The organism is Bacteroides sp. HPS0048, from assembly GCF_964240755.1.
GTDB classification, from domain to species: domain Bacteria; phylum Bacteroidota; class Bacteroidia; order Bacteroidales; family Bacteroidaceae; genus Bacteroides; species Bacteroides nordii.
On sequence record NZ_CAXSVC010000021.1, the window covers coordinates 57,672 to 110,405 of the forward strand.

Annotated in this window: 47 protein-coding genes (1 of these 47 cut by a window edge); 27 read left to right on the top strand and 20 right to left on the bottom strand. The window is 41.9% G+C overall.

Going from position 1 to position 52,734, the window contains the following annotated elements:
- On the top strand, nucleotides 1–512 hold the 3' portion of the coding sequence (locus ACESQI_RS16100) for an NYN domain-containing protein (RefSeq protein WP_005942662.1). It extends 193 nt beyond the left edge of the window; 512 of the gene's 705 nt are visible here — the last part of the coding sequence; its start codon lies beyond the left edge, outside the window; its stop codon occupies nucleotides 510–512.
- 83 nt (nucleotides 513–595) lie between these two features.
- On the opposite strand, the gene ACESQI_RS16105 is transcribed toward ACESQI_RS16100, so the two are convergent.
- From ACESQI_RS16105 to ACESQI_RS16150, 10 genes are all read right to left on the bottom strand, one after another.
- Complete coding sequence (locus tag ACESQI_RS16105) at nucleotides 596–1,387, bottom strand: PRTRC system ThiF family protein (protein WP_005942665.1); 792 nt, start codon at nucleotides 1,385–1,387, stop codon at nucleotides 596–598.
- On the bottom strand, nucleotides 1,384–2,085 hold the full coding sequence (locus tag ACESQI_RS16110) for a prokaryotic E2 ligase family D protein (protein WP_005942668.1): 702 nt from the start codon (nucleotides 2,083–2,085) through the stop codon (nucleotides 1,384–1,386). Before ACESQI_RS16110 ends, ACESQI_RS16105 begins: the two co-directional genes overlap by 4 nt.
- Nucleotides 2,086–2,095: 10 nt before the next feature.
- Complete coding sequence (locus tag ACESQI_RS16115; protein ID WP_005942671.1) at nucleotides 2,096–3,205, bottom strand: hypothetical protein; 1,110 nt, start codon at nucleotides 3,203–3,205, stop codon at nucleotides 2,096–2,098.
- Between the two features lie 36 nt (nucleotides 3,206–3,241).
- Nucleotides 3,242–3,463: a PRTRC system protein C gene (locus tag ACESQI_RS16120; RefSeq protein WP_005942675.1), complete on the bottom strand. Its 222-nt coding sequence runs from the start codon at nucleotides 3,461–3,463 to the stop codon at nucleotides 3,242–3,244.
- 21 nt (nucleotides 3,464–3,484) lie between these two features.
- Nucleotides 3,485–4,465, bottom strand: coding sequence for a PRTRC system protein E (locus tag ACESQI_RS16125; RefSeq protein WP_005942677.1), 981 nt, complete (start codon nucleotides 4,463–4,465; stop codon nucleotides 3,485–3,487).
- A gap of 19 nt (nucleotides 4,466–4,484) precedes the next feature.
- Nucleotides 4,485–4,694, bottom strand: a complete 210-nt coding sequence (locus ACESQI_RS16130; protein ID WP_005942679.1) for a hypothetical protein — start codon at nucleotides 4,692–4,694, stop codon at nucleotides 4,485–4,487.
- Between the two features lie 18 nt (nucleotides 4,695–4,712).
- Nucleotides 4,713–4,925: a hypothetical protein gene (locus tag ACESQI_RS16135; RefSeq protein WP_005942681.1), complete on the bottom strand. Its 213-nt coding sequence runs from the start codon at nucleotides 4,923–4,925 to the stop codon at nucleotides 4,713–4,715.
- Between the two features lie 299 nt (nucleotides 4,926–5,224).
- Nucleotides 5,225–6,997 (bottom strand): DNA topoisomerase, encoded by a 1,773-nt coding sequence (locus ACESQI_RS16140; RefSeq protein ID WP_008778772.1) that lies wholly within the window; start codon nucleotides 6,995–6,997, stop codon nucleotides 5,225–5,227.
- 72 nt (nucleotides 6,998–7,069) lie between these two features.
- The gene (locus ACESQI_RS16145; RefSeq protein WP_005942686.1) at nucleotides 7,070–7,345 is read right to left on the bottom strand and encodes a DUF4099 domain-containing protein; all 276 of its coding nucleotides are present in this window, start codon (nucleotides 7,343–7,345) and stop codon (nucleotides 7,070–7,072) included.
- Between the two features lie 53 nt (nucleotides 7,346–7,398).
- Nucleotides 7,399–9,213, bottom strand: coding sequence for a DUF3945 domain-containing protein (locus tag ACESQI_RS16150; protein ID WP_287626691.1), 1,815 nt, complete (start codon nucleotides 9,211–9,213; stop codon nucleotides 7,399–7,401).
- Between the two features lie 95 nt (nucleotides 9,214–9,308).
- On the opposite strand from ACESQI_RS16150, the gene ACESQI_RS16155 reads away from it, so the two are divergent.
- Complete coding sequence (locus ACESQI_RS16155; protein WP_005942693.1) at nucleotides 9,309–9,656, top strand: hypothetical protein; 348 nt, start codon at nucleotides 9,309–9,311, stop codon at nucleotides 9,654–9,656.
- A gap of 186 nt (nucleotides 9,657–9,842) precedes the next feature.
- Here the strand turns inward: ACESQI_RS16155 and ACESQI_RS16160 are convergent, their stop codons facing one another.
- From ACESQI_RS16160 to ACESQI_RS16180, 5 genes are all read right to left on the bottom strand, one after another.
- Complete coding sequence (locus ACESQI_RS16160; protein ID WP_005942696.1) at nucleotides 9,843–11,162, bottom strand: sigma-54 dependent transcriptional regulator; 1,320 nt, start codon at nucleotides 11,160–11,162, stop codon at nucleotides 9,843–9,845.
- Nucleotides 11,143–13,464: a hybrid sensor histidine kinase/response regulator gene (locus tag ACESQI_RS16165; RefSeq protein WP_373126572.1), complete on the bottom strand. Its 2,322-nt coding sequence runs from the start codon at nucleotides 13,462–13,464 to the stop codon at nucleotides 11,143–11,145. The genes ACESQI_RS16160 and ACESQI_RS16165 overlap by 20 nt, the downstream gene beginning before the upstream one ends.
- Nucleotides 13,465–13,688: 224 nt before the next feature.
- Nucleotides 13,689–14,213 (bottom strand): TetR/AcrR family transcriptional regulator, encoded by a 525-nt coding sequence (locus tag ACESQI_RS16170; protein ID WP_005942701.1) that lies wholly within the window; start codon nucleotides 14,211–14,213, stop codon nucleotides 13,689–13,691.
- Between the two features lie 239 nt (nucleotides 14,214–14,452).
- Complete coding sequence (locus ACESQI_RS16175) at nucleotides 14,453–15,592, bottom strand: StlD/DarB family beta-ketosynthase (RefSeq protein ID WP_005942704.1); 1,140 nt, start codon at nucleotides 15,590–15,592, stop codon at nucleotides 14,453–14,455.
- Between the two features lie 4 nt (nucleotides 15,593–15,596).
- Nucleotides 15,597–16,217 (bottom strand): TetR/AcrR family transcriptional regulator, encoded by a 621-nt coding sequence (locus tag ACESQI_RS16180; RefSeq protein WP_005942707.1) that lies wholly within the window; start codon nucleotides 16,215–16,217, stop codon nucleotides 15,597–15,599.
- A gap of 235 nt (nucleotides 16,218–16,452) precedes the next feature.
- Here ACESQI_RS16180 and ACESQI_RS16185 point away from each other — a divergent pair, with 235 nt between their 5' ends.
- From ACESQI_RS16185 to ACESQI_RS16295, 23 genes are all read left to right on the top strand, one after another.
- Nucleotides 16,453–17,136 carry a hypothetical protein gene (locus ACESQI_RS16185; RefSeq protein ID WP_373126555.1) on the top strand — a complete coding sequence of 228 codons (684 nt, stop codon included), beginning with the start codon at nucleotides 16,453–16,455 and terminating at the stop codon, nucleotides 17,134–17,136.
- 97 nt (nucleotides 17,137–17,233) lie between these two features.
- Nucleotides 17,234–18,445, top strand: a complete 1,212-nt coding sequence (locus tag ACESQI_RS16190; RefSeq protein WP_373126556.1) for an O-antigen polymerase — start codon at nucleotides 17,234–17,236, stop codon at nucleotides 18,443–18,445.
- A gap of 35 nt (nucleotides 18,446–18,480) precedes the next feature.
- Complete coding sequence (locus tag ACESQI_RS16195) at nucleotides 18,481–19,485, top strand: glycosyltransferase family 4 protein (RefSeq protein WP_373126557.1); 1,005 nt, start codon at nucleotides 18,481–18,483, stop codon at nucleotides 19,483–19,485.
- The gene (locus ACESQI_RS16200) at nucleotides 19,482–20,456 is read left to right on the top strand and encodes an AAC(3) family N-acetyltransferase (RefSeq protein ID WP_373126558.1); all 975 of its coding nucleotides are present in this window, start codon (nucleotides 19,482–19,484) and stop codon (nucleotides 20,454–20,456) included. Before ACESQI_RS16195 ends, ACESQI_RS16200 begins: the two co-directional genes overlap by 4 nt.
- Complete coding sequence (locus ACESQI_RS16205; protein WP_373126559.1) at nucleotides 20,449–21,564, top strand: hypothetical protein; 1,116 nt, start codon at nucleotides 20,449–20,451, stop codon at nucleotides 21,562–21,564. Before ACESQI_RS16200 ends, ACESQI_RS16205 begins: the two co-directional genes overlap by 8 nt.
- A 71-nt stretch (nucleotides 21,565–21,635) precedes the next feature.
- Nucleotides 21,636–21,866 (top strand): acyl carrier protein, encoded by a 231-nt coding sequence (locus tag ACESQI_RS16210; protein ID WP_373126560.1) that lies wholly within the window; start codon nucleotides 21,636–21,638, stop codon nucleotides 21,864–21,866.
- A 1-nt stretch (nucleotide 21,867) separates the two neighbouring features.
- Nucleotides 21,868–22,623, top strand: a complete 756-nt coding sequence (locus ACESQI_RS16215; RefSeq protein ID WP_373126561.1) for an SDR family NAD(P)-dependent oxidoreductase — start codon at nucleotides 21,868–21,870, stop codon at nucleotides 22,621–22,623.
- A 5-nt stretch (nucleotides 22,624–22,628) separates the two neighbouring features.
- Nucleotides 22,629–23,642, top strand: coding sequence for a ketoacyl-ACP synthase III (locus tag ACESQI_RS16220; RefSeq protein WP_373126562.1), 1,014 nt, complete (start codon nucleotides 22,629–22,631; stop codon nucleotides 23,640–23,642).
- 64 nt (nucleotides 23,643–23,706) lie between these two features.
- Nucleotides 23,707–25,830, top strand: coding sequence for a bi-domain-containing oxidoreductase (locus tag ACESQI_RS16225; protein WP_195449461.1), 2,124 nt, complete (start codon nucleotides 23,707–23,709; stop codon nucleotides 25,828–25,830).
- Nucleotides 25,830–27,710 carry a heparinase II/III family protein gene (locus tag ACESQI_RS16230; protein ID WP_278512888.1) on the top strand — a complete coding sequence of 627 codons (1,881 nt, stop codon included), beginning with the start codon at nucleotides 25,830–25,832 and terminating at the stop codon, nucleotides 27,708–27,710. The genes ACESQI_RS16225 and ACESQI_RS16230 overlap by 1 nt, the downstream gene beginning before the upstream one ends.
- A 1-nt stretch (nucleotide 27,711) precedes the next feature.
- Nucleotides 27,712–28,929 (top strand): glycosyltransferase family 4 protein, encoded by a 1,218-nt coding sequence (locus ACESQI_RS16235; protein ID WP_278512885.1) that lies wholly within the window; start codon nucleotides 27,712–27,714, stop codon nucleotides 28,927–28,929.
- Nucleotides 28,930–29,136: 207 nt separating this feature from the next.
- On the top strand, nucleotides 29,137–29,745 hold the full coding sequence (locus tag ACESQI_RS16240) for a sugar transferase (RefSeq protein WP_373126563.1): 609 nt from the start codon (nucleotides 29,137–29,139) through the stop codon (nucleotides 29,743–29,745).
- 4 nt (nucleotides 29,746–29,749) lie between these two features.
- Nucleotides 29,750–30,334 (top strand): acetyltransferase, encoded by a 585-nt coding sequence (locus tag ACESQI_RS16245; protein WP_002560662.1) that lies wholly within the window; start codon nucleotides 29,750–29,752, stop codon nucleotides 30,332–30,334.
- Between the two features lie 13 nt (nucleotides 30,335–30,347).
- Entirely contained in the window at nucleotides 30,348–31,502 is a 1,155-nt protein-coding gene (locus tag ACESQI_RS16250; RefSeq protein WP_007485218.1) for a DegT/DnrJ/EryC1/StrS aminotransferase family protein, read from the top strand.
- A gap of 564 nt (nucleotides 31,503–32,066) precedes the next feature.
- Entirely contained in the window at nucleotides 32,067–33,587 is a 1,521-nt protein-coding gene (atpD, locus tag ACESQI_RS16255) for a F0F1 ATP synthase subunit beta (protein ID WP_002560660.1), read from the top strand.
- A 17-nt stretch (nucleotides 33,588–33,604) separates the two neighbouring features.
- Entirely contained in the window at nucleotides 33,605–33,850 is a 246-nt protein-coding gene (gene atpC, locus ACESQI_RS16260; RefSeq protein WP_002560659.1) for an ATP synthase F1 subunit epsilon, read from the top strand.
- Nucleotides 33,851–33,895: 45 nt separating this feature from the next.
- Nucleotides 33,896–34,327 carry a hypothetical protein gene (locus tag ACESQI_RS16265; protein ID WP_195660065.1) on the top strand — a complete coding sequence of 144 codons (432 nt, stop codon included), beginning with the start codon at nucleotides 33,896–33,898 and terminating at the stop codon, nucleotides 34,325–34,327.
- Nucleotides 34,311–35,417, top strand: a complete 1,107-nt coding sequence (atpB, locus tag ACESQI_RS16270; RefSeq protein WP_373126564.1) for a F0F1 ATP synthase subunit A — start codon at nucleotides 34,311–34,313, stop codon at nucleotides 35,415–35,417. Before ACESQI_RS16265 ends, atpB begins: the two co-directional genes overlap by 17 nt.
- Nucleotides 35,418–35,479: 62 nt before the next feature.
- Nucleotides 35,480–35,734, top strand: a complete 255-nt coding sequence (gene atpE, locus ACESQI_RS16275; protein ID WP_002560656.1) for an ATP synthase F0 subunit C — start codon at nucleotides 35,480–35,482, stop codon at nucleotides 35,732–35,734.
- Between the two features lie 192 nt (nucleotides 35,735–35,926).
- Nucleotides 35,927–36,427 (top strand): F0F1 ATP synthase subunit B, encoded by a 501-nt coding sequence (gene atpF, locus ACESQI_RS16280; protein ID WP_373126565.1) that lies wholly within the window; start codon nucleotides 35,927–35,929, stop codon nucleotides 36,425–36,427.
- Nucleotides 36,428–36,437: 10 nt separating this feature from the next.
- Nucleotides 36,438–36,998 (top strand): F0F1 ATP synthase subunit delta, encoded by a 561-nt coding sequence (locus tag ACESQI_RS16285; RefSeq protein WP_234130017.1) that lies wholly within the window; start codon nucleotides 36,438–36,440, stop codon nucleotides 36,996–36,998.
- Nucleotides 36,999–37,168: 170 nt separating this feature from the next.
- The gene (gene atpA / locus ACESQI_RS16290) at nucleotides 37,169–38,752 is read left to right on the top strand and encodes a F0F1 ATP synthase subunit alpha (protein WP_195349907.1); all 1,584 of its coding nucleotides are present in this window, start codon (nucleotides 37,169–37,171) and stop codon (nucleotides 38,750–38,752) included.
- Between the two features lie 138 nt (nucleotides 38,753–38,890).
- A complete protein-coding gene (locus tag ACESQI_RS16295) occupies nucleotides 38,891–39,775 on the top strand; it encodes a F0F1 ATP synthase subunit gamma (protein WP_002560652.1) in 885 nt (294 codons plus the stop codon).
- 89 nt (nucleotides 39,776–39,864) lie between these two features.
- On the opposite strand, the gene ACESQI_RS16300 is transcribed toward ACESQI_RS16295, so the two are convergent.
- Nucleotides 39,865–40,500, bottom strand: coding sequence for a DedA family protein (locus tag ACESQI_RS16300; RefSeq protein ID WP_196811942.1), 636 nt, complete (start codon nucleotides 40,498–40,500; stop codon nucleotides 39,865–39,867).
- 170 nt (nucleotides 40,501–40,670) lie between these two features.
- Here ACESQI_RS16300 and ACESQI_RS16305 point away from each other — a divergent pair, with 170 nt between their 5' ends.
- Together ACESQI_RS16305 and ACESQI_RS16310 are read left to right on the top strand one after the other, a co-directional pair.
- Complete coding sequence (locus ACESQI_RS16305) at nucleotides 40,671–43,202, top strand: helix-turn-helix domain-containing protein (protein WP_373126566.1); 2,532 nt, start codon at nucleotides 40,671–40,673, stop codon at nucleotides 43,200–43,202.
- An 85-nt stretch (nucleotides 43,203–43,287) separates the two neighbouring features.
- Nucleotides 43,288–44,721: a hypothetical protein gene (locus ACESQI_RS16310; RefSeq protein ID WP_373126567.1), complete on the top strand. Its 1,434-nt coding sequence runs from the start codon at nucleotides 43,288–43,290 to the stop codon at nucleotides 44,719–44,721.
- 9 nt (nucleotides 44,722–44,730) lie between these two features.
- Here ACESQI_RS16310 and ACESQI_RS16315 read toward each other — a convergent pair whose 3' ends face one another.
- The 4 genes from ACESQI_RS16315 to ACESQI_RS16330 all read right to left on the bottom strand — a co-directional run bounded on the left by ACESQI_RS16315 (nucleotide 44,731) and on the right by ACESQI_RS16330 (nucleotide 52,360).
- On the bottom strand, nucleotides 44,731–47,619 hold the full coding sequence (locus ACESQI_RS16315) for a PD-(D/E)XK nuclease family protein (RefSeq protein WP_373126568.1): 2,889 nt from the start codon (nucleotides 47,617–47,619) through the stop codon (nucleotides 44,731–44,733).
- A 98-nt stretch (nucleotides 47,620–47,717) separates the two neighbouring features.
- Entirely contained in the window at nucleotides 47,718–48,545 is an 828-nt protein-coding gene (locus ACESQI_RS16320; RefSeq protein ID WP_025867230.1) for an energy transducer TonB, read from the bottom strand.
- Between the two features lie 15 nt (nucleotides 48,546–48,560).
- The gene (locus ACESQI_RS16325) at nucleotides 48,561–49,169 is read right to left on the bottom strand and encodes a radical SAM protein (RefSeq protein WP_373126569.1); all 609 of its coding nucleotides are present in this window, start codon (nucleotides 49,167–49,169) and stop codon (nucleotides 48,561–48,563) included.
- A gap of 11 nt (nucleotides 49,170–49,180) precedes the next feature.
- The gene (locus ACESQI_RS16330) at nucleotides 49,181–52,360 is read right to left on the bottom strand and encodes a UvrD-helicase domain-containing protein (protein ID WP_373126570.1); all 3,180 of its coding nucleotides are present in this window, start codon (nucleotides 52,358–52,360) and stop codon (nucleotides 49,181–49,183) included.
- Nucleotides 52,361–52,734: the final 374 nt, after the last annotated feature.

Consider the following 52,734-nt stretch of genomic DNA (forward strand, 5'->3'; position numbering starts at 1 on the left):
GGCTTGTACAGGCTTCCTCCCATGCTTCCGGAAAGAACACGACGGATATTGCGCTGGTCATAGACGCGATGGATATCCTTCGTGACGGGCGGGCGGACTGTTTCTGTCTGGTAGCCAGTGACGGTGACTACAGCCTGCTTGCCCAACGGATACGGGAAGCCGGATTGAAGGTGCTGGGATATGGGGAGGGCAAGACTCCCGTATCGCTGGTACGGTCCTGTTCCGTGTTCCTGTATGCCGACCGGAAGGAAAACAAGGTTTCGGACAATACTCCCGAATTCTTTATCCGAAGGGACATGGAGTATTTTGACAAGGCTTTTGAGCAAGCGGCTGACGGCAAAGGGGAGGTGTCCCTTTCGCTGATCGGCGGCGCATTGAAAAAAATGATGCCCAAATTCAAGGTCAGGAGATATGGATGCAAGACATTGGGCAAACTTTATGAAAGGCTGGACCGGTACGAGCTGGTCATGACAGACAAGGGAGTGGCAAGTGCCGTGCGGCTGAAAGGCTGAACCGCACGGCGGGAATAATCAGGAACCGTCAGTTTCCTTTTATGCATCCTTGCCATGGCATAAAGGAAACTGACGTTCGTTGTCTATACCGGGATGGGATTTATCCGTAGTGTATCGAGATTGAGATAGGCCCCCCGGTAGAATGTCCTTCCTTCCCTGAGCATACGCCACAGGATGTCGCAGCCGGTTTGTGCCAGTATGGAATTGATGAAAAGGTCCTGCTTCTGCAAGGCTTCCGCCAGCGAGCAGCTCGGCCCCGAATCCTTTTCCTTGATGGTGGAGTAGCGTACCTCTTCGGTAATGACATTCATGCGGGGAACGGGCAGGTATTCGTTGGAGACGGGCTGGAGAATCTTGCCACGGATGTTCCCTATCAGAACCTGTCCGGTGGTCCGGGCATTGCCGAAGTCCATCCAGTATATGGGCGCCCGCTCGTTGTTGGAAGTGTGTTCCCGGTGTTTCTTCAGGAACCGCCAGAGGTTCATCCGGGAGCGGATGTTGTCGGTGCAGGTGACGATGATGTTCGCCAGGGCGGGTTCTTCCCGGTCTGCGGAGGCTTTCAGCGGATAACGCTGCCCCTTTGCCTCCCACGAGAAGCCGAAAAAACGGTTGATGCGGGTTACAAGTGCCGCAGCCTTGTTCAATCCGAGTTCCGATCCGCTGAACAGCTGGCGTCCGATGTTCGCTTCCGTGACGGTATCGGGGTCGAAGACCGTCACGTGCAGTCCCGGATGTCCGAGTGCCTGCAATGCCACGCTCATCCGCGCCAGGCCGGTGGCCACCTGTGAGCCTGTTCCGCCCGCACCGATTACGAAGACGGTCACGGGATGGTAGGGGTTGAGCAGGTACCTGTCTGTATAATGAATCTTTTTCATGCCAGTAAGTCTTTAAGTTGTTTGTTCATGGGTTTCAGTTCGTTCTCGTCAAACGGATTGGCGCGTGCCTTTTCCGTTACCGAGACCAGGTTGCTTTCAGTCGGATTCCTGTTTCCTCCCAGATGGGAGAACTCGCTGAGCCAGAAACGTTTTTCCCAATACTCGAGGAGTTTTGAGAAAGTCATGTCTTCCGGGGGAGTCAACGCGGCGTTTCCCAGACAGACACTGCTGCCCGTGACATTGAAGAAAGGGGCGAGGAAAAGCGGGCTGTTTTCCGCCGGTTTTTCCCCCTTGTAGGAGAAAATGTCCAGCCTGTCACCGGAAACCTTGTAGATCACGCCGGGCACATGGAATGTCCCATCAGGAATATTCAGGCTTCCGGCAAAGAACATCTGCCGTTTTCCCGGAGGATTGTACCAGATGTACCTTTCGTGCCCCTTTCGGGTATCACACCACAGCATGTTGGCGGGGATTTTCCCGTGCGGCACGTTCCGCCGGTCATCCGTATAGGATTCCACCAGGGAGTCCATGAACTCATAGGTGACGGGCATGGCAGCCTCCATCCTGCCCCTGTCATTGATGGGACGCAGTTCGAGGTAATGCATTCCGCTCCCATAGTGGTTCTCATGGTATTCATACGCGATCAGTGCCGCCTTGGGCACCATCACTTGTTGCAATTTATTGGTCAGTTCATTCATATCGTTCATTTTAGAAGTTGTCAGCTATATGTCTTGTAAAACGTGCCAGCCATTTTGAAAGCCTTTCCGGGTAGTCGTCCATTTGGAAGAGACAGTCCGTTTCCGGTGTCAGGAACCTGTATGTGACCGGGGTAAGGGCATAAGTCTCCTGGTAGTCCGAGTTCATGAACCCTTTCATGCATTCAGCCAGCGTGTCATCGGTAGAGTAGACCAGCATGACCTGGCTTTCCATTCCCACCGGGTAAAAATCACGCTCCTCCTCATACGCCCAATCGTACAGGTAATCTGTGAGGCTCGGGCTTTCCGGGGTAATCAGTGCCATACCCTCCCTTATCAATTCCAGCAGTTTTTGTTCCTTCCCCTTTTTTGTCCGGTAATTCCGTACAGCCTCTTCCAGAGAGTTGCAGAACGGTTTTCCCGACATCCGTTTGAGTGCTTTCGCCCGTTTTCCTGACTGGTAGGAATCCGCCAGCCGCCTGTTCGCCCTGATTTCTTTCGGGGAGGCGTCGGAATCCCGGTTTTCCCAGTCTTCCAGTTCCTCTATGGCGAAGTCATAGCAAAACGCCTCGGTGACATTGCAGACTCCGTGATGCCGGACGAATTGCCGGATGAACTCCCTGACAATGTTCCTCAATGGTACGGGAAGCCGTTCCGTAAAGTCGATGGGAATCCAGAACAGCTCGGGTTCCGGCCAGTCGTGATGGCGGAACAGACAGAAATGGAGCCTTCCTTCTTTCTCTTCCAGATTGACACACTCCGGCACGCTCTCGTCCATCGCCTTGTACAGTTCGGTGATTTTCAGACGGGGGCTGCCCCCTTTCCTGTATCGGAAAGGGAGCTTTATACCCATAAGTCCGGCATAGTTCGATGCCGATTGGTAGAGATAGTCAAAATTCTCCGGTGTCGTGAGATTGACCGGGGAACCGTCATATCCGTCTTTATGCCAAAAATCCGGTGCGAGGGGAGGAATTTTATCTGTCAGAAAATCATGACGCTTCCCGGTGGCGGCAGTATCCTCCTTTTTTGTCCCGCTGTTCCTCTTCGGATGTCTGACGGGCCGGCCGAGCGGATAATGAGTTCCGCCAGGTTTTCCTTGGCTGATTCTGATAGCAGTCTGCATGGTTTGTCCTCCTTTTTCTTTCTCTTGCCCATACGCTTATCCTTTCACTCCGATGGTTGTCTTGAAGCGGTAGACCGCCTTGTCCTCCTCCCATTCCGGCCCGTGAACGGTCGCCGTTGTCAGTTCGGGATAGGTCATGGAGTAGAAGTCCATCACCTCGTTTACGGACAGGCTGCTGTCCGGATCGCTCAATACCAGTTCCTTGGAGTCCTTCTTGAATTTGAAAATTCTCTGTAATCCTTTGATTTCAAGTGCCATAATTTTTCTATTTTATAAGGTTCAACAATATACCATGTCCATTTGTGCCATGTCCGTCATGCGGCATTCCTTCGGGAAGTCCGGATATTCCGCGTACGGGTCTTCCCTGAGCATTTCCCGGTCATCCTCGCAGTCCTTGTCGAAGTTGTACATTACAGCCTCCTGCACCGGTGCATACTGTGACGGAGCCGGTTGCATCCATTGCTTTCCGTCTATCTGCGGTTGCGGCATCTGTACCGGTTGATGGAACTGGATACCTTGCGGTTGTGGTGCAGGCTGCGCGTATTGTACGGGCTGCGTTTGCGGCTGTCCGGGATATACTGCCGGTTGAGGCGTTTGCGGTTGTGAGACGGGTTGCGGAACCGGAGACGGCTGCTCGGTCAAGAACATCGGGATTTGCTCTCCGCTCCGGTATTGCGGTGCCGGGGCTGCCACCGGTTGCGATGCAGTTTGTTGTGGAGCCGGCTGTGGCTTGGGCATTGGCGGTTGTTCCATACCGAACAGGCTTCCCTCCGATGCCTTTTTCTGCACTTCCGCCATTTTATCGTCGATTTCCGCTTGCTTGTCCGGAAGTGCCAGCACCTTTGCCTGCTTGAGCCATATCAACGCTTCGGAATAGCGTTTGCCGGTCATGGCATCCTCCGCCTTCTTAAGCAATTTTTCCATCTTTTCCCGTTTCTCGCGGACCTCTTTGGACTCTTTCTCCACCGCAGACCTGGCGGCTTTGCTTTGTGAGGCCGCTTGTTCCGCCTGCTTCTCGAATGTTTCCAGGTTGGTAAGGATGCCCTGCGCTTTCTGTAAAGGTGTGCCGACAGCCTGCAGGAAGCCTGTGTCCAGCTCTTCCGGCGTGCCGTTCAGGATGAGCGGAACGATGCGTTCCCCATCCTTTACTCCTGACCGTCTGGGAACAACGGCCACCGTCAGGTTGTTGTTTACTCGTCTGATGTTGATGCTCAGGTCTGTGCCTGCTGTAATCATTTGGTTGATTGCTTGAAAAAACATAATGGTAAAATTTAAAATGTTATACATGGGTTTCCTTGAAAAAATCCTTCAGGATTCTCTGCCTGTCCGGATTCGATGCGATGCCTTTCAAGGGCTCCAGATAGTAGCCGATACGTTTCGGTCCGTCCGTCGTATCGGGAATCCGTCTTTTTACAGGTCTCACACGGTTTGTGGTGGGCCATGCAGCCGGCATGACCGGAGCCGACGGGGTAAATGTAAAAGTTCTCATATCTTCAGCATTTAATGATTATACAAGCATGCCCATGGCAATCAGGACAAGGATTGTTTTCAGGATGAAGGTGAATGTCCTGAAGATAAGACTGACCAGAGTTCCCGACAAAAGGAACAGGACGAGCAGATACACGGGAATGATACCTTTGCTGTAGAGCAGGCATATTCCTGCAAGCAGAACCAGTGAGACCACTTGTTTGCAGATGTTTTCGATGAGTTGCAGTTTCATGTCTTTAATTTTTTAAGAATGAATAAATAATCCCATCGGGATATGTTTTCCCGATTTTATAGGCCTCCGGCCCTTGGATTGCCTTTTTGCGCAAGGCTTGGCAAAAGAAAATACCGCAGCGAAGCGAGGATGATTTTCTTTTAGCCAACCAAGCCCCCAAGGGGGGCCGCCTTGTGGCAAAAACGAGGCAATCCAAGACCTTTGCCGCTTAAAAGCGGAAAACGTATCTTGCACATATAAAAAGAGAGGCACGGACCCTAGTCCGCACCTCTCTTGTACCCTGACATGTCGGCAACCGCTTACATGGAGCCATGTGGCCGGGCTTCTTCCGGATGGTTCCGGAATATCTCTCCGGTCACCTCATTTACCGTTTCCAGCACGCCGTCCAGAAACTCCTTCTGCGTGAGCTCCCCCCGCTCTATGCGTACCAGTTCCGTTTCCCAACCGGAGGTGAGGGAGGCTTCCGCCACTTTCATTCCACGTACCGTCTCATATAAAAGAAGGCCTTTGGGGGTCGGGATGATGTACCTGCCCGAATAGCGGATGTATTTGCGGTCCAGAAGCGTACGGATGATGTTCGTACGTGTGGATACGGTTCCCAGTCCGGCCTTGTCCATATAGTCCGTCAATTCCTCGTCCGTATAGGGGGAAACAGGCAGGGATTTCCTGTGTATGAGGCTGCATCCCGCCACCGGCAGCGTCTCCTCCCGCAAAAGTTCAGGTGGAACGGGGCAGAGGACACAGTTTTCTGAAACAAGGTGTTCCCTCTGGAAAACACCGAGCCATCCCGTTTCCAGGATACGGTATGTACGGATTCGGAACTTGCGTGCGGCGCATACCGTTTCAACCGTTGTGTATTCCACCTTACACGGTGGCATGAACGTTTCCAGCATCCTGCCGACAATGAGCGTGTAAACCAGCCTTTCCTCCCTGTCCAGCTCGCCGGGCTGTACGCCGGTGATGACAATGGCATGGTGCTCCGCCGTATCCTGTGTCCCGGTCATACCTTTCCTTGCCGTAAGGTTAACCATACCGGCATATTGGCGGAAATCCTTGCCGGACAGCAACTTCTCCATAACCGGAGGTAACATGTCATACACATCCCGGGGCAGCAGGCGGCTGGAAGTGCGCGGACAGGAGATCAGTTTTTTCTCGTACAGGCTCTGGGTGATTTCCTGTACCCGTATGGCCGTCAGGTTATGGTAACGGTTCGCATCTTTCTGAAGCTCGGTCAGGTTATAAAGGGCCGGCGCGCCGATTTCCTCTGTCCGGCTGCCGACAGCCGTGACACGTGCATACCCTGCCGCCTTGCAGTCCTCGTACAGTTCCAGGGCGTCCCGGCGGTTCCCCAAGTCTTCCACGTGGCGCATCTTCATTATTTTCCCGTTCTTGCAGAGGCTGATGAACACGGGCCAGCTGTCAGCGGGAATGTGGTTCTCCCTCTCCCGGTACCGTCCGCTTATGGCCGCCAGTACAGGGGTCTGCACCCTGCCCAGCGAATTGTTTCCGAAGCCTACCGCCTTGCAGACGGCATAGCTTGAATTGACCCCCAGAAGCCAGTCGGCCTTGTTGCGGCTGTCTGCCGCCAGGAACAAGTTGTCGAACAGGGCGCATGGGCGGAGGTTTTCCATGCCTCTGGTGATGGCCTCGTCCGTCAGGGATGAGATCCACAGGCGGAGGCAGGGTTGCTTGCATCCCAAAAAGCGGTAAAGATACCGGAACAGCATTTCCCCCTCACGGGAAGCGTCGGTTGCCGCAATGATGGTGTCGCACGCGTCGAACACCTTGGCTATCACCTTCAACTGGAGTACCGCATTGATATCGGGATTCCATCCCGTATCCGTCTTGACGTGCCTTACCGTCAGGAAAGGAGGGGGCAGCAGGGGGAAGTCCTCCCGCTCCACCCATGACGTACCGGAATCTTTCGGCATCGCCAGGGAAAGCATGTTGCCGTATGTCCATGTCACCATGTATCCGTTTCCGGTCATGTATCCGTTCTCTTTTCTGTCTGCTCCCAGAACTCTTGCTATCTCTCTGCCCACATTGGGCTTGTCAGTCACTATCGCTATCATATTCTTTTTCTTTTTGATGTTCCGTGCCGTTTCTGGCGGCACGGAACGTGGGTTAAACCTGTTGTTTCCCGGTTAAATTTCCGGTGTCTCCTTCTGACGGAGACCGTTTATTTCCATGACCGGTCTGCCGTTGCCGTCAGGTACCAGCTTCAGCGTGGCGTCCATCGTCAGGCTGATGACCGGTGTGCGGAGTTTCAACGGGACGATTTCCGTTTCCTTGCCTTGCAGCAACAGTTCCATGTCACCGCTGGTTTCCAGTTGTTTTTTACTGATGCCAGCGGCCTCCAGACCGTTCCAGTCAATGTCTTCCGCCTTATAGATGTGGCGGGCATTCTGATTCGTATTCATACGATTCGGGGATTTTAGGTTTGTGTAATTCGTTCTGTTTCCCTTTGGCCGGGTTATACCGCCTGTGAAGCGCCTTTCTTCTGTTCCTGCTGCTGCCCCTGTGCGGTCTCCGTCTGTGCGGCACGACGGGAAGTATCCCGGCGGATATCCGGATTCTCCTGGAAATATTGCAACTGTCCTGAATAGGGGTTGACTTTCAGGTAGGAGCTGAAGGACTGCCCGTTGTTTTTCAGCCCTTCGACAAGGATGGTCTTTCCATCCTGAAGGTTCGCCCTTTCCTGTGCCGTGAACACATGACCGTAAACCTCCGCCGGGATGCGTGGCGCCTGCTGCTCGTTGAACCCGTCCGGCGTGCGTGAATACATCGTCCTTCCGGTATTCATGTCCAGTTTGACAAACGAGGAGAATTCCTCTCCCGTACGTCCGATCATGTTTTCCAGATAGACCGCCTGTCCCTTGCGCAGGGTTTCCTTGTCCTCGGGTGTCAACTGCACATTGCATATTTCCTTGGGGATATAGATCTCCCCCGTTTCCGGGTTGTGGCGGGTGTAGTTCGGGCGTCCCGTTGTCTGGTCTATCGTGACAAATGAGGAGAATGTCCCGTTTCTGTTCTTGAACTTCATGTCCTCCACCAGGATGGTATGCCCCTCGCTGAGCATCTTTATCTGGGTGGGCGAGAGCGGCACGCCCCCGATGGAACGCTCGTTGAAAATCTGGTTTTTCGGGAAGATGAACTCCAGCCCCCTGCGCTCGGCGCTGTACTGGAGCGTGGCGTCGAACCCCTTTCCCGCCTTGGAGGTCATGCCCTCCACCTTGACGGGCTGTCCCTCCTTCAGCAACCTGATTTCCTCGTCCGTAAGCCTTACCCCGCTCACTTCCTGCGGGATGTAGACATGCTCCTGGCGGACAGCGACCAGCTCGTTGGTGTTCTTGTCGATGGAGATCAGGCAGGGGGTATATTCACTGCCACGCAGGTTGAGTTCCGCCACACGCCCCATGTTGCCGCTCTCACGCAGGTTCTTCTTGTCCTCCTCGCTGAAGTTGAATCCGAAATAAGGGCGTTCCAACTGCGGCTCCTTGCGTATGCCGTGAATGGCCAGTCCCACCTGTCCATCCTGTTGCGGGATGAGTGAGAGCCTTGCATCCAGTTTGGCTGTCAGCAAACCGGAAAGATGGATTGTCAGGGGCACCAGCTTGTTGGTCTTGTAGCCCTTCAGCATGGAATCAAGGAGTCCCTGCTGTTCCAGCGAAGCCTTTGAGATTCCGACCTTTTCCAACTCCTCCCAGTTGACCATGTTCTCATTATACCGGTAATGCGGTCCTTGCGACTCCTGCGGTTGCTGCTGTGCCGCCTGCTGTACCTCACTCTGTTGCAGGGGCTCCTGCGGTTGCGTTTCTTTTTTTGCCATTGTTGTCTCTTCTTGTCTGTTCGCACTTTGTTCCTTCTTGTTTTCTCTCGGACGGATTTCGTAGCGCTTGAGGAACTCTTTCACCGCGTCCGTCTGTTTTCCTTCCGCCAGGTCCTTGATGGCCTGCTTGTTCATCTTGTAGTCGTGGAAGGTCATGCGGAGAAGGCGGAAATGGGTCGGTTCCTTGAGCTGGCTCCAGAAATTCTTGATGAAATTTTCGAGAATGCTCGAATTCTTGTCGAATTTCAGGAATGAGTTCTCATTCTTCTCGTCCGCCGGGACTGTTTTTGCTTTCCCGTCCTTATCAATCTCGCTGACCACCTGCACACCATTTTTCGGGTCGCTCTTGTTATGGACCAGCATCAGTTCGGTGATTTGCTCCACCGGAAGTGCATCATTCTTAGCCTTCGGTTTTCGGGTCCGTTTAGGCTTTTCGTTCAGGTTCTTTTCCTGTGCCATACATTTTCCTTTTAGGGGTTAATAAATTGCTTTGACGCTTCAAATGTATAGGCTAAATTTGAATAAAACGCTGATTTTCAAAAAGGTGTCATCAGATGTCATCAAATGTCATCAGATGTCCGAAAAAGTGGTTTTCAGATGAGGGTGGAATGTCGGCGAACAGGGGGAAAGCCGGGCAAAAAGAAATATGCGACAAGAAAAAAGAGAAGCGGTATGTATGGCAGGAGAAGGAGCAGGCGGAACAAACAATGCGGAACCATGCAGAGCGGAGGGAGCTGAAGCCCCCTGTCTTCTCATGGCTTCTTTTATTTTTGCGAAAAGATTCTTGTGAGACCTATACCCCGAACGGTACATGTGGGATTTCGTGGGGTATGAGATATGCCTTCCTCAATATCCGATATTTTTTATCCATGCGTCACGTCGGTCGCAGTTTGCCCCTGTAATCGTTTCTCAAATCGAATTTGGATTGCCGCCGCATTCTTTTTCGTGAAAATTTTCCACGGCGAAGCCGCAAGGAAAATTTTCACGAAAAAAGTGTAGGAAATGCGGCTGGCAAGACAAATTCGATTTTCCTTTGATGAAGGGGGAAACTGTTCTGGCAATATCCATCCGCCTGTCCTCTTAACACATTATTTGCTAATACCATGTATGCTCATTTTTTTATAAAGGGTGGGGCGGCTTATTCCCAGCAACGCCGCCGCTTGTGTCAGGTTTCCTTTGGATATGGATATTGCCGTCTTGATTTGTTCAATGTTCCTTTTCTCGTCTTTCTGCAAACATTTGTCTATCTTTTTTTTCTTGGCAGAATTCGGAGCATCCGTTTCCGTCTGTTTCAACCGTAAAAAATCGGGAGTTATCAAATTTCCTTTGCATATCAATACCGCCGCATAAACAACCTGTTTCAACTGCCTGACATTTCCCGGCCAGCTATACCCCAACAGCATTTCTTTTGCCGGTCCGTCAAAACCCACCACCTCTTTCCGGAGTTCCGCACAAGACTGTTCCCTGAAAAAATCCGCCAGGGGAAGTATGTCTTCCAAACAATTTTGCAGCGCAGGTACGGTAATCGTAAAGTCATGGAAACGATACAACAAGTCTTTGCGGAAACGTTTCTCGGCCACCGCCTGGAACAAGTCCTCGTTGGTTGCCGCGATGATACGCACATCCATCCGCCTGTCCTGTTTCCCGCCCACCGGACGATAGCTCCGTTCCTCCATGGCACGCAACAACATCCGTTGTGTCTCTATTGAGAGATTCTCCACTTCGTCCATGAACAAGGTGCCTCCCTGCGCTTCCAGGAAATACCCCGCCTTTTCCTCGGTAGCCCCTGTGAAGGCTCCCTTGACATGGCCGAAAAAGGCGGAAGCGGCCAGATCTTTGGACAAACTGCCACAGTCAACCTTAATATACGGTTTGTTGGCTCTGAGACTCCTCCTGTGTATCTTATTTGCCAGATGTTCTTTTCCGGTTCCCGTGTTCCCCAGTATCAACACTGTCATGTCTGTTGGTGCAACCAGGTGGATATATTGGTTCAATTCGCAAAAAGAGGCACTCCTGCGTTCGTAAATCACTTTGGAAAAAGTATCGTTTGCCGCTTTTATCTTTCTTATGGCGGGTAACAGCTTGTCTTCAACCAGTGGTTTGAGGATAAAATCCTCCGCACCTAATTTCATGGCATGGACGGCAGAATGTATCTCCTCATAGTTGGTCATCATTATGAACGGATGCATGTACCCGTTATCCCTCATCCATTTCAACAAGGCGGTACTTTCCCCGTCCGGCAACCTTAAATCCGCCAATACCATATCATCCTCATGGATGGAACCCCTAATCATTTTTTTTGCCTGTGCCAGCCCGTGTGCCTTCATTGTCTTAAAGTCCGCCTTTTGCAAAAGACTACAGATATAGTCACAGAACAAGATATTATCCTCAATAACAATCACTTTCATAGATTTTCTTTGCCTGTTGTGCCAAATAAATTATTTCTTTTCCTTTATCCAATACTTTTTGAACAGTCCGTTTCAATTCTTCAACCGAAAGCTCCCCGGAACCCTGAAGCAGCGCAAACAATTCACGTAGCGGTTTACCGGCATGAATAATCTCCCATGAGCATGTCAGATGGTGTACCCACTCCTTCAGTGCCTCGTGATCATTCTTTTCCGCACTCTCAGCCACCGCCTCCATATCCTTTGCGGTTTCCTCAATCAAGGTATCAAGCATCGCCTTTTTGTCTCCATGCTCCAACAGAGTATGGAAATCAATTTGTTCCAACTGCCTTTCGTTTCCTAAGCATTCTGCGCATACCTGCAACAATTCCTCAGCCGAAAACGGTTTTTTCAAACAAGCCGAAAACCCCGCCTCACGCAGGTCTTCCGCCTTGCAGCTCCCCGAAGCGGTTGCCGCTATGACCGGAATGCTCCTTGAATTTCCCACTTTTGCCATGCGCAGGAGTTTCAGCACCTCAAACCCGTTCATCTGTGGCATTTTCAAATCCGTAATCAACAGGTCATAGCTTTGGCAACGTACATGTTCCATCAAGTCACGTGTATTCTCACATACCGTACAAGTGACTCCATGATGCGCGAACATTTCCCTGATCGCAGCCAACAAGACGGTGTCATTGTCCAATACCAGAACCGTAAACGGCTGTATGGGAATCCTGTCCTTGTCGTTGCCGTTCACACTTTCCTCTGCCACAGGCAAGGGCAAGTAGACAGTAAAACGGCTGCCTACACCTTTCCGGCTTGTCAGCTCTATCCTGCCTTCCAGCAACTCGACCAGGCTTTTGACTATTGAAAGCCCAAGGCCGACCCCTTCTTCCGCAATCGCGTTGGGAAGCCGTTCGAATGCCGTAAAAATACGCGCCTGCTCCTCGTCATCCATACCGGTTCCGGTATCTTCCACCGTAAGCGCCAATATCCCTTTTTCAAATCGCGTACGTAATGTCACCGTTCCCTGTTCTGTAAATTTAATCGCATTTGACAACAGGTTGCTCCCTATCTGGATTATTCTTTTTTTATCCCCGACAACAACCGCATCCCCGGCACTTTCCATGTTTAAGGACAAGTTCTTTCCTGCCGCCAACGGCAGGAAATCCGTTTCCAATACTTCAATGACAGAGCATAACCTGAACGGGGCGGGACTGGCTTTTTCCTTGCCGCTTTCCAAACGGAAAAATCCCAGCAGGGCATTCAGCATGGAAGCCATATATTCTGCCACCTGCCGTATATTTTGGTTATACTCCTTACGTTTCAACGTCCTCCTCTCCGTGGCAAGCAATTCCGCATAGCTGCTGATGGTGGCAAGCGGAGAACGTAAATCGTGCGTCACCGCCAGCATGATTTTTTTTCTTGCTTCAATCAGCTTCTTGTTTTCAACGACAGTCTGCCTCAACTGCCGGACCGTATCCTCCAATCTTCTTTTATAGCGGTTTATGCGTATCATATACCTGTGTATAACCAGATAAGACCCTACTAATAACAGTATCATGAATGCCGTCAAACCAATGACTACGGCAAATGATTGTTTCTCAGCCTTTGCAATCCTATCTTCCCGTTTCTTCAGCTCTGTTCTTGCCGCCTTGTCCATGTGTACAATCATCTGCTGTAGCTGCCTGTTCAACATTCTGTTCTTTCCGGCTAAATAGTTCGTCTGCTCAGCCAGTTCCCGGGTATATGCCTGATGTTCGCCCACTACCTTTTGGTTGAGTGCATAAAGCATGGAAGCCGTGGAGGGGGAATCCGCCTTATCACGTTTTCTGAACAGCCTCTTCAGCAATCCCCCCCTTTTATTGGTTTCCCGTTCACTTTGTCTGGCAATAACCGGAATTTGTGCCGCAATTTCCTGACTGACCTCTTCCTGTTTATGCACCAGAGATATGATTTTTTGCATATACAGTTCCTTGTCTTTCCATAAAGTACGGATACTGTCCATGTGTGAGTTGGGATTGCTGTTGTTAAATTCATATAACAAGCTGTCAATATGCTGTTTCCGTTTGTGGAATGTAAGAAAATCCTGCTCGTTCCATTCCATGAAGGTTTCACACAATAAAGAAAGGCTAAGCATTTCCACATATATATCATTCATGTCATGTTTCTGACGGTTGATTCCCCGGACTTCCACTTCCCGGGCCTTCATCTCTTTCCATTCATGGATACCGGCGTATACAATACAGCTTATGATTATAATTTTGGTGATGTACCCGACCGCTATTGGGGCGAGAAGAGGTTGCGAACATAAAGATTGTCCCAACAATTTATTCCAGCTTTTCAATTATCTACTTCCTTTTCTGATTAGTTATACTCAATTAAAAATCCTTTGCAAAATAAACCGACCAGTCGGTTTGTTTTGCAAAGATAAGTTTTTTCCAAGAATAATGAAAGGAGAATTTGTTTCAGCAAATGATATTTAACAGCTTATCTGCCTAAAGGCCAATGTTATGGCTCAAAAAAGGGAAAGAAATACAAACGTTGAGATTACATTTTTAAGAACATACCCAAAAACGTCTTACCGATGGAGGTGTTCAATATCTGCCTGCTGAATTCCACAGTATCGTTTACACACATCTTATGGTTGCAAGCCATATTTGAAAGGAAGTCCTGTTCCTTGGCAAAAAGTTCCTGGTACATTTGAGAAAAATCGTCCATATACTCGTGGGCGGAAGATACAAACTGCATATAATGCATCAAGCCATTACCATTCAATTGTTCAGGAAAACTGTTTATCACCCGTTCTATCGGATTCCGGTACAGCCTTAGAAACTCATCCCAATTCTTTTCTACTGCTGAGCCTATTTCGGTTGGAAGTTGGGATGCAGGAAAAAAACACATTTTCACAACCGCGTCCACCAACAATCTTTTGGAAGGGAAATAATGAATGACGGCCCCCTTGGATTTATGCACGGCAAACGCCACATCACAAAATGAAGTTTGTTTCATACCTTTCGCGATGAATAACCTATACGCCTCCTTAATAATCCTTTGTTTCAAGTTCGGGTTCATCTTACAGCTATATTACAGAAGAAATAGCACAGATGCAATCAACAACCCAAACGTGGCAGTGGAATGCCTAGAGATGAAGCTGACGCACCTGTGCTATATATCTTAATATAGCGCAAGCTGTCATATTCCATCTTATCTCTTTGAAATTTTCCACTTTTCGTTTGAAAGATGATATATGATACTATACTATGTCGTTTTTATCTGCGCAAAAATACGCTATTTATCGTTTATTTCCAAACTTAAACCACACTTAATAATACAGTTCCATAAGAAAAACGCCCACTTTCAGGAACAAGCAGTAATATTTTTTCTCCGGATTTGAGTTTACGGGTAGAACTAAATTCATCCAAGGCAGCCAGTATCGCTGACGATCCGATGTTTCCCACCCAGGTAAGATTGGTAAACCACTCTTTTTTGTACAATTCAAAACTTTCGTTTTTCATCGCTTCTATGAGATTGTTATAAATAACCATTGACGAAGAGTGAGGTATTACATAATCCACATCTTCAGAACTCATACCATGTTTATTCAAGCATGATTTAATATGTCTAATCCATAAAGGCATCAACTTCGTTCCTAAAAGTTTAATATCCTGTTTGATAACCATGAGGGACTCATTGACCAATCCCTGACTTTCGAAAGATTTCCAGCTTTTCAGTTCGCCGTCCTCTCTCCGGACAGCTCCGGCGAACATACAGGTAGGCGTTTCATTGGCATACGAATCCATTTCTATCCATTCAATCTTTAAAGATACGCCTTTTTCTCCCGGATGATTTTCCAATAACGCACAACTCGCACCATCGCTTAACATAAAGCGCAGGAAGTCCTTTTCCAAAGCCATATATGGATTGGTGCCCAAATTGCAGCATCTTTCATATTCGATGTCGAAGTTTTTGGACAAAAGCATGGCTGACACCAATTCAGATGTACTACATATTGCATTCTGTTTTTCTGATGCGGCTATACTCAGATAAGCTATTTTCAATGCTTGCAGACAAGACAGACAAACTCCGGCAGAAGAGAATATTTCAACAGGCTCTTCCCAAAGCCCATGTACCATAGACGCATGGGAAGGTAGAATCTGGTCAGGAGTAGCAGTAGCACAAGCAAGCAACTCAATATCCTTCTGACCCTTATCGGTTAATGCCAGCAACTTTCGTATAGCCAGCATCGCCATTTCCGCATTTGTATGGGTGATTTTCTGATTTTTGTTTAAGGCATAGTATCGCCGTTTGATACCATTTTGCTTTAAAACTATTCGTTGCACTTTGGAATGTTTTCCAGAAATGAGACCCAAAAACTCTTCCATTTCATCATTGGAAACAGGAGAGTTCGGAAAGAAGCTTGCCAGCCCAGTAATAAAAACATCTTTCTTCATTAGTTCAATTTTTAATTAGTTCATATTGATTATAAAGAACTGCTTTCAGTTCTTCTATTCGCAATCCATTCACCAATGCATCTTGAAAACATTTCCCAAACAGCAGGATTCGAAATGTCAAGGCCAATATAGAAGGATTAACATCGGATCTTATTTCTTTGGTTTCAACAGCTCTCACAAATATTCTTTCCCACAATTTTATTTCCTTATTTGTTATTTCGTTGAAAGCCCCGTTAAATCCCGGATAGAAATATTCTGCCTGCAAAATCAAGTTAAGATATGCACGTGTAATATTGGTCTTCTCTTTTTCTATGAGATAGACTTTCATTGCATCCATCGTTTCCTCCACCCTCTTTATGTAATAATCAATAAATTCAAGCAGAGAGGTATGAGATATATCCTTGAACTTATTTTTGGCATCTTGTTTGTGGAAAATGTAAAAATCGATTACATCAATGAACAGTTCCTGTTTGCTTGGATAATGATACGACATACATCCTCTTGATAAATTCAGACTTTTTTCTATTTCCTTCAGGGGAACTGTGTTGTAATCTTTTGTCAGAAACTGTTTGTATGCAGCTTCCCTGATTAATCTTTTTGTTTCTGAGCCTTTTACTCCTTTCATAACCTTGTTTTTTAGTATCATACAAAAGTAGGTCTTTTGAGTGAAAACACGTTCATTTTTAGCATTATTAAATATGTCCTACCCAATTATCCTTAAATCATTTATGACTATAAATTTCCGTTTATGAAATAAATACGAACGATGCCTTTTTCCCTTTTTTCTTATACATATATTATTTTTTTCTTATATTTTAGGACAAATTATAGGAATAGCCTATTTGGCTCAAAATCTAAAAATGGAAGTTGGATCTTTACACTGGAATGAAGAAAAGAGAATTCTTAAAGAAAATAAGTCATTTTGTGTGAGTAGTACTATTTCTTGTGCTTTACAATGGTCTGTACCTTTAGCTCCAATGTTTGTAGGCAAAGCAATTTATGGAACTGGAGTTATAGGTATTTATTTCTTTATAGCTCAATCTATTCAGGCACCTATCGCTATAATTAGGCGTTCTATTTTAAATATAGTTACTTCTGAATTGAATAATACCATTATATTTAACTCTATATTCAAACCTTTGTTTTTTAAGTATTATAGATTATTCTTCTTTTTATTCTTTGCTGTTATTACAAGCTTATTTTCTATAACATATTTTTATGGAGAACAAATGATTGGTTTTGTGTTTGGTGAGCAGTGGAAATTGGGTGGTACATTTTTATGCTTTATGGTTGTATATTATATTTTTGACTTATTTCTTCAACCTTTTTCGCATTTACTCAATTTGTGGGGATATTATAAATATACTTATTCTATTCAAACTATTCAATTTTTAATTATTTATTTAATTTCTTTACTTGCTGGATATTTGAATTTACCTTTTCAAATATATTTGTGTTTACATTATAGTTTTATTATATTTTGTTATGTCTTGACTTTGTTTTGTGTTTTTTATTGTTCAAAGAAGCCAAAAATAGATCATTAGTGATATTATGATAACATCAATAATGTTGAACTCCTTATCGCTATTACTTACTTTTTATGTAGGTATAAATTCTTTTTTTAGAAAAAAGCTGTATTTTATGGGAGTATTTGTATTAATATATTCTATTTTGTTTTGCTTTGTACCTATTATTAATAATATTCTTATAGGACCGGCGATGTATCATCCGGAAGCTCTTGATGGAATAATAACTGATATAAGAATCTATAATTATTACTCTATAATAAATTTTTTATATGCTTTAAGTATTGTTTTTGTCTACATTCTGGTTTTTAATAAGAGTCTTAAAAAAAAAACGGATGAAAATGTTTTAACAGTTAAATATAATTATAGCTATATTTCTGGATGTATTTTTATAATTGGTGTCATTCTCTATATATATTCTACAGGTTTTAAAGCTACTTCATTAATTGAGTTAATAAAGGTAATTTTAGATGCAGGTAGAATGGCAGCATTTCAAAATGAAGGTTTTAGTTCGCTATTATTAAATATATCATTCTATCTAATGATTCTTATTGCCTATTATTCTTTTTCTTGTAGTAAAAAGAGAAATATATTTAGTATATTAGTATATGTTATGTTGATAATGGTGACTGTACTAATGGGAGGGAGGCAGTTTATAATGTTGGCATTGTCAGGCTATTTTTTTTATTATTATTATTCGAAAAATTATTCTTCACGGAAGGTGATTATATTTGCATGTATTGCGTTTACTTTTCTTGTGATGTGGCAGATATTGCGTGTAGGTATTTACGCTGGACATATGATAATAACTAAAGATGATATCAAAAATGTATTGTTATCGGGTGATTTTTCGTATTTTTACTATGCTTCTTTAGAGTCTATTCGCAAATATTTATATAATGATTGGTTATTTTTTGGAAATACATATCGAAATTTATTTTTCATGGTTATACCTCATGAATGGACTTTCGGATTAAAACAGCAAGACTTATCTGTTTATTTTGCTGATGCCTTTGGATCTTCTGGATTGATGATTCGAGATGGAAACTATCCTCCTGGTTTAATCGGATTATTTGTTCTGAATTTTGGTTTTTGGGGATGGCTTTTTGTTGGTTGGCCATTTTTATTTTTAATTTATATTTTAGAGTTTTTAAAACGGAGTAGTATAATATTTGTTGCATTTGGAGTTGTATATATACAGCTGATTTTGCAGTTTTCACGGGGGACATTGATGGGATTTTATCAAGTGTTTTTTTTGATAATAATATTATTTACATTTAGAACGATACATTATAATATAACCAAATATTATTTGCCTTTCAAATAAAATATCATTAAAATCGAAAATAAAAAGATACAAATATGAAAATCTCTTTTTTTTGTAAGACCAATAAACCGGATTCTCTACAATTGGTGGATTTTTATCGTCAGGATATAGAGGCTCTACAAGAATTGGATCCTCACCTTGTTATTGCGACTAAATGGCGTCAGATAGATTGGCATGCAGATATTATATTTGTGTGGTGGTGGACTTATGCTTTTATTCCTGTTTTGATAGCTAAGATTCTAAGAAAGAAAGTTGTGATAACAGGTACCTTTAATTATAAAGCACCTCAAGCTGCTATTGATTATTTTAGACGTCCTTTTTATCAACGATGCCTTATCCGTTTTTCAACACGTTGGGCTGATGCTAATATACTTGTATCTAAAAATGAATATGAAGCTATGACGAGAGAATGGGGGTATAAGAACCTTCTTTATTCTCCTCATGGGGTATATACAGAAAAATATACACCATCTATTCTTCCCAGAGGTGATTTCTTTTTTTCTATTTGTTGGTTACAAAAGACGAATGTTTATAGAAAATGTTTGTATGAATCCATAGAAGCGTTTAAAATTTTGCTCCCTTGTTATCCTGATTTACAATTTTGGGTAGCCGGACAAAAAGGCGATGCTTGGGATGAGCTTCAACAATTTATTGTAGGCTATGGTTTACAAGATAATGTAAAATTATTGGGTGAGATTTCTGAAGAAGAAAAAGTAGACCTTTATCAAAAATGTTTTTGTTATATACAACCGTCTCGATATGAAGGTTTTGGATTAGCTATAGCAGAAGCACTGAGTTGTGGTACTCCGGTAATAACGACAAGTGCCGGAGAGCTCGGTAATGTTGTAGGTGATGCAGGAATTATCTTAGAAAGCATAGAGCCCCAAGAAATTGCGAATAAAATGGAACAATTGATTCTTGGAAAGATATCTGTTGCTGAATTGAGTGAACGAGCTCGTAATCAGATAGAAACTAATTTCTCTGTAATAGAGCGAAAAGAATCTCTTAAAAAAATAATAAATAATATTTTATATAAATGAAAATGTCTTTAGGGAATATATACAATAAAATAGTATGTATCTCTCCTTATTTAGAAGTTTTAGTACGAAGATTCTACTGGAATAATGTTGAGACTTTTGCGAAATTTAAGCCTAAATTTAGTAATTCTCAAACTACTATTTCTGTGTTTTGCGAATTTGAACGAATACTTGAAGCATTAGAAAATTTAGGTGTAAAAAAAGGAAGTCTACTCATTGTACATTCATCATATGATGCCCTTGAAAGAACAGGACTCTCTCCTGATGAAATTATTGATGCATTATTGGAATTAATAGGTTGTGATGGAACTTTAGCTATGCCAGTAATTAGAAGATATAAAGAACAACCTAAAAAGGGAAAGGAATATATAACTTGTAATATGGATACTATTAAATGTACTTATAATGTACAACGATCACGAGTAGTAACAGGATTTCTTCCTTATTATATGATGTTGCGGAAAAATTGTGTTATTAGCCGCCATCCATTAAATCCTATGGCAGCAATAGGGCCTTTGGCCGAATTAATGATGAAAAATAACATAGAGGGTGAAAAACCTTCTCCTCATGGATCTAATTCTTCTTGGAAATTTTGTCTTGATAATAAAGCTATTGTGATTGGCCTTGGTGTTGATTTGGGGCATTATCTCACTATAACTCATGTTGCAGAAGAGGCTTATTCTGATTGGCCTATCATGGATTGGTATAGAGAACGTAAGTTTACAATTGTAGATCACGATTATACTAGAGACATTGTAGTACGTGAACGAAAGCCTAAATGGGGTACTATGTTTTTTGCAGAGCGTAATTTGAAAAAAAGACTTCTAAAAAAAGGTATTTTAAGAGTCTGTACTGTCGGTAATATAGATGTTTCGGCAGTTGATTCACAAGAATATATTAGTTATTTGAGGTCTATCAATGATAAAGGATTTCCTTATATTGTTCCTAAAAAGTACTTAAAAAAGGATGTTTAAAATCGTAAAAACTTTTAAGAGAATAGTACCTCTTTGCTTTTCAAATGAACAAGAGCTAATTTGTTATAGAAGAGGAACCATATGCAAACTCAATCTTGAAGAACAAAAGGTAGAGCCGTTAGCGAAATTACCTTTTAGCTGGAAACATAATATTGGGGCATATAGTCGGATATTGACTCGTTTAATGCGATTAGATGCAAGGTACGGTGTAAAACTGGACAAAAATAAATATATAGTAGTGCGGGATGGCGTTCTATACGAAGTTGATGAGAGTAGGCGTAGTTGCTCTACTGGCTTTCGGATGTTAAGAGGAACACGTCCTTTAAATATTGTTTATGTTGATGTTAAAGGTTTCGATAATGCCCTTTATTTTGGCGAGTATTTTGGAAATAAAACAGATCCAGTTGCTATATATAAACGCGTCGCAGAAGATCAGTGGGAAAAAGTTTATGAATTTACTTCTGGGGAAATAGGTCATATACATAATCTTATTCCTGATAAAAAGAATAATTGTATATGGATATTGACGGGAGATTTTGGAAAAGCTGCTGCTATTTGGATGGCTAAGAATAATTTTTCACAAGTAACTCCTATAATAAGGGGGGATCAATCCTGTCGTGCTTGTGTCGCTTTTCCCTTTGCTGGTGGGCTTATTTATGCAACTGATACACCTTTTTCTAAAAATAGTTTGAGGATGTTAACGTTGGATGAAGGGGAATGGAAAAGTTTTCCTTTGCAAGATATTAATGGGTCTGCTGTCTATTCTTGTTGTTACAGAAATGTTTTTTTATTTTCTACTGTTGTTGAGAATAATGGAGGTGAACCATTGCTTAGGAAAGTTTTTACATTAAAACGCGGGAATGGGATTATTGAAAATAGTTGCTTCATTTATAAGGTTGACTCGGAAAACAAACTTACTGTAGTTGGGAAGAATGCGAAAGATTTACTTCCATTTTTTCTTTTTCAATTTGGAGCAATGTGTTTTCCAACTGGAAAAAATGATACGGAATATCTTCCTGTATATAATATTGCTACCTGGAAACATGATCTCTCTTTAGTGCTATATAAATTGGAAAATGAAGAAGATTATTCTGTGGAATTTGAATAAATGAAAAGAGGAAGGATTAGCTTTAATATCGTTAAAGCTTACTTTGAGTGTAAAATTTAAATAATAAGAAAATGGAATTAAACAGTTTTATTGAAAAGTTTGCAGAACAGTTTGAAGAAACTGAACAGAATGTGTTAACTCCGGAAGTTCACTTTAAAGAACTTGATGAGTGGTCTTCATTAATGGCACTTGCTATTATAGCTATGGTTGATGAGGAGTATGGTATTCGTATTAAGGGAGATGATGTGAAAAAAGCTGAGACGATTATTGATTTATACAATATTATAAATAGTCGTTTGTAGAATGTATACCCCGTTTTCTTTATCTGGCAAGTCTATTTTAGTTACAGGTGCTTCATCGGGTATTGGACGTGCTATTGCAATAGAATGTGCTAAAATGGGAGCAGCTGTAATATTAACTGCTCGCAATGAGAATCGCTTGAAAGAAACTCTTTCACTTATGGATAACTCACAGGCAAAGCATACTATAATTTCTATAGATTTGTCGTCCGAAAGCCAAATCAATGAACTAACCGACTTTATTAAAGTGAGAATAGATGGTGTAGTTCAGTGTGCCGGACTTGTTATACCCAAACCTTTTCAGTTTATTTCTTCAAAAGACTTATCTACAATCATGGATGTCAATTATAAAGCTCCGGTATTATTATCGCAACAGCTTATAAAAAAGAGAAAGTTAAATAAGGGAGCTTCTATTGTTTTCATTTCTTCTATTTCAGGTGTTTTTATTTCTTATGTTGGAGGCGGTCTTTACTCTGGCTCTAAGGGAGCAATAAATGGTATTGTTAAGGCGATGGCTATTGAATTAGCCTCCAAGGCAGTTCGGGTAAATTGTGTTAATCCAGGAATGATTGATACTGACATAATGAGTGATGGGACTATAACCAAGGAACAATTATTTGAAGACACGAAGCGATACCCCTTGGGGAGATATGGTAAACCTGAAGAAGTGGCATATGCTGTAGTTTATCTACTTTCGGATGCTAGTCGTTGGGTAACAGGTACAAATTTATTAATTGATGGTGGATATACACTTCTATAGTTGTTATGAATAAGGTATATGTAAAACAGATTGCTTACTATTTGCCAGAACAAATAGTAACTAATGAGGATATTATCCGAGACTTCCCAGAATGGAGTGTTGATAAAATAGCTTCTAAAGTTGGTGTCAATAAGAGGCATATTGCTCAGATTAATGAAACAGCTATGGATATGGCTATTAGAGCAGCGGAGAAATTGTTTAATGACAAAGGAAATGTTTGTAAAGATGATGTCGATTATGTTTTGTTCTGTACTCAGAGCCCTGATTATATATTACCAACCTCTGCTTGTGTAATACAGGATCGCCTAGGGCTAAAAAAGACTATTGGAGCCTTGGATTTTAATTTAGGATGTTCAGGATATGTCTATGGATTGTCTTTGGCAAAAGGTTTGATAGTTGGTGGGATTGCATCAAACGTTTTATTGCTGACTGGCGAAACATATAGTAAGTACCTCCACCCAAAAGATAAAGGAAATAGAACCATATTTGGTGATGCTGCTTCTGCGACGATTATTAGTACTGAAGGAATTGCTGAAATTGGTAATTTCAGCTTGGGAACAGATGGTAGTGGTGCAAATAATTTAATAGTAAGATCGGGTGCAATGCGTATACCTTATAAACAAAATGATTTACACTTTGATGAGAATAATAATCCAATCTCTTCTGATCATCTTTTCATGAATGGAAGTGAGATTTTTACATTTACATTGGATAATGTTCCTCCTTTGATAGAAAGTACCTTAAATAAAAATGGATTGGTGAAAGAGGATGTTGATTTATTCGTTCTTCATCAGGCTAATAAATACATGCTTAATTTCTTAAGAAAGAAGATGAAAATAGCAGATGAACGTTTTTATTATTGTTTATCTGAGTTTGGTAACACAGTTTCTAATACGATCCCTCTTGCGCTGAAGCATGCTTTGGATACAAATGAAATAAAAAATAGTGACAATGTGCTTATTGCTGGTTTTGGTGTAGGATATTCTTGGGGAGGTACTGTACTTCGTTTTAAAAAATGAAATTAGATTTTTTGTTCTATAATTGGCAGAACACTTATAATGAGATTATGAATAAATAGTATTTATGAAACAAATCATTCAAGATATGAAATCCGGGCAAACTATGCTCGAAGAAGTTCCGTCACCACAAGTGAAGTCAGGCAGTGTATTAATTAAGACTTCAAGATCTTTGGTATCTTTAGGTACTGAACGAATGCTTGTAGAGTTTGGTAAAGCCAATTTGATAGAGAAAGCTCGTCAACAGCCGGACAAAGTAAAGCAAGTGTTAGATAAAATAAAAACGGATGGTTTGCAACCTACTTTGGAAGCCGTGTTTAATAAACTTGGGCAACCTTTACCTTTAGGTTATTGCAATGTAGGTACAGTTGTGGCTATTGGAAAAGGGGTTACAGAGCTAAAGGTTGGAGATAGGGTAGCCTCTAATGGCCAACATGCCGAATTTGTTTGTGTTCCTAAAAATCTGGTGGCAAAAGTTCCTGATAATGTATCGGATGAAGAAGCTGCATTTACAGTGATAGGTTCGATAGGATTACAAGGTATCCGATTGTTAAATCCGCAATTAGGAGAAACGGTAGTTGTAACAGGATTGGGACTGATTGGACTGATAGCTGCACAATTATTGAAAGCAAATGGTTGTAAGGTTATCGGAATAGATTTTGATGAAGAGAAAATACAATTGGCACGGGCAAAGGGGATTGTTGCTATAAATCCGGCTAAAGGAACAGATCCTGTAAAATTTGTAATGGAAGAGACTGATCAGATAGGTGCAGATGCTGTTCTGATAACTGCTTCTGCCAAAACGAATGATGTCATTCATCAGGCCGCTGAGATGTCTCGTAAGAGAGGACGTATAGTACTTGTCGGGGTGATAGGTCTCGATATACGCAGAGATGATTTTTATAAGAAAGAGCTCACTTTTCAGGTGTCATGTTCATATGGTCCCGGACGTTATGATGAGAATTATGAAAATAAGGGAATTGATTATCCGTTGCCTTTTGTGAGATGGACGGAGAAGAGAAATTTTGATACGATATTGCAAGCTATCTCAATGGGTAATTTGGACGTAAAGTCGTTGATTACGGAAGAGGTAGAATTGAAAGATTATAATTTGATTTATGGTGATATGCGTAAGCATGGCTCCATTGCTTCTATTATTAAATATCCGGAAGATACGGTAGCAGATTCTGTTATTGATGTGAACTCTTCTACTTTTTCGGCTTCTGCAGGTCAGATAGGGATAATAGGAGCAGGTAACTTTACTTCTGCAACAATGATTCCTGCTTTGATGAAAGCCAAAGCGAGGATAAGATACATTGCCAGCGCTCAAGGGTTATCTGCTAAAATATTGGCAAAGAAATCAGGTGCTTTGAAAGCGACTTCTGATTATAAAGAGATTTTGTCAGATAAGGAGGTAGATTTAGTAATGATTACAACCCGGCACAACTTGCATGCTTCTATGGTATTGGAATCATTGCAAGCCGGCAAAAGTGTTTTTGTTGAGAAACCTTTGTGCTTGACAGATCAGGAGTTGCAGGAAATTACAAATGCTTATAAAAAGGTTAGTGGAAAGGGTATTACATTAACTGTTGGGTTTAATCGTCGCTTTTCTCCTTTTGCTCAGAAAATGAAACAACTGTCGGGACAGGGAGTCAAAAATATAATAGCCACTATGAATGCCGGTTTTATTCCATCAGATGTGTGGGTGCATGATTTGGAAGTAGGAGGAGGGCGTATTATTGGAGAGGCTTGCCACTTTATTGATTTGTGTTCGTACCTGGCTGATAGTAAAGTTGTATCTGTTTGTATGAATTCGATGGGGGTAACTCCTGCTGAAAATACAGATAATGTGAGTATCATATTAAGATATGAGAACGGATCAAATGCCGTGATAAACTATTTTGCCAATGGTAGTAAAGCTTATTCGAAAGAAAGAATAGAAGTGTACTCACAAGAAAAAACGTTGGTTCTGGATAACTGGAGAGAGTTAAGAGGATATGGGTTTAAGGGGTTCAGCAAAATGAAAAGCACGATGGATAAAGGACACGCTGCTCAGTTTGCTTTGCTGAACGAAAGAATCATTAAAGGTGGAGAGGAACTGATTAGTTTTGATTCTATTCTTAATACTACTAAAGCTTCGTTTGCTTGTATCGAAAGTTTGAAGCAGAATAGCTGGATAGAGGTCAAGTGATGAATCGACTCAATCTCTACTCCCAAATATTGAAAAATATGGGAGGAAGATATTTTTTATTTCGTACCTCTTATGAAATGCAACGTAAATCGGGTTTATTACGGTTTAGATATCCGGTGAACTATACGTTGCAGAAGTTTTTTTCATTGGAGGAATGGAAAGAGAAAGCACTACCGTTCTTCTTTGATTCGTCAAAAGAGGTCTCATTCAGTAGCGTACATATAAATAATTTGGCTTCTGATTTCCATCGGGTTGTAAAAGGGGAGTGCTGTTTTTTTTCATCTGCATGGTATGATTTGGGTACTGATTATGATTGGGTGACTAATCCTGATACAAATTATAAATATGACGTATCCAAGCATTGGACAGAGGTGGAAGACATTGTACAAGAAGCCGGAGATATCAAGTATGTATGGGAGAAGTCAAGATTCTCATATCTCTATACGGTGATAAGATATGACCACTCAACCGGCGAAGATCATAGTCAGTTTGTATTTGATCAGATACAGGATTGGATTGATAAAAATCCTCTGAATTGCGGACCGAATTATAAGTGTAGTCAAGAGATTTCGTTAAGAGTTCTCAATTGGATTTTTGCTCTGTATTATTACAAATCATCTCCTCTTTTAACAGAAAGTTGTTTTCAGAAGATCATAAATTCCATATACTGGCAGATAAAGCACGTCTATGGTAATATTAATTTCTCAAGAATAGCAGTTCGTAATAATCATGCTATAACAGAGACATTAACGTTGTATATTGTAGGTTTACTTTTTCCATGGTTTCCGGATGCGAAGTTATGGAAATCGAAGGGAAAAAAGTGGTTCGAAAAAGAAATCGAATATCAGATAGCAGAAGATGGGACTTACCTCCAGTTTAGCATGAATTATCACAGGGTGGTGATTCAATTACTGACATGGGGCATTGCTCTTGCTCAAAGGAATGGAGAATGTTTTAGCGAACATGTCTATCAGCGCGCTTATCAATCTGTCAATTTTCTATATCAGTGCCAGGAATTATCAAATGGATATTTACCTAATTATGGTTCGAATGATGGAGCTCTGTTTTTTAAATTGAATGATTCGGATTATAGAGATTACCGTCCTCAGCTCGATGCTCTTCATTACCTGCTTACCGGTGAAAATCTTTATGATGATGTATATGAGGATAGAGGTTGGTATGCAAATAATCGGAATTGTATACATGCTGAATTTGCTCCTCTCAAGCAGAAGATAGGATGTTTCTCTTTTGATGTAGGAGGGTACTATTTGATACGTGAACAGGATACATTGACTTTTGTTCGTTGCGGTAAATATAAGGATCGTCCGGCACATGCAGATAATTTGCATATGGATGTTTGGTATAAAGGAGAAAATATATTGATGGATGGAGGTAGTTATAAGTATAATACGGATGCTTCGGATATCAATTACTTTATGGGGACCCAATCTCACAACACAATCATGTTGGGCAATAATAACCAAATGTTGAAAGGGGCAAGATTTATGTGGTTTTATTGGTCGCAAGCTTTAAAGGCCTCTATACAGGAGTTGGATGATTCTTATTGTTTTTCGGGAGTAGTAAGTTGTTTCAGGCAATTAGGACACGATATAGCTCATTCAAGAAAGATTATAAAGAAGAAAAATGCTCCGGAATGGATGGTTGAGGATATTGTTTTGAATAAACCTCAAGGGAGCAAAATACGCCAACTGTGGCATACCCAATCTTCAAGAATAGACTTTAAATCTATAAGTCATAATTACATTTCGTCCAAGGGTATGTACTCTGAATATTATGGACAAAAAAAAGAGAATAAAGAAATCGAATTTATAAGTGATTCAGAATCTAAATCTATAACAACAATTATTCAAGTGATTTAAAATGAAAGTTCTTTATTTTCATCAACATTTTACGGTTCCTACTCAGGCTGGAGGTACACGATCTTATGAATTGGCAAAACGGCTCGTTGAACGTGGACATTCGGTTTGCATGGTATGTGGTGAAACTGCAAAGTTGGACTTACCGCGCACTCAAATGAAAAATGTGCACAGAGGGATGGTAGATGGAATTGACGTGATACAAATAGCTTTGCCCTATTCGAATAAGGATGGGATAGCTAAAAGAGCATTAACGTTTATAAAGTTTGGCTGGAAAGGAGTACAAATCGCATTAAAAGAAGAGTACGATTTATTGTTTGCCACTTCAACGCCATTGACGGCTGGTATTCCGGGAATTGTGATGAAACTGTTCCGAAAGAAGAAATTTATATTCGAGGTACGCGATTTATGGCCGGAACTTCCTAAAGCATTGGGGATGAAGAATCCGCTACTTTTATGGGGAATGAGTGTTCTGGAATGGTTAAGTTATCATTATTCGGATGCTTGTGTGGGACTTTCACCGGGGATTTGTGAAGGTATTCGAAAGCGTAGTCAATCAGGAAAACGCATAGCTATGATACCCAACGGGTGCGATTTGGATATATTTAAACCTGCTCCAAGGGAGCTTTTGAAACTAAAGGGTATAAAACCAACAGACAAAGTTGCTGTATTTACAGGAGCACATGGAATTGCTAATGGGTTGGATGCGATATTGGATGCTGCAAATGAATTAAAAAATAGAGGCAGAAATGATATTGTATTGGCGTTTATCGGGGATGGAAAAATGAAACCTCATCTACAGGAACGGGTGGAAAGAGAAAAACTGGATAATTGTCGGTTTTATACCCCGATACCTAAGAAAGAATTAAATGCAATTGTTGCATCGGCAGATGTGGGGTTAATGGTATTGGCGAATGTTCCTGCATTTTACTATGGAACTTCACCTAATAAGTTTTTTGATTATATCTCATCGGGATTAGCTGTTTTGAATAATTATCCCGGTTGGTTGGCCGATATGATTGAAGAAAATGAATTGGGAGTAGTGGTACCACCGAATAATGCAAAAGCTTTTGCGGATGGTTTGATTAAGCTGGTAGATGATGATAATTATAGAATGAATGCCGGACAAAATGCAAGGAGATTTGCAGAAGCTAATTTCTCAAGAATAAAACTGGCTGATGATTTTGTATCGTTTCTTGAAGAAATTTCTTCGACAGATTAAGAGCCTGTTTAAATTTTCCTGAAATAATTTTATATAGGCTTTATCGACCTGTTTTGATTTTCTTTTCGGTCTATTTTCCCGTTTTTATTCGTCACATAGCCCGCTATGCTCCTCATAAAAACTGAAAAATACCCTCGAAAACAAATCTCAAAACAGTATCGAGCAAAATTTAAACAAGCTCTAATTTTTTAATTCTGGCTATAATATATGTATCGTTCTTTTTTGAAACGTTTAATTGACTTTAGTCTTGTTTTTTGTGCTTTGGTGATTTGCTTTCCTGTACTTTTCATTATTACCCTTTGGTTACATTTTGCTAATAAAGGTGCGGGTGTTTTCTTCTTGCAAAATCGTCCCGGCAGAGATGGCAAAATCTTCAAAGTTATAAAATTCAAAACCATGACGGATGAGCGTGATTTAAAAGGTAATCTTTTACCTGATGAACAGCGTCTGACAAAAGTTGGTAAGTTTGTCCGTTCTACTTCTATTGACGAATTACCCCAATTAATAAATGTACTAAAAGGAGATATGGCTTTGATAGGTCCTCGTCCTTTATTACCTCAATATTTACCTTTATACAGTAAAGAGCAAGCCCGACGTCACGAGGTTCGTCCGGGTATAACCGGTTGGGCACAGGTGAATGGTCGTAATGCCATCTCTTGGACGAAGAAGTTTGAACTGGATGTGTGGTATGTGGATCATTGTTCTTTTCTGTTGGATTTGAAGATCTTCCTCTTGACTATCAGGAAGGTTTTTGTTCGTGAAGGAATCAGTTCTGATACTTCTGTTACAATGGAACCTTTTACTGGAAATAATTAAACGAATGTATTTATACGGTGCAAGTGGTCATGCCAAAGTGATCATTGATATTTTAAAAGCTAATCATGAATCGATTGAAGCTTTGTTTGATGATGATGAGTCGCTTACTCATCTTCTTGATTATCCCGTACTACGTCCGTCGGAAGTCCGGGGACCGTTGATAATCAGTATCGGAAACAACAGGATACGCTCTAATATTGCGAAGATGTTGTCAGTAGAGTTCGGCCGGGCTATTCATCCGCTTTCTATTGTTTCACAAGTCGCAAACATTCATTTAGGTAGCGTTGTAATGCCGGGTGCCATTATTCAATCTTGTGTCAGTATTGGGAAGCATTGTATTATTAATACCGGTGCGTCAGTTGATCATGATTGTACAATAAGTGATTATGTACATATCGCTCCGCACTCTACACTTTGTGGCAATGTATATGTGGGCGAAGGTACGTTGATTGGTGCCGGATCTACAATAGCTCCAGGTGTGAAAATTGGTAGTTGGAGTGTGATAGGCGCTGGCTCTGTTGTAACCAAAGATATTCCGGATCATGTATTGGCGGTGGGTAATCGCTGTAAGATAATAAAGAACTTATAAATATAGAAATAAAATGAACAAGAGAATCTGGCTTTCGCTTGCTCACATGGGTGGCCGTGAGCAAGACTTTATAAAAGAGGCTTTTGATACGAACTGGGTTGTTCCTTTGGGACCTAACGTAGACGCTTTTGAAGAATCGCTAAGGCAATTCTTAGTTGACAATGGACAATTGACAATTGGCAGTGATAGAAGGGTTGTAGCATTGAGTGCCGGTACGGCCGCACTCCATTTAGGCTTGATTCTTCTTGGTGTAAAACCGGGAGATGAAGTGATTTGCCAAAGTTTCACTTTTGCTGCTTCTGCCAATCCCATTTCTTATCTGGAAGCAAAACCTGTGTTTGTAGATAGTGAGACGGATACCTGGAATATGGACCCCGTATTATTGGAGGAGGCTATCAAAGACCGTTTGAGAAAAACAGGAAAACTGCCGAAAGCAATTATTCCCGTGCATCTGTATGGTATGCCTGCCAAGATGGATGAGATTATGGAGATAGCCGGGCGTTATGATATCCCTGTATTAGAAGATGCTGCTGAAGCCTTAGGTTCGGAATTGAACGGGCGGAAATGCGGTACGTTTGGAGAATTGGCTGCACTTTCTTTCAATGGCAATAAGATGATCACTACTTCGGGTGGTGGTGCTTTGGTGTGTAAAACGGAAGAGGAAGCTAAACTTACAAAGTTTTATGCTACACAGGCTCGTGATGCCGCTCCGCATTATCAGCATACACATATTGGTTATAACTATCGTATGAGCAACATTTGTGCGGGTATTGGCCGTGGACAGATGTTTGTGCTGGAGGAACATGTGGCACGCAGACGGGCGATTCATGCTTTGTATACAGAGCTCTTTAAGAATATAGATGGGATAACTGTTATGGAAAACCCAGACAATAATTTCAATTCTAACTTTTGGCTGACTTGTATCCTGGTTGATCCTTCGATAGCAGGTAAAACCCGTGAGGATATCCGTCTGAAGCTGGATACAGAGAATATAGAGACCCGTCCGTTGTGGAAGCCGATGCATCTGCAACCGGTATTTAAGGATGCTCCTTTTTATGGAAACGGTACGAGTGAGCATTTGTTTGATATCGGTTTGTGTTTGCCTTCGGGACCTACGTTGACCGATGATGATATCAGAAGGGTAGTAGAAGTGATTGTAGGAATGTAGTAACTCCATTCTACATTATAAAAATAAAGTAATCTCCCGGTAGATCTGTAAAAAGAATCTGCCGGGAGATTTTTTTATTATTTGCAAAAATTAATATAGCCTTTTGGGGACTCTATTGTTGTTGTATTTCTTGTGTGATCGGCATTATACATAGAATTATTACGTGTTCGGACACGAAACTCGTTGTCTATTTTACTTTTTCTCTTTTAACCTAATCTGTTGATTCCGTCGTAGAAAGGAAAAAACTCTTTTATGTGAAAACGTTTTTTTTGATGAAATAAATCTCTGAATGATAATTTGATTATAATACTTCTGTTTTACTGTGAATTTAGATCAAAAAGTAGGATTTTTTAGACTAACGAATGTTATCTAAAACAAAAAAAAAGCAAATCAGAATAATGAGTCACATTTGTTTCTACATTTGCAAAGTTGTTTGTCTAACTACTTGTTTGTGTACGTTAGTGAACAAAAGAAAAACTCAGATGTTATGTTTATAGTAAAGTTGGTAAAAACGCGGCTTACTATACTACGAAGTTTAGAAAATAATATATAAAAAGATTGCTTATGTCACAGATTATCGGACATATCTCTCAGGTAATCGGACCTGTGGTTGATGTGTACTTTGAAACTACGGAAGCTGAGATTGTGTTGCCAAGTATACACGACGCATTGGAGATAAGAAGACCGAATGGCAAAATTCTGATTGTAGAGGTGCAGCAACACATTGGTGAAAATACGGTAAGAACCGTTGCAATGGATAGCACAGACGGACTGCAACGTGGTATGAAAGTATATCCGACAGGTGGCCCTATCACTATGCCGGTAGGTGAGCAAATTAAAGGACGACTTATGAATGTCGTTGGCGACTCTATTGATGGTATGAGAGAACTCAGCCGTAAAGGAGCCTATTCTATTCACCGTGATCCCCCTAAATTTGAAGATTTAACAACTGTACAGGAAGTACTCTATACAGGTATCAAAGTAATCGACTTGTTGGAGCCTTATTCAAAAGGTGGTAAGATTGGTTTGTTTGGTGGTGCCGGTGTGGGTAAAACGGTGCTTATTCAGGAGTTAATTAATAATATTGCTAAAAAGCATAACGGATTCTCTGTCTTTGCCGGAGTAGGAGAGCGTACGCGTGAGGGTAATGACTTGCTTCGTGAAATGATTGAGTCTGGAGTTATACGCTATGGAGAAGCTTTTAAGGAAAGCATGGAGAAGGGGCATTGGGATCTTTCGAAGGTGGACTATGAAGAAGTGGAGAAGTCGCAGGTATCTCTGGTGTTCGGTCAGATGAATGAACCGCCGGGCGCACGTGCTTCAGTAGCTTTATCGGGACTTACAGTAGCTGAGTCTTTCCGTGATATGCATTCGGGAGATGAAGGTCCGAAGGATATTCTGTTCTTTATTGATAATATTTTCCGTTTTACACAAGCAGGTTCTGAAGTATCAGCATTGTTGGGACGTATGCCTTCGGCAGTAGGTTATCAGCCGACTTTGGCTACGGAAATGGGAGCCATGCAGGAACGTATTACTTCAACCCGATATGGTTCTATTACTTCTGTACAGGCTGTATATGTACCGGCTGACGATTTGACTGACCCGGCACCGGCAACAACTTTTACGCATTTGGATGCAACAACCGTACTCGACCGTAAAATTACGGAATTGGGTATTTATCCGGCCGTAGACCCGTTGGCATCTACTTCTCGTATTCTTGATCCGCATATCGTAGGGCAGGAACATTATGAGGTGGCTCAAAGGGTAAAACAGATTCTTCAGCGTAATAAGGAATTACAGGATATTATCTCCATTCTGGGTATGGAGGAACTTTCGGATGAAGACCGTACAATTGTAAACCGTGCGCGTCGTGTGCAGAGATTCCTATCGCAACCTTTTGCTGTGGCTGAGCAGTTTACAGGAGTGCCGGGAGTGATGGTCTCTATAGAGGATACGATAAAGGGATTCCGTATGATTCTGGATGGTGAAGTTGATAATTTGCCGGAACAGGCTTTCTTGAATGTAGGTACAATAGAGGAGGCTATTGAGAAGGGTAAGCAGTTGCTTGAACAGGCAAATAAATAATTAAAAAATAATAGTTAATGAAAAGGCTGCATTTGAGTATTGTTTCTCCGGAAAAAGAGATATATAATGGGGAAGTGAATAGCGTGACGCTGCCCGGAGTTATAGGTTCGTTCACTATTCTGCCACAGCATGCTCCGATTGTCTCTTCTTTAAAGGAAGGAAAGTTGAGTTATGTGACGGAGGATAATGAAGAGTGTACGCTTGATATAGAAGGTGGTTTTGTAGAGATGAGTGATGAAACGGTTTCTGTGTGCATCTCCTGACAAGACAAAAATAAGATTAACAGAAAAACACAGCGATATAATAAGATGAACATTAGTTTAACGAAGCGTAAGTATTTGCTCTATCTTACGATCCTTACTCTCTTATTGAGTGGGGTGGGTGGTGTGACTTACTTCTCTTTGGTGCCCGAACATTATTTTGGAGGATATCCGTTAATTCCGATATACTTCTATATTTTTGGAGTATTTAATATTTATATGTTCGATGCTTGCAGGAGGTTTGCTCCGGACAAGATGTTGCTGCTGCATTTGGCTATGAAAGTGCTTAAAATGATTTTATCTGTTATAGTGCTTGTTGTTTATTGTATGGTAGTTAGAGAAGAGGCAGTGGCATTTATGCTTACTTTTATAGTGTACTATCTGCTGTATTTGATATTTGAGACAAGTTTCTTTGCCGGTTATGAACTGAATAAGAAACGACAAAAGAAAAATAAAACAAAAAATGAAACAGTTGCATAACATATTCACAGGATTACTCCTCATACTTGGGTTGCTGATTGCTTCTCCTGCAGTGGCGCAGGAAGATGATATTACCCCTCAGGAGCAAAAGGAGAACACAGTTGATGTGAAGAGCATAGTCTTTGGCCATATCGGAGACTCCTATGAGTGGCATATCACTACGTGGGGGGATACTCACATTACAATTCCATTGCCTGTGATTGTATACAGTTCTAATAGTGGCTGGCATTCATTTTTGTCTTCACGATTAGAAGAGAATGGAGGAACCTACGAAGGATTTTATATTGCTCCCGCAGGAAGCCGCTATGAGGGTAAAATAATAGAACATGATGCAGCTGGTGAGGAAATACGTCCATGGGATATTTCTATTACTAAAGTTACTTTGTCATTGTTGATAAACAGTGCTCTGTTGTTGATCATTATTTTGGGTGTGGCACATTGGTATCGTAAACGTGAACAGGGTGCAGCGGCACCAGGTGGTTTTGTAGGCTTTATGGAGATGTTTATCATGATGATACATGATGATGTAATAAAGAGTTGTGTAGGTCCTAATTATAAAAAATTTGCTCCTTATTTATTGACAGCTTTCTTCTTTATTTTCATTAATAATATTATGGGATTGATACCTTTCTTTCCCGGGGGAGCAAATGTAACAGGTAATATTGCCATAACAATGGTGCTGGCTATCTGTACTTTCCTTGCTGTAAATATCTTCGGATCCAAACATTACTGGAAAGATATTTTTTGGCCTGATGTACCCTGGTGGTTGAAAGTGCCTATACCGATGATGCCGTTTATTGAGTTTTTCGGTGTATTTACCAAACCATTTGCTTTGATGATCCGTCTGTTTGCAAATATGCTTTCGGGACATATGGCGATGTTGGTATTGACTTGTCTTATCTTTATCTCGGCAAGTATGGGGGCTGCTTTGAACGGTACGTTGACTGTTGCTTCTGTGTTGTTTAATATATTTATGAATGCACTTGAGTTGTTGGTGGCTTTTATTCAGGCTTATGTATTTACCATGTTGTCTGCTGTGTTTATCGGACTGGCGCAAGAGGGTGGAAAGTCGGAAGAAGCTACTGAATAAAAGTGAGTTTGACTAATCTGAATTTTAAATTAATAATATAAACCATTTTAAAACTGAAAATTATGTTACTATCAGTCTTATTACAAGCAGCCGCAGGTGCTGCTATCGGAAAATTGGGAGCAGCAATTGGAGCTGGTCTTGCCGTTATCGGTGCAGGTTTGGGTATTGGTAAAATCGGTGGCTCGGCAATGGAAGCTATTGCCCGTCAACCGGAAGCTTCAGGCGATATTCGTATGAATATGATTATTGCTGCTGCGCTGATAGAAGGTGTGGCTTTGTTGGCAGTAGTTGTTTGTCTGTTGGTATTCTTCTTGTAATTTACAATTAGACAATTTACAATTTACAATTTGCCATGCGGTTATGGCGTTGGCGATTGGTGATTTGTAAGTTGTATCTTGTAAATAGAAGAGTAGAGAGTATTAAATCGTAAATTGTAAATCGTCAACGTACCTATGTGTTAAAGGTCAGATAATGGTCATGACCGTAGGGAATAAATTGTAAATAAATTTATGTCATTGTTATTACCCGATAGTGGCCTGTTATTCTGGATGCTCCTCTCGTTTGGGATTGTGTTCGTTGTATTGGCAAAATATGGCTTTCCTATTATCGTCAAGATGGTGGATGGCCGTAAAACATACATCGACCAGTCTTTGGAGGTGGCAAGGGAAGCGAATGCCCAGTTGGCTAAACTCAAAGAACAGGGTGAAGCACTTGTGGTTGCCGCTAACAAGGAGCAGGGACGTATCTTGAAAGAGGCCATGCAGGAGCATGATAAAATAATTCACGAGGCCCGCAAAAAAGCAGAAGCCGCAGCTCAGAAAGAATTGGATGAGGTGAAGAAGCAGATTCAGATTGAAAAGGAGGAAGCTATTCGTGACATTCGTCGCCAGGTAGCTTTACTTTCAGTAGATATTGCCGAAAAGGTGATCCGTAAAAATCTGAATGAAGATAGTGAGCAGATGGCTATGATAGACCGGATGCTGGATGAAGTGTTGGACAGTAAGAATTAAGTGAAAGAGTATGGATATAGGAATTGTTTCAATGCGTTATGCCAAAGCACTGATTGAATATGCGAAGGAAAAGCATACGGAAGACGTGCTTTACAAAGAAATGAAAATGTTGTCGAAGAGCCTCAGTGCGGTTCCCCGTCTGAGGGAAGCTTTGGCAAATCCTGTTTTGAACATTCGGGAGAAGTATTCATTGATTTGTACGGCAGCTACCGGTGATAAAAATGTAAGCCGTGAGTTTTCACGTTTCATCACTTTGGTATTGAAAAACAACAGGGAACAGTTTCTGCAGTTTATCTGTTTATCTTTTCTGGATTTATACCGGAAGTTGAAACACATTGGAGTGGGTAGACTTACTACGGCAGTAGCGGTCAACAAAGAGACAGAAGAACGGATACGTAACTCTGCGGGGATGATTCTTCATGCCCAGATGGAACTGGAAACCGTGGTAGACCCGTCTATTGAAGGTGGTTTTATATTCGATGTCAATGATTATCGTCTTGATGCCAGTATAACTACCCAGCTGAAACGAGTGAAACAACAATTTATTGATAAGAACAGAAGAATCGTATAGGGATTTACGATTGGACGATTTACGATTTACGATTGAGAATACTTTGTGTTTAGATTGTAAGATCATGAATCGGACTAATATTAATCGTAAATCGTAAATCGTTAACGTTCCTATGTGTTAAAGATCAGATAATGGTCATGACCGTAGGGAATAAATCGTAAATCAAAGTTATGTCTGAAAATATAAAAGTAAGCGAAGTCTCCGATATCCTGCGCCGTCAGCTTGAAGGCATTGATACACGTGTGCAACTTGATGAGATAGGTACCGTGTTGCAGGTCAGTGATGGTGTGGCGCGTATCTATGGGTTGCGCAATGCCGAAGCGAATGAATTGCTGGAGTTTGACAATGGTATTAAAGCCATTGTGATGAATCTGGAAGAAGACAATGTAGGTGCTGTGTTATTAGGCCCTACAGATAGAATCAAAGAGGGCTATATCGTCAAACGTACCAAACGTATTGCTTCTATCCGTGTAGGAGAAGGCATGTTGGGGCGTGTTATTGATCCGTTGGGGGAACCACTGGATGGTAAAGGTACGATTGGAGGACAGTTGTATGAAATGCCACTGGAGCGTAAAGCGCCGGGAGTTATTTTTCGTCAGCCGGTAAATCAACCGTTGCAGACCGGGCTGAAAGCAGTTGATGCTATGATCCCTATCGGTCGTGGGCAACGTGAGTTGATTATTGGAGACCGTCAAACAGGTAAAACAGCCATTGCTATTGATACTATAATCAACCAGCGTGAGAATTATCTGGCCGGTAAACCTGTATATTGTATCTATGTTGCTATTGGACAGAAGGGCTCTACAGTTGCTTCAATCGTAAATACCTTACGTGAATATGGTGCAATGGATTACACGATTGTAGTTGCTGCTACGGCTGGTGATCCTGCTGCCTTGCAATATTTCTCACCATTCTCCGGTGCTGCTATCGGGGAGTATTTCCGTGATACCGGTCGGGATGCATTGGTGGTTTATGATGACCTTTCCAAACAGGCGGTTGCTTATCGTGAAGTTTCTCTGATTCTTCGTCGTCCGTCTGGTCGTGAAGCTTATCCGGGGGATATCTTCTATCTGCATTCACGTTTATTGGAGCGTGCTGCCAAGATTATTAATCAGGAGGAAGTAGCCCGCGAAATGAACGATCTTCCTGATAGTTTGAAAGGATTGGTAAAAGGGGGTGGGTCTTTGACTGCGTTACCGATTATCGAGACGCAAGCCGGTGACGTATCTGCTTATATTCCTACTAATGTGATTTCAATTACCGACGGACAGATTTTCCTTGATACTGATCTGTTTAACCAAGGTAATCGTCCGGCTATCAATGTAGGTATTTCTGTATCGCGTGTAGGAGGTAATGCACAGATTAAAGCCATGAAGAAGGTGGCTGGTACATTGAAGATTGACCAGGCACAATACCGGGAGTTGGAAGCGTTTACGAAGTTTAGTGGCGATATGGATCCTGTGACTGCTCATATTATCGATAAGGGACAGAAGAACACCCGTTTGCTTGTGCAGCCGCAGTATAGTCCGATGCCGGTAGAGAAACAAATTGCGATTTTGTATTGCGGTGTTCATGGGTTGTTGCGTAATGTTCCTCTTGATAAGGTAGAAGATTTTGAACGTAGTTTTCAGGAGAGCCTTGCCATTAATCATCAGGCAGATGTACTTGATGTACTCAAAACAGGTGTCATTGATGAAAATGTAGAGAAAGGTATCAGGGAAACAGCGGAGATGGTGGCTAAACAATTTATGTAGTAGTTAAGTAGTCAAGTAGTTAAGTAGTAAGTAGGATACTACTGCTGTATTTAACGCTAAACTATTTGCTACTTACTACTTGACTACTTAACTACTTCTCACTAACTATTTACTACTAACTTCTAACTACTAAAGAATATGGCTTCACTTAAAGAAGTAAAAACCAGAATAAATTCGGTACAGAGTACACGAAAGATCACTTCAGCAATGAAGATGGTGGCTTCTGCCAAATTGCATAAAGCACAGGGGGCCATTGAAAATATGTTGCCTTATCAAAGGCAGATGAATAAGATTTTACGTAACTTTCTTAGTGGCGAACTTTCGATAGAATCGCCTTACATCCAAGGAAGAGAGGTAAAACGCGTAGCTATTGTCATGTTCTCATCCAATAGTTCGTTGTGTGGAGCTTTCAATGCCAATGTTATTAAAATGTTTCTACATACAGTTGGAGAATATCGTAAACTGGGACAAGATAATATTTTTATTTATCCGGTTGGACGCAAGGTAGAAGAGGCTGTGAAGAAGATGGGGTTTGTTCCCAAAGGAAGTTATCAGCAGTTAGCGGATAAACCGACTTATCAGGAAGCAGCTGCACTGGCCGAACACCTGATGGAACTTTTTGTATCCAAAGAGATAGACCGGGTAGAGTTGATCTATCATCATTTTAAGTCGATGGGAGTGCAGGAGTTGCTTCGGGAACGTTATTTGCCTATTGATCTGACGCAAGTAGAGGAAGAGCATGAAGAAGATATAGAGGAAGATAAAGTGGTAAAGGATTATATCGTAGAACCTTCGAGAGAGCAATTTATAGCTGATCTTATTCCGAAGGTATTGAAACAGAAACTCTTTACGGCTGCAATGGACTCTAATGCATCTGAACATGCTGCTCGTACGTTGGCAATGCAGGTGGCTACGGACAATGCAAATGAACTGATTCAGGATCTGACGAAGCAATATAATAAGGGACGCCAGCAGGCTATTACGAATGAACTGCTGGATATAATAGGTGGATCGATGAAATAGTAAAAGAGACTGATTGATAAAAATAAAGAGCAATGTAACACAATCACATTGCTCTTTATTTTTATCAATAGGATTGACTCTGTATTTGTTTATTTACTTCTCTTGTTTCTTATTACTTCAATAACTCCTGGGAGTACGGATACTACAATAATCCCCAGGATGAGTAATTTCAGGTTTTCCTGAACAAAAGGCAGGCCACCAAAGAAATAGCCTGCATAGATGAAGATTACTACCCATATTATACCTCCGGTTACATTAAAGACAGAAAAATGCCTGTAGTTCATATGTCCCATACCTGCCACAAAAGGAGCGAAGGTACGTACTATTGGTACAAAACGGGCTAAGATAATTGTTTTTCCTCCGTACTTCTCATAGAAGCCGTGTGTCTTTTCCAGATAGCTTTGTTTGAATATTTTGGAGTCCCGGTTACTGAATAATTTCTCTCCAAAAAAACGTCCTATCAGATAGTTGGACGAATCTCCAAGGATGGCTGCCAGTATTAATGCCAGTGCCATTATATGTACATTAATATTGTTTGTAGGGAGTGAGCCCAATGCACCGGCTACAAACAGTAGTGAGTCACCCGGAAGGAACGGAGTAACAACTAACCCTGTTTCACAAAAGATAATCAGGAATAAGATAGCATATACCCATATTCCATATTGAGCTATAAGTTCTGCTAAATGGACATCGATATGTAAAATGAAATCGATAATAAACTGAATAAAGTCCATAAGAATTGTGTTTTATAAATGATGTCTGCAAAGATAGGGATAGCTTTGTGAAATGAAATTGCATACTGTATTACATTCCTGTTTCATTTATATTAATATTTTCTTACTGTAGGGGCAGGGGTACTGTAAATTTCAGTATCTTTGACGGAAAAACTATATACATGGAAACCAATTTCGAAATACAACTTGCCTGGCAGTTTATAGAAAATACTGGTACCCACCTGTTTCTTACCGGAAAAGCCGGAACCGGAAAGACTACATTTCTCAGAGAGTTGAAAGCAAAATCGCCCAAACGTATGGTAGTTGTAGCACCTACCGGGATTGCTGCTATCAATGCCGGTGGAGTGACAATACACTCTTTCTTCCAGCTTCCTTTTGCACCTTATGTGCCCGATACAAAGTTTATGTCGGCACAAACTTTTCATAAATTCGGAAAAGAGAAGATCAACATTATACGTAGCCTGGATCTGTTGGTGATTGATGAAGTCAGTATGGTACGTGCTGATCTGCTGGATGCTATCGATGCAGTACTGCGGCAATATCGTGACCGCCATAAACCTTTTGGCGGTGTACAAATCCTGATGATCGGAGACTTACAGCAGTTGGCTCCTGTGGTGAAAGAAGAAGATTGGCAATTGTTGAGTCCGTATTATGATACTGCTTTCTTTTTTGGTAGCCGCACGTTGAAAGAGACAGAATATGTCACGATTGAATTGAAAAAAGTATATCGTCAGAGTGATACCACTTTTTTGAATCTTTTGAATAAGATACGGGAGAATACAGCGGATGAGTCAGTACTTGCCGAACTCAACAAACGTTATCTTCCCGGTTTTCGTCCCAGGGAAGAAGAGGGTTATATCCGTTTGACTACTCATAATTATCAGGCTCAGCAGTATAATGACCGCCAGCTGACAGCGTTGCCGGGACAGTCTTATCGTTTTCGTGCAAAGACGGAAGGTACATTCCCTGAGTCTGCTTATCCTGCCGATGAAATATTGACGGTGAAGAAAGGGGCCCAGATTATGTTTATCAAGAATGATTCTTCGGGTGAACATCGGTTTTATAATGGTAAGATCGGGTTGGTGACAGACGTATGTAAAGATGGCATTAGGGTGCGTGGTAATGGAGATGCAGAATCTTTTCTTTTAGAGACTGAGGAGTGGACAAATAGTAAATATACCTTGAACCCCGTAACGAAAGAGATAACAGAAGAGGTAGAGGGACGTTTCCGGCAGTATCCTGTTCGTTTGGCATGGGCCATCACTATCCATAAGAGCCAGGGGCTTACTTTTGAGCGGGCTATCATTGATGCGAATGCTTCCTTTGCTCATGGACAAGTGTATGTGGCATTGAGTCGTTGTAAAAGCCTGGAGGGATTGGTGTTGGGTTCTCCGCTTAGACAAGAGGCAATAATCAGTGATGATACAATTGATCACTTTACCCGTGAGGTAGAAGCGTTGTCTCCGGATCGGCAGAAGTTGAATAAGTTGCAACGCCAGTATTTTTATGAATTACTTTGCGAGCAGTTTGACTTTCATTCGTTGGAACGGCATTTTGCATTGGTGCTTCGCTTGTTGGATGAACATCTTTATCGCCTTTATCCCAAGTTGTTGGAACGATACAAAGGAGCTTATGAGTTATATAAAGCAAACATAACGAAGGTAGGAGATACTTTTCGAATCCAGTATACAGATTTGGTGAATGCGACAGATGATTATGTGGGTGATCGGCAATTACAGAGCCGTTTAATATCCGGTGCCCGTTATTTTAGAGAAAAATTGGAGGAGATAGTCTTTCCTTTGGTCTCTGAAACCAAAATACAGACAGATAATAAAGAGGTAAAGAAGAAAATCACCGAGGCCTTGGGTGTGTTGCGGGTGGCATTGCATGTGAAAAAGGGAACTCTGACCTCAACAGAGGAACATGGCTTTTCCGTATCAACCTATTTGAAACAGAAAGCTATATTGACGATCACAGAAGAGAATGGCGAGGGGAGACGAGAGAGAGGAGAAGGAAAGAGGGAGAGAGGAGGACAGAGAGCCGATAAGATAGAAGTTCCTACCGATATTCTTCATCCTGAGCTCTATAAACAATTGATAGCCTGGCGAAACTCAGAAGCCGCACAGGCAGGAGTTCCTGTGTATACAATAATCCAACAGAAAGCCATATTAGGTATTGTCAATTTGTTGCCGGTGGACGTGACCTCTCTGGTTCGTATTCCTTATTTTGGAAAGAAAGGCGCCGAGAAATATGGGGATGTATTACTGAATATGGTGAATAACTATGTGAAAGAGAACAATGTGGAACGTCCTGAGATGCCAGAGGCCCCTAAGAAAAAGATAAAAGAGGAGGTGGTTGCCACAAAGCCGGATGCAACAGTGATAGTTAAAACTCCTAAGCAAGACACGAAAGAGGTGAGCTTCTCTATGTTCCGTCAAGGCATGAACATTGAGGAGATCGCTAAGGCCCGTGAATTGGTAACCGGTACGATAGCCGGACATTTGGAACATTATGTACGTTCGGGAGTAATTAGAATTAATGATCTGGTCCCACAAGAGAAGGTTGATAAAATAACACAGTATCTACAACAACACGCCGATGCCCCAAGCATTACGCTTATAAAAGCAGGCTTAGGCGATGACGTGTCGTATGCAGATATCCGGTTGGTGATGGCCTCGTTGTCTAAAGCATAATTTTTGAATAATTTCTTTGTTAAGATATAACGTCTTAGTTCTTTATTATTACCTTTGAGGATTGTTCAACCAAAATATTGATATTATGAAAAATACTACTATTCTATTATTGTTTTTGTGTTGTATGTATCCTGTTTATATGCAGGCTCAAACGGAATTCTCACAGACTGGTACACAATGGAAAACAAATTATTTCAGTTATGGAGGTTGGCGTGATAAGTATGTAGATGTCGATTGCTTTTATGAATTAGGAGGAGACACGCTACTCGGAGATAAAAACTGCAAGAAACTGTATATGAATGAGGCGTTAATTGGAGCCTTTCTGGAAGAAGATCGTAAAGTGTGGTATTATCCGTTTCAGGAATATACAAATGATCCGGAGAGATTACTATTGTATGATTTCTCTAAAGAAAAAGGAGACAAGATTGAATCATACGTTATACCTTGGAATACTGGAGGTAATTTGTCTGATTTAGGTTTTCCTGGTAATATTGTAACATTGACAGTGGAGAATGTTTACTTTGAAAGTGGACGGAAAGTGATGGAAATCAGCTCTAATTATAGTAATGGAGATATTTGGATTGAAGGTATTGGGAGTACATTAGGTTTTTGGGGCGCTGATTTAGCGATTCCAACTGATGGTAGTAATACGAGTACAAGCCTTGTACAAGTACTTGCTTCGGATAAATCCGCTCTTTATCATAGTGGTCAGGTCGTTGATCCTAATTATCAATCCACTTTTCTTAAACCAGGTAAGACTTGGGAGATTCAGAATCCCAAGAATAATATCGATAAAATAACCATTGGGAATCCTCAGTTGATAAATAATTATCCAAGTTATCCGGTTTATAAAAATGGGTATCATTATGATGGTGGTTATTTATATGATGTGAATGGAGTAATTTATTGGACTTTTAATAGTCGAAGCGGCCTTACTTTGGCTTATGATTATTCTCTCTATAACTTTAATCATTCTGTCGGTAAGCAGGTTTATCTTTGTACACGGCTTTATCGTACAGAAGTATATTACGCACCTTCCGGATATAGTCCTTATAAAGTGATACAGGCAGACATGATACAATGTATGGGGAAATCACTGAAACGTGTTGTGTTAGAGGGAGATATTAAACATGTGTGGCTGGAAGATGTGGGATCATTGAATCTATTACTTTATTTAGACAATTCCGGTTATTATCTGGATGCTCCGCAGTATAAGTTGCTACGTTGTTATACGGGAGATGAAATGATCTATGACTGTTCGGACTTTCCCGATGGAATAGAAGAGGCGGTTCTTTCTGCGCCTACTTATTCGATTATCGATAATCAGCTGATTGTAAAAGACGGAGATGGATATCGTCTTTCATTATATGATCCTTTCGGAGTTGAAGTGTATAATCAAGTTATTTCTGATATGGAAGAATCAATTCCCCTTCCAGTACATCCTGCCACAATACTGATTGGGCGGTTACAGAAAGGGGATATAGTTGTCTCTTTCAAAATAGGAGAAGCAGGAAAATAAAACGATGATTTACCTTTTGCACAAAGCACGGAAGTCGCAGTATTCGCAGACTTTCGTGTTTTCTGTTTGGGTAAAGGGCGTTTCATTCCCAAAGATTTCTTCCAACAGAGTTTGTAACCGTTCCCGGAATTCGTCTTCAAAGAAGGCAAAGTTATTGACTGGTATCTTTGGCTTCCGAGGTTCGCCCATTTCGATAACTGGAGAATAGTTTTCATTAGCAGCCCGGTGAATATAGAGTAGGGCAGGAGCTACTTTCAGGGACTGCTGCCTGCTCATGATGGCTGCATACAAAAAGGTCTGAAAGATATAATTCGGTCTTCCTTCGGCGGGAGTGAACAGTTGTTCAATGTTTGTTGGTGTTTTGGGACTTCCTCCTGTTTTGTAATCAACAATACGAAGTGTATCACCTTTGCAATCCATGCGGTCGATCGTTCCGCCTATCCGTATCTTTATCGGACTTTCAGGAGTATTTACTGTCACTTCTTCCTGTACCTTTTTTTCCATACCTACCATAGAGAAAGGTGCATATTGCAGGTCATTGCGTAACAGTTGCCGAAGATATGAGCCTATTACCTTGGAGTTTATCAGTTGCACTCCATTGTATTCCGGTCGTTCGTTGAGATCAACATGGAAGAATTCTTCTTTGAAGGCACAATCTACGTATCCTTGCAAACGAACGTCATCACGTAGAAGGCGTTCTAAATCTTCTTTTCTTATCTCTTTGCCGTTAGCACTTAAATCACCGTAAGCAAGTTCCGCTGAACGGTGGAAAATAGTACCAAACAGGGCTGAGTCTATTTCCGCACTTACCTCATCGGGAGTTTTTAGCCCGGCTACATAGCGATAATAAAAACGCAGGCGACAATCCAGGTAGGCATTGAGCGCCGATGGAGAGAGAGCAAATGCTTTTTGATTAGATTCGAAGTTGTATGTATTGCGGAGGCGATTCAATATTTCCGGTGTTTTTTCAATACAGATATCACGGCTGCTTTGTGGTGACTGACCGGCTTCAAGAAATTCCCGGCTGATGTCGTGTGGCCATTCAACAAGGAACTGTAACATAAAACGTGACCATTCTCCGCGGTTCAAGCCGTCTGACGAAGTGTTATATACCAATGTTACAGTTTCTGCCCGCTGTATAAGGCGATAGAAGTAATAAGCATATACTGCATTCTTGTGTTCGATGGTTGTCATACCAAAAGCCTTACGGAGATTGTAAGGGATGAAGGAAGACTCACCGCTGGACTTAGGCAATTGCCCTTCGTTGAGTGAAAGCATGATGAGGTTACGGAAGTCAAGATTACGGGTTTCGAGTACTCCCATTACCTGCATGCCGATAGCCGGTTCACCGTGGAATGGGATATTAGTTGCATTCAGGATACGACTAAGCAGGCGCTTCAAAGTATCGATACGTATTTGTAACTCTCCGTTCTCAATCAGGTTGAGCAGGCGATTTACCATTGTGTAGCTCTTGAACAATGACTCACGATAGAGTTGATTAAAAATATCATCCTGCTCCGATTTCTGGCGATAGAGGGTAGATACTTCTTTCAGTAACTCTGTGATGTAAAGACAGATTGCCCGGATACCACTTCTTGGGGTGAAGAGCAGTGATAGAAAATCATCCTGCTTCAGTTCTGTAGGCAGAGGATAGAAGCGGTTGGTCTTTGTCAGTTCACGTTCCAGTGGTTCAGCTTTGAGAGAGATTTGGCGGGTATAGGGATGCTTTAGTACGGCCTGTACGGTATCATAGCTGTAACGACCAGTCTCAGAATGATAACCGGTTGTTTGCAACTCAACGACAGCATTGATAAAACTATAAACCGGGGTCTGTGCCAATGGGAATCCCATGGTGATATTGACGTTTTTTACTTCTGACGGAATAGAGTGCAGGACAGGAAGTAATAAAGATTCATTGCAAAGTACTACTGCGTTTTCTTTTTCTTCGCAAGGCTTTTCTTGAAGATCTTTGTTTAACAATGTATCTCTGACCCATTCCGGAAGATAACGTGCCTGGGCATTTTCTGTGGGAGAAGAAATGAAACGTACTTTCTTGGGATAACGCAGACAATCGAATACAGTTTCGGGAAGTTCATTCGGAAACTTCTCCAGATTACGGAGAATAAACTCGCCTGCTTCATGTCTTTGCTGGGGCAGACGGGTGTAAAACAAATCATAGTCCCAATAGAAAAGTGCTTTGCCTGCCTCTTGTAGTAGAGAGAAGAAGCGGGTTTCCACTTTGTTGAGCACATTAAAACCTACGAATACATATTTGTCATACCGCAAAGCATTCGTATCAAGTGCTTCAATGACATTGCGGTAGAGCATTCCTTCGTAAGCAATGCCTAAAGAGGCAAGTTGTGAACGATAATTCCGATAAATGTCCCCAAGCTTGTCCCAAAGAGAAATAAATTTCTCTTTCAGTTTGGTATGTTTTTCTATGGAGAAGTTCTGGAAAAATTGACGAATAGCATCCTCCTGTTCTTTATCCAGAAAGTCGAAATCATCCATAATATTTTTCAGATCCTGCAGATTGGTAAAGAGTTTATCTGCATCTACAAGATTTTTGTCTACATCGTCAAAGTCGCTGATAAGTAGTTCACCCCAAAAGTAGAAGTCGTCCAGAGATTCTTCACTTTTTGTCCCTTCACGAAAAATCTTATACAACTCACACACCAACCGGATGGGATCTCCCAGTTTCTGATCGGACAGTTGCTGGAACAATTCGCTAATGCTGACATAAGCAGGAGACCAGATAGGATGATCGGATTGTGAAGCCAAATGTTCGTTGAAGAACAAGCTGGCACGTTTGTTGGGGAAAACGATTGCTACACGTGATAAATCGTTTCCTATTTTGCTATGAAGGTCTTGAGCGACCAGTTGGAGAAATGTTTTCATACTTTATGATATAACGATTTTAGTTTCGTACGCAAATAATGCTCAAGGGCCAATGCTTTGCCGACAGCTTTCATTACTCAAATACGGCACTTTAGTAATTATTGCATTCTGAAAACTACCGGAATAGAATATTTCACAGCCACCGGTTTGCCTTGCTGTGTTCCCGGTGTCCACTTAGGCATATGGCTGACAACGCGTAATGCCTCCTTGTCAAGATAAGGATCAACGGACCGGACTACCTTGGGATCAGTGACATTACCTTCTTTGTCGATGATAATTTGAATGATTACCCGGCCGGATATGCCTATGTCTCCTTGTGCTATGGGGCCTTCATATTTTATGTTTCGGGCCAGATATTCCATCAAGGCTTTGGTACCTCCGGGAAATTCCGGCATATTGTCACAGGCGGACACATACGCTTCGTTGTCCTCAGGAACTTCTCCTTCGATGGGCTCTTCGTCTATTACGACCAGTGTATCTATTGCCGTGCTATCTTGTAAATTGCATGGAATTTCTCCCACCATTGGTATAGAAGGCGGTGCTGAAACATCTTTAATATTCGGAGTATCGATTTTTAAGGCTATATCTCCTTCCATCTCCATACAGATTGTTTCCGTTGTATCAGTTTCGGCAATACTGTCGTAAGTAGAAATATGATCCGGTTTCTTCGGACTTGTACACGATGTCAGTGGTGCTGTTGCCACCAATCCTGCAGATATACCTAACACTGTGATTGCTTTTCCTGCCATTCTTTTCCGTTCCAACTGTTGTTCCAGATAACGGACTTCCGCTTCACATTTGGGGCATGTGCCTAAGCACTCGCCTTGATATTGGCATTCGGAAGTGATGAATTCAATATCATTCGCTTCGGCTATTTGCCGGCGGATCTCTTTTAAAATCCTGCAAGTCTGTTTTCCTCGTTTCATAAGCATTATCTGTATTTAAGTTCGGTAGGTAAACCGATCGAAATCGGACAATCCGATTTCTTTCAGTTGATGTATACTGTTCTCTATATATGTTTCCGTATTGTATGACGGGATGTGAGGAACGCGAACAGTGATTTGTTTCGCTTTTCCTTGTATCACCAACCAACGGAGATTCTCGATGACACGCGTATTACTTTTCCCGGTATATGTTTCGTAACGATCATTATTCATGTCTTTAATATCGACGATATAACGGTCGACCACCGGTAATAATCTTTCTATATCCTCTTGTGGCACGTTCAGAGATGTTTCAATGGTTATTTTCCATCCGGTGCCGCAGAGTCTCCTGAATTCACTGATAAAGTTACTTTGCAGTGCCGGTTCTCCACCTCCGAATGTAACACCTCCATGGGTAGCAAGGAAGTACAGTTCGTCTATTTTAACTTCTTCATAGAGCTGTTCACAGTCATATTGTTTCCAGACTCCCTCTTGGGCAAATGATTGGGGATTCAGGCAATATTTGCAACGTAGGGGACATCCGTGGAATGCTACGAGTGTTGTCACCCCTTCACCGTCTGTGGTAAGCCGATGTCTGCTGATGCCTATCAGAGCTGCTGTTTTCATCTCTCTTGCTATCAATTGCGTACTTTCTCTATTTTACCTTCGTCTACATACCACAGATAACCGCTGATATTGCTGTATCCCATCTTCGTCAGTAATTGCATGTATCCCTGCACCTGCTTGTTGTACTTTTTGTTCGGTTTACCAAATTTGAAGTCCACTACCACTACTTGCCCGTTCAGCATCATTACCCTGTCCGGTCGGCGGGTTTGCAATACTCCGTCTTCTTTATATATAATGGCACATTCATTGAACAATTGCCAACGTCCCGAGTACCATTCTTGTATTTCGGGCATGGAGAAAGCCTTATGAGTCACTTCCCGTATCTCTTCTTCCACTTTGCGACTACCGATAACGCCTTCGAAGATCAGTCTTTCTATGGCCGTATCAATGTCTTTTTCCATTTCAATAGCCGAGAACAGGGTATGTAGCAAGCGTCCACGGTTGATAAAACGGTCTTCCGACTCTTCTTCCTCAATTCCTTTGATGAAGTCCGCTGAGCGATTGGATTGCCGGAACTCTATCTCATGCCGCATGGACTCCATTCTGACCGGCAGTTTCTCTGCTTTCCGGGTAAGCTTGTTGGCAGATATTTTTTTCTTCTCTTCCGAAGAGGGACAAAGTTCTCCTTGTTCATAGGGTTCTTCTCCGTCCCATTCTGTCCCATTTCTGCGCGCTACTTCTGGTAGGGCTGCAGTGAGTAATTCCGACATTGTATTGCGTTGTCCTTTTCGACTCCATACTATCAGATTTTTTCCGGCACGGGTAAAGGCTACGTAAAGCAGATTCAGATTATCCACCCATAGTTGCAGGCGTTCTTGCAGGTAGTCTTCCCGGTATACGGATTCCGCCATCTGTGTAGAGTAGTTGACGGGGACGATATCAAGCTCGTTGAATGGTGCTGCTGCCGGAGTACACCACACGAGCTGATTATTGGTCTCATTTTCCATTTTCCAGTCACAGAAAGGCAGGAGTACTGTGTGAAACTCCAGTCCTTTCGACTTATGGATTGAGAAGATACGGATTCCTTCTATCTCTCCACTGGGAATAGTCTTGTTGCATAATGTTTCCTCCCAGAAGTGGATAAAACTATCCAACTCAGAAGAATTACTTTGCAGATAGTCTGTTACAGCATCAAAGAAAGCAAACAGGTAAGCATCCTGAGCACTGATACGGTTCATTTCGAAGATACTGAATAGCTCTTCCAGCAACTCATAAAGAGGCATTAACCTTAGAGTCTTTATGTTTTCAATAAAAGCCTCCGGCAGTAACTCTTTAGGGGTTCCTGTAAGTAATGCATCCAATTCCCCTTTAAAATCTTTAATCTTTAATTGGTAATTCATAATTAGTGAGGCCCTTGCTATCCGGTTTTCCGGATCAGAAAGGTAGCGTAGTGCATCTATCATCATACAGATGGCAAGTGAAGCATCCAGCCGGAAGGCTTCATCAGATACAATTTTGTATTGCAGTGTTTTGTCAAAATAATCTGCAATGCGGGGGATACTTTTATTTTTGCGGACAAGAATGGCAATATCGTTCTGTTTCACTCCTGAGTTCAGCAACTGTTCCACTTCTTCACCCAGGCTTATAAGTGTTTTTTCTGTGTAGTCATGCTCTTCATCCGGTTCAAGGAAAGAGACTTTGACGTATCCCATCTGTTTCTCTTTAGGAGATTCTTGTGCTACGTCTGAATAGGCTTTTTGCAATGCTTCACAGTCGCTGCTCAATTCATTCTTATACAGAGTGTTCAGGTACTCTACTGCTGCTGTAAATAGTTCGTTGTTAAACCGTATGACATTCGTTTCGCTTCTTCGGTTGATCTTTAGTGTTTCCACACGAATCGGAAAGTGTTCTATCCGGTCATTCAATCCGTTAAGTATTCCCCAGTCACCATTTCTCCAACGATAAATAGATTGTTTCACATCGCCTACTATCAAACTGTCGGCTCCCTGGGAGAGTCCTTCCAATAATAACAATTTGAAATTTCCCCATTGCATCCGGCTGGTATCCTGAAACTCATCTATCATTACGTTTCGGATATTCGTTCCTATCTTTTCGAATACAAAAGAAGAGTCACCGTCTTTGACCAACTGGTGGAGTAGGGCATTGGTATCTGATAATAGAAAGCGGTTATTTTCCCGGTTCAGTTGGCGTACTTCTTCGTCTATATTGGCCAGTAGCTGCACTTTGTTGAGATGCTGCATGGAGAGCCGGCAACTGTTTACGATCTTGTTATTCCTGGAACGGAATTTCTCTGCTTCGTTCAGCAAAGGCATCAGACTGTCGGCAGCTAAACGAAGTATATCTTCATAACGCGGAGAGGTTTTTGCTGCCCAGTTCTTCTCATCACTCAAACATTTTTCTACCGTTGTATTACGGATATCATCACCAAGTATCCCATTATTGAGTTTTCGAAAATAGCTTCCTATTCCGCGCGAACCATTCTTCAGATCGTCTGCAGTTAATGCATGTCCGTCCAGTTCTCCTTCAAACTGATCGTAGAAGCCTTTCATTTGTTCAAGGGCTTCCGTCTCCATTTCCTTTAGTTCACGACGGTAGTTTTTTATAATTTCCGGATTTTCAATCAGCTTTTGCCGAAGTCCTTCCCCCTTTTCTATGTATCCTTCGTCGAATATATTGCGGCCAAAACTTTTCACTTCTTCCGACACATTCCAGCGTTTATCATCTGCAATACGTTCATCGATATAATTCAGTAACCAGGCAAGCACGGGAGAGGTAGGGGCCAGTTTTTCAATCATGCTGTCTACTGCATCACTCAGCACTTCGCTGTTGTTCAGTTCGATATTCAGATTGGGGCTTAGCTCAAGTTCGCGTGCCAGGTTACGCATCACAGACTGAAAGAAAGAGTCTATTGTTTCTACACGAAAACGACTGTAATCGTGTAACATATAGCTAAGAGCTATTCCGGCCGATTTTCGTATTTCATCAGTTTGCTTTCCCGTTTCTTCTATGATCCGTTTCAGGTAAGCATCAGAATCCGGATCTTCAGTCCAAATACCATAAAGCTGGCTGAGAATACGTTCTTTCATTTCGGCCGTAGCTTTATTCGTAAAGGTCACAGCAAGTATTTGGCGGTAGGCACGCGGATTAAGAATAAGTAGTTTGATGTATTCTACAGCAAGCGTAAAAGTCTTCCCGGAGCCGGCAGAGGCTTTATATACTAAGAGTTCCATGTAGTTTTGATTTGTAGGCAAAGATAATACAAACTGAGTGCAGAATAAAATGAAAGAGTTTATTTTTTATGTGAAGGTGCAGCTTATTTTTGCTATGGGATGCCTCTAAACGATATTATTGTCCTTACCCGGTGTTGTGCTTTGTCTTTCTCGAAAAGGAACATTCTTTTTCTCGGTGCCCTGTTTTGTTTTACATGTACATGTTATACTGTTCCACATGTACATGTCATACTGTCCCACATGCACATGTCGTACTGCTTTACATGTACATCTAAAACAACGTTGTCTACCGGGACTCAGGGCCGACGCATTAAATAAATTACTATTGCATATGTACTTTTCTTATTGTTATTTAATTGAATATTAATTGTTTA

Coding starts and splice junctions, on each gene's coding strand:
- ACESQI_RS16250 (WP_007485218.1), top strand. CDS start 30,348: ATGAACAAGAGAATCTGGCTTTCGCTTGCTCACATGGGTGGCCGTGAG.
- ACESQI_RS16230 (WP_278512888.1), top strand. CDS start 25,830: ATGAATCGACTCAATCTCTACTCCCAAATATTGAAAAATATGGGAGGA.
- ACESQI_RS16310 (WP_373126567.1), top strand. CDS start 43,288: ATGAAAAATACTACTATTCTATTATTGTTTTTGTGTTGTATGTATCCT.
- atpA (WP_195349907.1), top strand. CDS start 37,169: ATGTCTGAAAATATAAAAGTAAGCGAAGTCTCCGATATCCTGCGCCGT.
- ACESQI_RS16195 (WP_373126557.1), top strand. CDS start 18,481: ATGAAAATCTCTTTTTTTTGTAAGACCAATAAACCGGATTCTCTACAA.
- ACESQI_RS16125 (WP_005942677.1), bottom strand. CDS start 4,465: ATGTTTTTTCAAGCAATCAACCAAATGATTACAGCAGGCACAGACCTG.
- ACESQI_RS16135 (WP_005942681.1), bottom strand. CDS start 4,925: ATGAAACTGCAACTCATCGAAAACATCTGCAAACAAGTGGTCTCACTG.
- ACESQI_RS16155 (WP_005942693.1), top strand. CDS start 9,309: ATGTCATCAAATGTCATCAGATGTCCGAAAAAGTGGTTTTCAGATGAG.
- ACESQI_RS16185 (WP_373126555.1), top strand. CDS start 16,453: ATGGAAGTTGGATCTTTACACTGGAATGAAGAAAAGAGAATTCTTAAA.
- ACESQI_RS16235 (WP_278512885.1), top strand. CDS start 27,712: ATGAAAGTTCTTTATTTTCATCAACATTTTACGGTTCCTACTCAGGCT.
- ACESQI_RS16190 (WP_373126556.1), top strand. CDS start 17,234: ATGGGAGTATTTGTATTAATATATTCTATTTTGTTTTGCTTTGTACCT.
- ACESQI_RS16115 (WP_005942671.1), bottom strand. CDS start 3,205: ATGCAGACTGCTATCAGAATCAGCCAAGGAAAACCTGGCGGAACTCAT.
- ACESQI_RS16180 (WP_005942707.1), bottom strand. CDS start 16,217: ATGAAAGGAGTAAAAGGCTCAGAAACAAAAAGATTAATCAGGGAAGCT.
- ACESQI_RS16150 (WP_287626691.1), bottom strand. CDS start 9,213: ATGGCACAGGAAAAGAACCTGAACGAAAAGCCTAAACGGACCCGAAAA.
- ACESQI_RS16110 (WP_005942668.1), bottom strand. CDS start 2,085: ATGAATGAACTGACCAATAAATTGCAACAAGTGATGGTGCCCAAGGCG.
- ACESQI_RS16315 (WP_373126568.1), bottom strand. CDS start 47,619: ATGAAAACATTTCTCCAACTGGTCGCTCAAGACCTTCATAGCAAAATA.
- ACESQI_RS16265 (WP_195660065.1), top strand. CDS start 33,896: ATGAACATTAGTTTAACGAAGCGTAAGTATTTGCTCTATCTTACGATC.
- atpC (WP_002560659.1), top strand. CDS start 33,605: ATGAAAAGGCTGCATTTGAGTATTGTTTCTCCGGAAAAAGAGATATAT.
- atpE (WP_002560656.1), top strand. CDS start 35,480: ATGTTACTATCAGTCTTATTACAAGCAGCCGCAGGTGCTGCTATCGGA.
- ACESQI_RS16105 (WP_005942665.1), bottom strand. CDS start 1,387: ATGAAAAAGATTCATTATACAGACAGGTACCTGCTCAACCCCTACCAT.
- ACESQI_RS16320 (WP_025867230.1), bottom strand. CDS start 48,545: ATGAAACGAGGAAAACAGACTTGCAGGATTTTAAAAGAGATCCGCCGG.
- ACESQI_RS16245 (WP_002560662.1), top strand. CDS start 29,750: ATGTATTTATACGGTGCAAGTGGTCATGCCAAAGTGATCATTGATATT.
- ACESQI_RS16325 (WP_373126569.1), bottom strand. CDS start 49,169: ATGAAAACAGCAGCTCTGATAGGCATCAGCAGACATCGGCTTACCACA.
- ACESQI_RS16285 (WP_234130017.1), top strand. CDS start 36,438: ATGGATATAGGAATTGTTTCAATGCGTTATGCCAAAGCACTGATTGAA.
- ACESQI_RS16130 (WP_005942679.1), bottom strand. CDS start 4,694: ATGAGAACTTTTACATTTACCCCGTCGGCTCCGGTCATGCCGGCTGCA.
- ACESQI_RS16145 (WP_005942686.1), bottom strand. CDS start 7,345: ATGAATACGAATCAGAATGCCCGCCACATCTATAAGGCGGAAGACATT.
- ACESQI_RS16170 (WP_005942701.1), bottom strand. CDS start 14,213: ATGAACCCGAACTTGAAACAAAGGATTATTAAGGAGGCGTATAGGTTA.
- ACESQI_RS16160 (WP_005942696.1), bottom strand. CDS start 11,162: ATGAAAGTGATTGTTATTGAGGATAATATCTTGTTCTGTGACTATATC.
- ACESQI_RS16220 (WP_373126562.1), top strand. CDS start 22,629: ATGAATAAGGTATATGTAAAACAGATTGCTTACTATTTGCCAGAACAA.
- ACESQI_RS16240 (WP_373126563.1), top strand. CDS start 29,137: ATGTATCGTTCTTTTTTGAAACGTTTAATTGACTTTAGTCTTGTTTTT.
- ACESQI_RS16210 (WP_373126560.1), top strand. CDS start 21,636: ATGGAATTAAACAGTTTTATTGAAAAGTTTGCAGAACAGTTTGAAGAA.
- ACESQI_RS16225 (WP_195449461.1), top strand. CDS start 23,707: ATGAAACAAATCATTCAAGATATGAAATCCGGGCAAACTATGCTCGAA.
- ACESQI_RS16200 (WP_373126558.1), top strand. CDS start 19,482: ATGAAAATGTCTTTAGGGAATATATACAATAAAATAGTATGTATCTCT.
- atpB (WP_373126564.1), top strand. CDS start 34,311: ATGAAACAGTTGCATAACATATTCACAGGATTACTCCTCATACTTGGG.
- ACESQI_RS16330 (WP_373126570.1), bottom strand. CDS start 52,360: ATGGAACTCTTAGTATATAAAGCCTCTGCCGGCTCCGGGAAGACTTTT.
- ACESQI_RS16305 (WP_373126566.1), top strand. CDS start 40,671: ATGGAAACCAATTTCGAAATACAACTTGCCTGGCAGTTTATAGAAAAT.
- ACESQI_RS16295 (WP_002560652.1), top strand. CDS start 38,891: ATGGCTTCACTTAAAGAAGTAAAAACCAGAATAAATTCGGTACAGAGT.
- atpD (WP_002560660.1), top strand. CDS start 32,067: ATGTCACAGATTATCGGACATATCTCTCAGGTAATCGGACCTGTGGTT.
- ACESQI_RS16120 (WP_005942675.1), bottom strand. CDS start 3,463: ATGGCACTTGAAATCAAAGGATTACAGAGAATTTTCAAATTCAAGAAG.
- ACESQI_RS16215 (WP_373126561.1), top strand. CDS start 21,868: ATGTATACCCCGTTTTCTTTATCTGGCAAGTCTATTTTAGTTACAGGT.
- ACESQI_RS16205 (WP_373126559.1), top strand. CDS start 20,449: ATGTTTAAAATCGTAAAAACTTTTAAGAGAATAGTACCTCTTTGCTTT.
- atpF (WP_373126565.1), top strand. CDS start 35,927: ATGTCATTGTTATTACCCGATAGTGGCCTGTTATTCTGGATGCTCCTC.
- ACESQI_RS16175 (WP_005942704.1), bottom strand. CDS start 15,592: ATGAAGAAAGATGTTTTTATTACTGGGCTGGCAAGCTTCTTTCCGAAC.
- ACESQI_RS16140 (WP_008778772.1), bottom strand. CDS start 6,997: ATGATAGCGATAGTGACTGACAAGCCCAATGTGGGCAGAGAGATAGCA.